At 55.6% G+C, this 54,818-nt stretch carries 62 protein-coding genes and 1 tRNA gene (2 of these 63 only partly in view); 30 read left to right on the top strand and 33 right to left on the bottom strand.

The features are described 5' to 3' along the window. The 15 genes from plsX to ACWXTG_RS04005 all read left to right on the top strand — a co-directional run. Positions 1–498 carry the 3' portion of a phosphate acyltransferase PlsX gene (gene plsX, locus ACWXTG_RS04075; RefSeq protein WP_480220798.1) on the top strand. 546 nt of this gene lie to the left of the window's left edge, so 498 of the gene's 1,044 nt are visible here — the last part of the coding sequence; its start codon lies beyond the left edge, outside the window; its stop codon occupies positions 496–498. A gap of 9 nt (positions 499–507) precedes the next feature. Continuing rightward, positions 508–1,464 (top strand): beta-ketoacyl-ACP synthase III, encoded by a 957-nt coding sequence (locus tag ACWXTG_RS04070; RefSeq protein WP_287111516.1) that lies wholly within the window; start codon positions 508–510, stop codon positions 1,462–1,464. 43 nt (positions 1,465–1,507) lie between these two features. Further along, positions 1,508–2,437 carry an ACP S-malonyltransferase gene (gene fabD / locus ACWXTG_RS04065; RefSeq protein WP_480220797.1) on the top strand — a complete coding sequence of 310 codons (930 nt, stop codon included), beginning with the start codon at positions 1,508–1,510 and terminating at the stop codon, positions 2,435–2,437. Between the two features lie 20 nt (positions 2,438–2,457). Next, complete coding sequence (fabG, locus tag ACWXTG_RS04060; RefSeq protein ID WP_480220796.1) at positions 2,458–3,192, top strand: 3-oxoacyl-ACP reductase FabG; 735 nt, start codon at positions 2,458–2,460, stop codon at positions 3,190–3,192. A gap of 114 nt (positions 3,193–3,306) precedes the next feature. After that, positions 3,307–3,543, top strand: a complete 237-nt coding sequence (gene acpP, locus ACWXTG_RS04055; RefSeq protein WP_011479726.1) for an acyl carrier protein — start codon at positions 3,307–3,309, stop codon at positions 3,541–3,543. Positions 3,544–3,581: 38 nt separating this feature from the next. Further along, positions 3,582–4,814, top strand: coding sequence for a beta-ketoacyl-ACP synthase II (fabF, locus tag ACWXTG_RS04050; RefSeq protein ID WP_480220795.1), 1,233 nt, complete (start codon positions 3,582–3,584; stop codon positions 4,812–4,814). A gap of 328 nt (positions 4,815–5,142) precedes the next feature. Beyond that, positions 5,143–5,958 carry an aminodeoxychorismate lyase gene (gene pabC / locus ACWXTG_RS04045; RefSeq protein ID WP_407994891.1) on the top strand — a complete coding sequence of 272 codons (816 nt, stop codon included), beginning with the start codon at positions 5,143–5,145 and terminating at the stop codon, positions 5,956–5,958. A 1-nt stretch (position 5,959) separates the two neighbouring features. Continuing rightward, positions 5,960–6,964 (top strand): endolytic transglycosylase MltG, encoded by a 1,005-nt coding sequence (gene mltG / locus ACWXTG_RS04040; RefSeq protein ID WP_309565321.1) that lies wholly within the window; start codon positions 5,960–5,962, stop codon positions 6,962–6,964. Further along, complete coding sequence (gene tmk / locus ACWXTG_RS04035; protein WP_480220794.1) at positions 6,954–7,565, top strand: dTMP kinase; 612 nt, start codon at positions 6,954–6,956, stop codon at positions 7,563–7,565. The genes mltG and tmk overlap by 11 nt, the downstream gene beginning before the upstream one ends. Then, complete coding sequence (gene holB / locus ACWXTG_RS04030; RefSeq protein WP_480220793.1) at positions 7,562–8,566, top strand: DNA polymerase III subunit delta'; 1,005 nt, start codon at positions 7,562–7,564, stop codon at positions 8,564–8,566. Before tmk ends, holB begins: the two co-directional genes overlap by 4 nt. Before the next feature lie 8 nt (positions 8,567–8,574). Continuing rightward, positions 8,575–8,946, top strand: a complete 372-nt coding sequence (locus ACWXTG_RS04025; protein WP_480220792.1) for a PilZ domain-containing protein — start codon at positions 8,575–8,577, stop codon at positions 8,944–8,946. A 44-nt stretch (positions 8,947–8,990) separates the two neighbouring features. Continuing rightward, a complete protein-coding gene (locus ACWXTG_RS04020; RefSeq protein ID WP_480220791.1) occupies positions 8,991–9,767 on the top strand; it encodes a TatD family hydrolase in 777 nt (258 codons plus the stop codon). Continuing rightward, positions 9,758–10,528, top strand: a complete 771-nt coding sequence (locus tag ACWXTG_RS04015; RefSeq protein ID WP_480220790.1) for an MBL fold metallo-hydrolase — start codon at positions 9,758–9,760, stop codon at positions 10,526–10,528. Before ACWXTG_RS04020 ends, ACWXTG_RS04015 begins: the two co-directional genes overlap by 10 nt. 61 nt (positions 10,529–10,589) lie before the next feature. Continuing rightward, positions 10,590–10,964: a hypothetical protein gene (locus ACWXTG_RS04010; protein WP_480220789.1), complete on the top strand. Its 375-nt coding sequence runs from the start codon at positions 10,590–10,592 to the stop codon at positions 10,962–10,964. Positions 10,965–11,370: 406 nt separating this feature from the next. Then, a complete protein-coding gene (locus ACWXTG_RS04005; protein WP_480220788.1) occupies positions 11,371–13,137 on the top strand; it encodes a putative bifunctional diguanylate cyclase/phosphodiesterase in 1,767 nt (588 codons plus the stop codon). Positions 13,138–13,149: 12 nt separating this feature from the next. Here the strand turns inward: ACWXTG_RS04005 and ACWXTG_RS04000 are convergent, their stop codons facing one another. From ACWXTG_RS04000 to gloB, 5 genes are all read right to left on the bottom strand, one after another. Beyond that, complete coding sequence (locus ACWXTG_RS04000) at positions 13,150–13,974, bottom strand: ABC transporter permease (RefSeq protein ID WP_480220787.1); 825 nt, start codon at positions 13,972–13,974, stop codon at positions 13,150–13,152. Next, the gene (locus ACWXTG_RS03995; RefSeq protein ID WP_309565312.1) at positions 13,971–14,990 is read right to left on the bottom strand and encodes an ABC transporter permease; all 1,020 of its coding nucleotides are present in this window, start codon (positions 14,988–14,990) and stop codon (positions 13,971–13,973) included. Before ACWXTG_RS03995 ends, ACWXTG_RS04000 begins: the two co-directional genes overlap by 4 nt. 58 nt (positions 14,991–15,048) lie before the next feature. Further along, the gene (locus tag ACWXTG_RS03990; protein WP_480220786.1) at positions 15,049–16,704 is read right to left on the bottom strand and encodes a peptide-binding protein; all 1,656 of its coding nucleotides are present in this window, start codon (positions 16,702–16,704) and stop codon (positions 15,049–15,051) included. A 12-nt stretch (positions 16,705–16,716) separates the two neighbouring features. Then, positions 16,717–18,279: a lytic transglycosylase gene (locus ACWXTG_RS03985; RefSeq protein WP_480220785.1), complete on the bottom strand. Its 1,563-nt coding sequence runs from the start codon at positions 18,277–18,279 to the stop codon at positions 16,717–16,719. A gap of 114 nt (positions 18,280–18,393) precedes the next feature. Continuing rightward, complete coding sequence (gloB, locus tag ACWXTG_RS03980; protein ID WP_480220784.1) at positions 18,394–19,146, bottom strand: hydroxyacylglutathione hydrolase; 753 nt, start codon at positions 19,144–19,146, stop codon at positions 18,394–18,396. Positions 19,147–19,197: 51 nt separating this feature from the next. On the opposite strand from gloB, the gene ACWXTG_RS03975 reads away from it, so the two are divergent. Genes ACWXTG_RS03975 through dnaQ form a run of 3 tightly spaced genes read left to right on the top strand, consistent with a single transcriptional unit; the run spans position 19,198 to position 21,066 of the window. Continuing rightward, positions 19,198–19,920, top strand: coding sequence for a methyltransferase domain-containing protein (locus ACWXTG_RS03975; RefSeq protein WP_480220783.1), 723 nt, complete (start codon positions 19,198–19,200; stop codon positions 19,918–19,920). Continuing rightward, positions 19,913–20,368, top strand: coding sequence for a ribonuclease HI (rnhA, locus tag ACWXTG_RS03970; RefSeq protein WP_480220782.1), 456 nt, complete (start codon positions 19,913–19,915; stop codon positions 20,366–20,368). The genes ACWXTG_RS03975 and rnhA overlap by 8 nt, the downstream gene beginning before the upstream one ends. Positions 20,369–20,376: 8 nt before the next feature. Then, positions 20,377–21,066, top strand: a complete 690-nt coding sequence (gene dnaQ / locus ACWXTG_RS03965) for a DNA polymerase III subunit epsilon (RefSeq protein WP_407994878.1) — start codon at positions 20,377–20,379, stop codon at positions 21,064–21,066. 32 nt (positions 21,067–21,098) lie between these two features. Here the strand turns inward: dnaQ and queD are convergent, their stop codons facing one another. The 4 genes from queD to ACWXTG_RS03945 are packed head-to-tail and all read right to left on the bottom strand — an operon-like array spanning position 21,099 to position 24,647. After that, positions 21,099–21,539, bottom strand: a complete 441-nt coding sequence (gene queD, locus ACWXTG_RS03960; protein ID WP_309565305.1) for a 6-carboxytetrahydropterin synthase QueD — start codon at positions 21,537–21,539, stop codon at positions 21,099–21,101. A gap of 59 nt (positions 21,540–21,598) precedes the next feature. Continuing rightward, complete coding sequence (locus ACWXTG_RS03955; RefSeq protein ID WP_480220781.1) at positions 21,599–22,522, bottom strand: histone deacetylase family protein; 924 nt, start codon at positions 22,520–22,522, stop codon at positions 21,599–21,601. Further along, complete coding sequence (gene rsgA, locus ACWXTG_RS03950) at positions 22,519–23,391, bottom strand: ribosome small subunit-dependent GTPase A (RefSeq protein ID WP_480220780.1); 873 nt, start codon at positions 23,389–23,391, stop codon at positions 22,519–22,521. The genes ACWXTG_RS03955 and rsgA overlap by 4 nt, the downstream gene beginning before the upstream one ends. Positions 23,392–23,393: 2 nt before the next feature. Beyond that, complete coding sequence (locus ACWXTG_RS03945; protein WP_480221204.1) at positions 23,394–24,647, bottom strand: M48 family metallopeptidase; 1,254 nt, start codon at positions 24,645–24,647, stop codon at positions 23,394–23,396. 105 nt (positions 24,648–24,752) lie between these two features. Here ACWXTG_RS03945 and orn point away from each other — a divergent pair, with 105 nt between their 5' ends. Next, entirely contained in the window at positions 24,753–25,301 is a 549-nt protein-coding gene (gene orn, locus ACWXTG_RS03940) for an oligoribonuclease (protein WP_407996628.1), read from the top strand. A gap of 248 nt (positions 25,302–25,549) precedes the next feature. Here the strand turns inward: orn and glgA are convergent, their stop codons facing one another. The 5 genes from glgA to hpnC all read right to left on the bottom strand — a co-directional run bounded on the left by glgA (position 25,550) and on the right by hpnC (position 30,548). Beyond that, positions 25,550–27,007 carry a glycogen synthase GlgA gene (glgA, locus tag ACWXTG_RS03935; protein WP_480220779.1) on the bottom strand — a complete coding sequence of 486 codons (1,458 nt, stop codon included), beginning with the start codon at positions 27,005–27,007 and terminating at the stop codon, positions 25,550–25,552. A 118-nt stretch (positions 27,008–27,125) separates the two neighbouring features. Then, positions 27,126–27,536 (bottom strand): phage holin family protein, encoded by a 411-nt coding sequence (locus ACWXTG_RS03930; protein WP_480220778.1) that lies wholly within the window; start codon positions 27,534–27,536, stop codon positions 27,126–27,128. Between the two features lie 11 nt (positions 27,537–27,547). Next, positions 27,548–28,876, bottom strand: a complete 1,329-nt coding sequence (hpnE, locus tag ACWXTG_RS03925; RefSeq protein ID WP_480220777.1) for a hydroxysqualene dehydroxylase HpnE — start codon at positions 28,874–28,876, stop codon at positions 27,548–27,550. After that, a complete protein-coding gene (gene hpnD, locus ACWXTG_RS03920) occupies positions 28,861–29,697 on the bottom strand; it encodes a presqualene diphosphate synthase HpnD (protein ID WP_480220776.1) in 837 nt (278 codons plus the stop codon). Before hpnD ends, hpnE begins: the two co-directional genes overlap by 16 nt. After that, positions 29,694–30,548, bottom strand: coding sequence for a squalene synthase HpnC (hpnC, locus tag ACWXTG_RS03915; RefSeq protein WP_480220775.1), 855 nt, complete (start codon positions 30,546–30,548; stop codon positions 29,694–29,696). Before hpnC ends, hpnD begins: the two co-directional genes overlap by 4 nt. Before the next feature lie 99 nt (positions 30,549–30,647). Here hpnC and ACWXTG_RS03910 point away from each other — a divergent pair, with 99 nt between their 5' ends. The 4 genes from ACWXTG_RS03910 to ACWXTG_RS03895 all read left to right on the top strand — a co-directional run bounded on the left by ACWXTG_RS03910 (position 30,648) and on the right by ACWXTG_RS03895 (position 33,483). Next, the gene (locus ACWXTG_RS03910; protein WP_480220774.1) at positions 30,648–31,394 is read left to right on the top strand and encodes an S-methyl-5'-thioinosine phosphorylase; all 747 of its coding nucleotides are present in this window, start codon (positions 30,648–30,650) and stop codon (positions 31,392–31,394) included. Further along, a complete protein-coding gene (def, locus tag ACWXTG_RS03905; protein WP_407996624.1) occupies positions 31,384–31,917 on the top strand; it encodes a peptide deformylase in 534 nt (177 codons plus the stop codon). The genes ACWXTG_RS03910 and def overlap by 11 nt, the downstream gene beginning before the upstream one ends. Before the next feature lie 55 nt (positions 31,918–31,972). Continuing rightward, positions 31,973–32,060: transfer RNA gene (locus ACWXTG_RS03900), tRNA-Ser, on the top strand. Between the two features lie 199 nt (positions 32,061–32,259). Continuing rightward, positions 32,260–33,483, top strand: a complete 1,224-nt coding sequence (locus ACWXTG_RS03895) for a tyrosine-type recombinase/integrase (protein ID WP_480220773.1) — start codon at positions 32,260–32,262, stop codon at positions 33,481–33,483. Here the strand turns inward: ACWXTG_RS03895 and ACWXTG_RS03890 are convergent. The 12 genes from ACWXTG_RS03890 to ACWXTG_RS03835 form a co-directional block, all read right to left on the bottom strand. Continuing rightward, on the bottom strand, positions 33,472–33,699 hold the full coding sequence (locus tag ACWXTG_RS03890; RefSeq protein ID WP_480220772.1) for a helix-turn-helix transcriptional regulator: 228 nt from the start codon (positions 33,697–33,699) through the stop codon (positions 33,472–33,474). The two genes, ACWXTG_RS03895 and ACWXTG_RS03890, sit on opposite strands and share 12 nt — an antisense overlap. Before the next feature lie 170 nt (positions 33,700–33,869). Beyond that, complete coding sequence (locus tag ACWXTG_RS03885; RefSeq protein WP_480220771.1) at positions 33,870–34,274, bottom strand: ASCH domain-containing protein; 405 nt, start codon at positions 34,272–34,274, stop codon at positions 33,870–33,872. Then, positions 34,271–34,771 carry a hypothetical protein gene (locus ACWXTG_RS03880; RefSeq protein WP_480220770.1) on the bottom strand — a complete coding sequence of 167 codons (501 nt, stop codon included), beginning with the start codon at positions 34,769–34,771 and terminating at the stop codon, positions 34,271–34,273. Before ACWXTG_RS03880 ends, ACWXTG_RS03885 begins: the two co-directional genes overlap by 4 nt. After that, a complete protein-coding gene (locus ACWXTG_RS03875; protein ID WP_480220769.1) occupies positions 34,768–34,998 on the bottom strand; it encodes a hypothetical protein in 231 nt (76 codons plus the stop codon). Before ACWXTG_RS03875 ends, ACWXTG_RS03880 begins: the two co-directional genes overlap by 4 nt. Then, complete coding sequence (locus ACWXTG_RS03870) at positions 34,995–35,201, bottom strand: hypothetical protein (protein WP_480220768.1); 207 nt, start codon at positions 35,199–35,201, stop codon at positions 34,995–34,997. The genes ACWXTG_RS03875 and ACWXTG_RS03870 overlap by 4 nt, the downstream gene beginning before the upstream one ends. Positions 35,202–35,224: 23 nt before the next feature. Beyond that, positions 35,225–37,114: a DNA cytosine methyltransferase gene (locus ACWXTG_RS03865; RefSeq protein ID WP_480220767.1), complete on the bottom strand. Its 1,890-nt coding sequence runs from the start codon at positions 37,112–37,114 to the stop codon at positions 35,225–35,227. Further along, positions 37,111–37,377 carry a hypothetical protein gene (locus ACWXTG_RS03860; RefSeq protein WP_480220766.1) on the bottom strand — a complete coding sequence of 89 codons (267 nt, stop codon included), beginning with the start codon at positions 37,375–37,377 and terminating at the stop codon, positions 37,111–37,113. The genes ACWXTG_RS03865 and ACWXTG_RS03860 overlap by 4 nt, the downstream gene beginning before the upstream one ends. Beyond that, positions 37,374–37,847 carry a hypothetical protein gene (locus ACWXTG_RS03855; protein WP_480220765.1) on the bottom strand — a complete coding sequence of 158 codons (474 nt, stop codon included), beginning with the start codon at positions 37,845–37,847 and terminating at the stop codon, positions 37,374–37,376. The genes ACWXTG_RS03860 and ACWXTG_RS03855 overlap by 4 nt, the downstream gene beginning before the upstream one ends. An 11-nt stretch (positions 37,848–37,858) precedes the next feature. Then, positions 37,859–40,561 carry a toprim domain-containing protein gene (locus ACWXTG_RS03850; RefSeq protein WP_480220764.1) on the bottom strand — a complete coding sequence of 901 codons (2,703 nt, stop codon included), beginning with the start codon at positions 40,559–40,561 and terminating at the stop codon, positions 37,859–37,861. A gap of 95 nt (positions 40,562–40,656) precedes the next feature. Further along, positions 40,657–40,914 (bottom strand): Ogr/Delta-like zinc finger protein, encoded by a 258-nt coding sequence (locus ACWXTG_RS03845; RefSeq protein ID WP_480220763.1) that lies wholly within the window; start codon positions 40,912–40,914, stop codon positions 40,657–40,659. Next, positions 40,901–41,485: a hypothetical protein gene (locus ACWXTG_RS03840; protein WP_480220762.1), complete on the bottom strand. Its 585-nt coding sequence runs from the start codon at positions 41,483–41,485 to the stop codon at positions 40,901–40,903. Before ACWXTG_RS03840 ends, ACWXTG_RS03845 begins: the two co-directional genes overlap by 14 nt. A gap of 20 nt (positions 41,486–41,505) precedes the next feature. Next, complete coding sequence (locus ACWXTG_RS03835; protein WP_480220761.1) at positions 41,506–41,802, bottom strand: hypothetical protein; 297 nt, start codon at positions 41,800–41,802, stop codon at positions 41,506–41,508. A gap of 58 nt (positions 41,803–41,860) precedes the next feature. Between ACWXTG_RS03835 and ACWXTG_RS03830 the strand changes: the two genes are divergently transcribed. From ACWXTG_RS03830 to ACWXTG_RS03810, 5 genes are all read left to right on the top strand, one after another. Continuing rightward, positions 41,861–42,214 carry a helix-turn-helix domain-containing protein gene (locus ACWXTG_RS03830; RefSeq protein WP_480220760.1) on the top strand — a complete coding sequence of 118 codons (354 nt, stop codon included), beginning with the start codon at positions 41,861–41,863 and terminating at the stop codon, positions 42,212–42,214. Between the two features lie 42 nt (positions 42,215–42,256). Next, positions 42,257–43,498 (top strand): hypothetical protein, encoded by a 1,242-nt coding sequence (locus tag ACWXTG_RS03825; protein WP_480220759.1) that lies wholly within the window; start codon positions 42,257–42,259, stop codon positions 43,496–43,498. A gap of 46 nt (positions 43,499–43,544) precedes the next feature. Next, positions 43,545–44,591, top strand: a complete 1,047-nt coding sequence (locus ACWXTG_RS03820) for a nucleoid-associated protein (protein WP_480220758.1) — start codon at positions 43,545–43,547, stop codon at positions 44,589–44,591. A gap of 2 nt (positions 44,592–44,593) precedes the next feature. Continuing rightward, positions 44,594–45,763 (top strand): hypothetical protein, encoded by a 1,170-nt coding sequence (locus tag ACWXTG_RS03815; protein ID WP_480220757.1) that lies wholly within the window; start codon positions 44,594–44,596, stop codon positions 45,761–45,763. 319 nt (positions 45,764–46,082) lie between these two features. Further along, positions 46,083–46,970, top strand: a complete 888-nt coding sequence (locus ACWXTG_RS03810; protein WP_480220756.1) for a hypothetical protein — start codon at positions 46,083–46,085, stop codon at positions 46,968–46,970. On the opposite strand, the gene ACWXTG_RS03805 is transcribed toward ACWXTG_RS03810, so the two are convergent. The 7 genes from ACWXTG_RS03805 to ACWXTG_RS03775 form a co-directional block, all read right to left on the bottom strand. Continuing rightward, the gene (locus tag ACWXTG_RS03805) at positions 46,933–48,207 is read right to left on the bottom strand and encodes a contractile injection system protein, VgrG/Pvc8 family (protein ID WP_480220755.1); all 1,275 of its coding nucleotides are present in this window, start codon (positions 48,205–48,207) and stop codon (positions 46,933–46,935) included. The genes ACWXTG_RS03810 and ACWXTG_RS03805 overlap by 38 nt on opposite strands. Further along, positions 48,207–48,638: a phage tail protein gene (locus ACWXTG_RS03800; protein WP_480220754.1), complete on the bottom strand. Its 432-nt coding sequence runs from the start codon at positions 48,636–48,638 to the stop codon at positions 48,207–48,209. Before ACWXTG_RS03800 ends, ACWXTG_RS03805 begins: the two co-directional genes overlap by 1 nt. Positions 48,639–48,643: 5 nt before the next feature. Beyond that, a complete protein-coding gene (locus ACWXTG_RS03795) occupies positions 48,644–50,893 on the bottom strand; it encodes a phage tail tape measure protein (RefSeq protein ID WP_480221203.1) in 2,250 nt (749 codons plus the stop codon). Between the two features lie 12 nt (positions 50,894–50,905). Then, positions 50,906–51,025 (bottom strand): GpE family phage tail protein, encoded by a 120-nt coding sequence (locus ACWXTG_RS03790; RefSeq protein WP_480220753.1) that lies wholly within the window; start codon positions 51,023–51,025, stop codon positions 50,906–50,908. An 8-nt stretch (positions 51,026–51,033) separates the two neighbouring features. Continuing rightward, positions 51,034–51,324 (bottom strand): phage tail assembly protein, encoded by a 291-nt coding sequence (locus ACWXTG_RS03785; RefSeq protein WP_480220752.1) that lies wholly within the window; start codon positions 51,322–51,324, stop codon positions 51,034–51,036. A gap of 70 nt (positions 51,325–51,394) precedes the next feature. Next, the gene (locus tag ACWXTG_RS03780; protein WP_480220751.1) at positions 51,395–51,907 is read right to left on the bottom strand and encodes a phage major tail tube protein; all 513 of its coding nucleotides are present in this window, start codon (positions 51,905–51,907) and stop codon (positions 51,395–51,397) included. 14 nt (positions 51,908–51,921) lie between these two features. Beyond that, complete coding sequence (locus tag ACWXTG_RS03775) at positions 51,922–53,109, bottom strand: phage tail sheath protein (protein WP_480220750.1); 1,188 nt, start codon at positions 53,107–53,109, stop codon at positions 51,922–51,924. 195 nt (positions 53,110–53,304) lie between these two features. Here ACWXTG_RS03775 and ACWXTG_RS03770 point away from each other — a divergent pair, with 195 nt between their 5' ends. Together ACWXTG_RS03770 and umuC are read left to right on the top strand one after the other, a co-directional pair. Next, positions 53,305–53,754, top strand: a complete 450-nt coding sequence (locus ACWXTG_RS03770; protein ID WP_480220749.1) for a LexA family protein — start codon at positions 53,305–53,307, stop codon at positions 53,752–53,754. Next, on the top strand, positions 53,735–54,818 hold the 5' portion of the coding sequence (gene umuC / locus ACWXTG_RS03765) for a translesion error-prone DNA polymerase V subunit UmuC (RefSeq protein ID WP_480220748.1). It continues 230 nt past the right edge of the window; the window shows 1,084 of its 1,314 coding nt (coding positions 1–1,084); the start codon lies at positions 53,735–53,737; its stop codon lies beyond the right edge, outside the window. Before ACWXTG_RS03770 ends, umuC begins: the two co-directional genes overlap by 20 nt.

Below are 54,818 nucleotides of genomic sequence, written 5' to 3'. Positions count from 1 at the left end.
ATCGGCTCCGAGGACATCAAGGGCAACGAGGTGGTGAAACAGGCGGGCGAACTGCTGCGCGCGAGCCATCTCAATTTCTATGGCAATATCGAGGGCAACGACATCTACAAGGGCACGACCGATGTCGTGGTCTGCGACGGCTTCGTCGGCAATGTCGCCCTCAAGACCTCTGAAGGTCTGGCCCAGATGGTCAATCGTTTTTTGACGCAAGAATTCAAGCGCAATTGGCTGACGAAGCTGACGGCATTGATTGCCATGCCCGTGCTCAAGGCCTTCAAGCGAAGGCTGGATCATCGCCGCTATAACGGTGCCACCTTCCTGGGCTTGCGCGGCGTCGTGGTGAAGAGCCACGGCGGCGCAGACAGCCTGGCGTTCCAATATGCGATCCAGGCGGCGGCGGAAGAGTCGCGCAACGGCGTCCTGAACCGTATCACCGAGCAACTCGAAATCGAGCACCTCAAGCCGCAGCCTGCTGCGCCGGGTGCCGAGAATATATAAAGAGGGCATATGACCATCTATTCGCGCATCTTGGGAACCGGCAGCTATTTGCCGGAGAAGATTCTGACCAACGCTGATCTTGAGCGCATGGTCGATACAACGGATGAGTGGATCTATACCCGTACCGGCATCCGCCAACGGCATATTGCCGCCGAGGGCGAATTCACCAGCGACCTGTCCTTCCATGCCGCACAGCGTGCACTGGAGGCTGCGGGCGTCACTGCGGATGCCGTGGATTTGATCATTGTCGCCACCACGACGCCCGACCGCGTGTTTCCGAGCACGGCTTGCCTGCTGCAGCACAAGCTGGGCAATACGGGCGCGCCTGCGTTCGATGTGCAGGCGGTATGCAGCGGCTTCATCTATGCGATTGCCACTGCCGATAATTTCATCCGCAGCGGCGCGGCGCGCACCGCGCTCGTGGTGGGGGCCGAGACCATGTCGCGCATCACCGACTGGACCGACCGCAGCAACTGTATCCTCTGGGGGGACGGCGCCGGCGCGGTAGTGCTGGGCGCCAGCGACCAGCAGGGCATCATCTCCACTCATCTGCACGCCGACGGCAGCTACACAAAACTGCTCAATGTGCCGACTGGCGTTTCCAACCGCGGCGAGGACAAGACCATCCATATGGAAGGCAACGCCGTGTTCAAGATCGCGGTGAACACATTGGACGCCATCGTCGATGAAACGCTGGAGGCCAACGGCATGCAGAAATCGGACATCGATTGGCTGGTGCCGCACCAGGCCAATATCCGCATCCTGCAGTCGACCGCGCGCAAGCTGGGCATGGAAATGGACCGGGTGGTGGTCACCGTGGACAAGCACGGCAACACCTCCGCCGCATCCGTACCGCTGGCCCTGGATGTCGCCGTGCGCGACGGGCGCATCAAGCGTGGCGAAACCGTGCTGATGGAAGCATTCGGCGGCGGCTTTACCTGGGGCTCCGTGCTCCTCAAGTATTAATTCATTCAAACGATTCCTTACGACCTAAAAAAAGGCCGCATTCATGAATTTCGCATTTTTCTTTCCCGGGCAAGGCTCACAATCCGTCGGCATGATGCAGGGCTTTGGCGATCTTGCCGTGATCAAGGACACATTCGTCGAGGCTTCCGATACGCTTGGCGTCGATTTCTGGCGCATGGCGACCGAGCCCAACGATGCGCTCAACCAGACCACCAATACCCAGCCGTTGATGCTGGCCGCCGGCGTTGCGACATGGCGCGCGTGGCAATCCCAGGGCGGGCCACTGCCGACCGTGTTGGCTGGCCATAGCCTGGGCGAATACACCGCGCTGGTTGCGGCCGGCATCGTGTCCTACGAAGCGGCATTGCCTCTGGTGCGTTTCCGTGCCGACGTCATGCAGCGTGCCGTGGCCGAAGGCGTCGGCGCCATGGCGGCCGTGCTCGGGCTGGACGACGATGCCGTTCGTGCGGCCTGTGCCGAGGCGGCGCAAGGCGAGGTGCTGGAAGCAGTCAATTTGAACTCCCCTGGCCAGGTCGTGATCGCCGGGCACAAGGCTGCGGTTGAGCGCGGTATCGAGGCTGCCAAGGCGAAGGGCGCCAAGCGCGCCTTGCTGCTGCCGGTCAGCGTGCCGTCCCATTGCGCCCTGATGAAGCCTGCGGCGGATGAGCTGGCCGAGTATCTCAAGGATGTGGGGTTCGCATCCGCCCAAATCCCAGTGCTGCATAATGCAGACGTGGCTTCATATGAAGATGCGGCCAAGGTCAAGGATGCCTTGGTGCGCCAGCTTTACAGCCCTGTACGCTGGGTGGAAACCGTGCAGGCGGTGCATGCCTCCGGCGTGACTGCCAGCGCGGAGTGCGGCCCTGGCAAGGTATTGGCCGGGCTGGTCAAGCGCACGGTGGCCGAGCTGCCATGCATCGCATTGATCAACCAGGAAGCGCTGGCGGAAGCCCAGGCGCAATTCAATCAATAATCATCGAGGAGGAGGCAATCATGCTGGAAGGGCAAATTGCACTTGTTACAGGCGCCAGCCGCGGTATTGGCGCCGCCATTGCGCAGGAGCTGGCAAAGCAGGGCGCCAAGGTAGTCGGCACCGCGACCAGTGAGTCCGGCGCTGCTAATATTACGCAGGCGTTGAGCGCCTACGGCGGCATTGGCCTGGCGTTGGATGTCAATGACGCCGGGCAAGTCGAGACCGTATTGAAGAACATTGCCGGCCAGTTTGGCGATGTCAGCATCCTGGTGAACAATGCAGGTATCACGCGCGACACCCTATTGATGCGCATGAAGGACGAAGACTGGGACGCCGTGATCGCGACCAACCTGACATCCGTCTACCGGATGTCGCAGGCGGTGCTGCGCCCGATGATGAAGGCCAGAAGCGGCCGTATCATCAACATCTCCTCCGTGGTGGGCCATATGGGCAATGCCGGCCAGGCCAACTATGCGGCAGCCAAGGCCGGCATGGCGGGGTTCACGCGCTCGCTGGCGGCAGAAGTCGGCAGCCGGGGCATTACCGTGAACTGCGTCGCGCCAGGTTTTATCGATACCGACATGACGCGCGAACTGCCCGACAATGTACGCGAAGAACTCTTGAAACGCGTGCCGGCTGGCCGTTTCGGCGATGTAGCCGATATTGCTGCGGCAGTCGGCTTCCTGGCGTCCCAGGCTGCGGGTTATATCACCGGCGAAACCCTGCATGTGAATGGCGGCATGTACATGGCGTAATGCCCTGTATAGCGGCCTATACCACTTAGTCATTCTGTTTTTGAATTCCTCGGGACTTTTGATAGAATAGCCCGAGCTTTTTTAAGCGACTTAAACTTGAAAGGAATAATTTAGATGTCTGACATCGAACAACGCGTTAAAAAGATCGTTTCCGAACAACTGGGTGCAAACGAGGCTGACGTCAAGAACGAATCCTCCTTTGTTGACGATCTGGGTGCTGATTCTCTCGACACCGTGGAATTGGTGATGGCGCTGGAAGAAGAATTCGACTGCGAAATTCCTGACGAAGAAGCCGAAAAGATCACAACAGTTCAGCAAGCGATTGACTACGTCAACGCAAACCTGAAGTAAGCTTTTTTCCCCAATTTCCGTTTTTACTTGGAGTTGCCTTGTCCAAGCGTAGGGTAGTTGTAACTGGCCTAGGCGTTGTGTCACCAGTCGGTATCGGTGTACAAACATCCTGGGCCAATCTTGTGGCCGGTCAATCCGGTATCACCAATATCACCAAATTCGATGCCAGCCCTTTTGCCTCGCAAGTTGCGGGCGAAGTGAAGGGCTTCGACGTATCGCAATATCTTCCCGCCAAGGAAGCCCGTCGTATGGATACTTTTATCCAATACGGCATGGCGGCCGCGATCGAGGCGGTGAAGGATGCGGGCATTGAAGTGACTGAGGAAAATGCCGAGCGCATTGGGGTCTCCATCGGCTCCGGCATCGGCGGCCTGCAATTGATCGAGGATACGGACAAGGTTCATCACGAGTCCGGTCCGCGAAAGATTTCGCCTTTCTTCATTCCCGGCACCATCATTAACATGATTTCGGGCAACCTTTCCATCATGTATGGGTTCAAGGGTCCGAACGTCGCTATCGTGACGGCTTGTACTACAGGCACGCACTCGATTGGCGATGCAGCCCGCATGATTGAATATGGTGATGCCGACATCATGGTGGCCGGCGGTGCCGAGGCGCCGATTACTGAGCTTGGCGTGGGCGGCTTTGCTGCCGCACGTGCCTTGTCGACCCGTAACGATGATCCCGCCACGGCCAGCCGTCCCTGGGATGCCGACCGTGATGGTTTCGTGATTGGCGAAGGGGCCGGTGTCCTTGTGCTGGAAGAGTATGAGTCGGCCAAGAAGCGCGGTGCCAAGATCTATGCGGAGCTGGTAGGGTACGGCATGAGTGCCGATGCATATCATATGACGGCTCCCAGCATGGATGGCCCTCGCCGCTCGGTGGTCAATGCATTGAAGAATGCGGGCCTCAATCCCGACCAGATCCAGTTCGTGAACGCGCACGGCACATCCACGCCGTTAGGCGACGTGAATGAAACCAATGCGATCAAGGCTGCATTTGGCGACCACGCCAAGAACCTGGTGGTGAATTCCACCAAGTCGATGACGGGCCACTTGCTGGGCGGTGCGGGCGGATTGGAGTCGGTCTTCACCGTACTCTCCATCTATCATCAGATATCTCCGCCGACCATCAATATCTTCAATCAGGATACTGAATGCGATTTGGATTTTTGTGCCAATGAAGCCAGGGATTTGAAGATTGATGCGGCCGTGAAAAACAACTTCGGTTTTGGCGGTACGAACGGAAGCCTGGTATTCCGCAAGATTTAACTCACACTTAAAACGAAGCAAACTCCGTAAAGGCCCGTGCACTCTCATGAAGAGTCACGGGCCTTTATGCACAGATTTGTGGCATATGACAGTAAGATGTCGTCTTTACTGCTTGTTTATATGGGTGTTTTTGTAAATCATTGATTTTTAAAAATAAAATTATCTGCCTAAAAACTGGGCGATTCAGAAAAACTGTAATGGTAACGGTAGCTTAGCAGTACTTTCCGAAGTCCATCCACAAAATTATCCACAGCTTTTGTGGAGAGAAAATCTTTCTAAGCCGGTGCATATGCTTTAGCATGGACGGCTGTTGATTTTACATATCCCAATGAGTACAACCACCTTCCTGATTAACGGTGTCCCCGATGCGGGGGTGTCCCCGCTGGATCGCGGACTTGCCTACGGCGATGGCGTATTTCGCACCATCCGCGTAGTGCAGGGTCAACCGGCAGCCTGGGCAGAGCACTATGCCAAATTGGACGACGACAGCAGGCGCCTTAAACTGCTGTGTCCTGACGCAGCCGCCTGGCAAGCCGATATTGCGAGGCTTTTTGCGGACCAGGGCGATGGCGTCGTCAAGCTGGTATTGACCCGCGGCATCGCTGAGCGCGGGTATGCGGTTGCCGATCGCGTCAGCGTCACGCGTATCGTCATCCGCAGTCCATTGCCCAGCTATCCAGAACAGAATGCCAGTGCTGGCATTCGTGCGCATCTTTGCAATACCAGGCTGGCGCATCAACCCTTGTTGGCCGGGATCAAGCACCTCAATCGCCTGGAAAACGTGCTCGCCAGGCAGGAGTGGACCGACCCCGGCATCAGCGAAGGGATAATGCTGGACCAGGACGGCCTGGTGGTCGAGGGGGTAATGAGCAATATCTTGGCACGCTCAGGTACAATACTCGCGACACCTGACCTTGAACGTTGCGGTGTCGCTGGTATTACCCGCCAACGTATTCTGGATATTGCGCCCGGTCTTGGATTGACTCCCGTCATCACGCCATTGACGCTAGCCGAGTTGATGAGTGCTGATGAGGTCGTGATGTGCAATAGCCTTTACGGCGCCTGGCAGGTTGTGGATTTCAATGGCCGAACCTGGCTGGCAGGCCAGCTGGCTGGCAGGTTGCGGCAAATTTTGCAGGAATAGCATGCGCGTATTGAAGAGCTTGTTTGTGTTGGTGGCCGTCCTGGTCATTTCATTTGCCGCATGGATGGCTTATTTTGTTACCACCCCTTTGCAGTTTCCCACCAAGACGGTCGAGTTCGATTTGCGCATGGGCAGCAGCCTGCGCACCATTTCCGAGCAGCTGGTCGACCAGGGCGTCCTCAAGGAGCCATGGAGCTTCATCCTGCTGGTCAGGGCCATGAAAATGGCCGGCGGCATCAAGGCCGGCAACTATCTGTTGGAGTCGGGCCAGACGCCGTACGAGCTGTTCATCACCCTCAGCAACGGCAACGTGACCCAGGACAGCATTACCTTCATCGAGGGCTGGACCTTTGCCCAGATGCGCCAGGCGCTGAACAACCACGAATCGGTGCGCCACCTCACCATGGCGTATACCGATGAAGAGATCATGCGCAACATAGGCGCTGCCGGCAGCCTCCCTGAAGGATTGTTCTTTCCTGATACTTATTTTTTCAGCAAGGGCATGAGCGACCAGGACATCCTCAAGCGTGCGCACGTCGCGATGCAGAACCGCCTCAAGGCTGCCTGGGAGCAGCGATCGGCAGGCTTGCCCTACAGCTCTCCGTATGAGGCCTTGATCATGGCGTCCATCGTGGAAAAGGAGACGGGCAAGGCGAGCGAGCGCTCCGTCATTGCAGGCGTGTTCCTCAACCGCCTGCGCATTGGCATGCGGTTGCAGACCGACCCCACCGTGATCTACGGCATGGGAGAAGCGTTCGACGGCAACCTGCGAAAGAAGGACCTGTTGCGCGATACGCCGTTCAATACCTATACGCGGGTCGGCCTGCCTCCCACGCCTATTGCCATGCCGGGAATGGCCGCCATTACCGCGGCATTGCACCCGGCCAAGACCGACGCCTTGTATTTCGTCGGCAAGGGGGATGGCAGCCATCAATTTTCCCGCACTCTCAACGAACATAATCGCGCAGTGGTGCGATATCAACTGAAAGGTAGAAATGCGCGGTAAATTCATCACGCTGGAAGGCATGGATGGCGCAGGCAAGAGCTCGCACATAGAGAGCATCATCGCAGCGCTTAGGGCGCGTGGGCTTGAGGTGGTTTCCACGCGCGAGCCCGGAGGTACCCAGTTGGGGGAGAAATTACGTGAATTGCTGCTGCATGAGCGCATGCATGCGGAAACCGAAACCCTGCTGATGTTCGCGGCACGGCGCGAACATATTGCCGAAGTGATAGAGCCGGCATTGGCGCGCGGCGCCTGGGTGGTGTCCGACCGCTTCACCGATGCCTCGTTCGCCTATCAATGCGGCGGACGCGGCGTGCCGCGCGAAAAGGTGGAGGCGCTGGAGGCATGGGTGCAGCAGGGCCTGCAGCCAGACCTGACCCTGTTGTTCGACGTGCCCGTGGAAGTCAGCGTGGCGCGGCTGGCCACGGCCAGGGAGCCGGACAAGTTCGAGCGCGAAAGCGCCGAATTTTTCCGTCGTATCCGCAATGGCTATCTCGCGCGCGCCGAGGCCCAGCCGCAACGCTTCCGGCTGGTTGACGGCAACCAGCCGCTGGATGATGTGAGAGTGCATGTGCTCGATATCATGCAGAAGTTCGGGGCATGACAAGCCAGCGCTATCCCTGGCATGCCAGCACCTGGCAGCGCTTGCAGCAGTCGAGCGGGCGCAGGCATCATGCCTTGCTGCTGAGAGGCAAGCAGGGGATTGCCAAGCTGGAGTTTGCCAATGCATTGGCACAGTCGCTGTTGTGCCAGTCGCCCGCTGATGATGGCCATGCCTGCGGCCATTGCGTCAGCTGCAGCTGGTTCCTGCAGAACAGCCATCCCGATTACCGCCTACTGACGCCGGAGCAGGAGGATGCTGCCGAGCCTGCGGCAGCCAGCAAGAAGCCAGCTCGCAAGAGCACGCAGATATCCGTGGCGCAGATACGCGAGCTTGCCGGCTTCCTGGAGCTTTCCAGCCATCAGAACGACGGGGTGCGCATCGTCGTGATCCACCCGGCCGACGCATTGAACCAGACTTCGGCCAACGCCCTGCTGAAAATGCTGGAAGAGCCGCCGGCCGACGTCATCTTTATCCTCGTGACCAGTCACCCCCAGCGCCTGCTGCCCACCATCATGAGCCGCTGCCAGCAATTGGAAATGCCTGCCCCTTCGGAGGCGGAAGCGCTGGCATGGCTAGAGCAGCAAGGCATTAAGGACGCCCAGTACTGGCTGGCGTATAGCGGAGGCTCTCCTCTCAGCGCTGCGGAGGCGGCTGCCGGCAGCGACAAGGTGCAACTAGTGCCAGCAAGGCTTGCCCAGGGCCAGAAGCTCGATCCGTTCGGCTCGGCCAGCGAGTTTGCCGCCATCGGCATGGAAGAGGCGACGACCGCATTGCAGAAATGGCTGTACGATCTTGTCGCCGTCAGCTTGGGCGCGGTCCCGCGTTACCATGTGCGGGATACCGCGGCTTTGCAAGCATTGAGCAAAAGCGTAGACTTGAGCGCATTGCTGGCGTTCCAGCGCCAGGTGGATGAAGCGAGGCGTTCGGCCAGCCATCCTTTGAATAACGAACTGCAACTCGAGCATTTGTTATTGCAGTACAGCAAGCTGTTTTCCGGATAGAGGTCAACATGAGCGAACAAGAAGACGCAGACAAGCAGACAATGCACAAACCTAGCGTGATGTCGCTTGCGATCAAGGAAAAGGCGGCCTTGTATGCGGCGTATATGCCTTTTATCCTGGGGGGAGGATTGTTTATCCCAACCAACAAGTCATTCCATATCGGCGACGAGGTCTTCATGCTGCTTAGCTTGCTTGACAACCCCGACAAGCTCAAAGTGGCCGGCCGGGTGATCTGGATCAGCCCGGTCGCGCATGGCAACCGCCCGCAGGGGATAGGGGTGCAGTTGAGCGAGAAAGACGGCGGCCTTCAGGCGCGAAACCAGATCGAAGGTTTGTTGGGTAATGCGTTGAAGTCGCAGCGGCCTACGCACACAATGTAATATTTTTTTAATACTTATTCTTAATTTTTTGATTTATTTGTTTTATGTTGGTTGATTCTCACTGTCACCTGAATTTCCCAGAATTGCGTCAAAACCTTGAATCCCTGCGTGGCGCCATGCAGCAAGAGCGGGTCGGGCATGCGTTATGCATCTCCGTGACATTGCCTGACTTTCCCGACGTGCTTGCCGTGGCTGAGGCATATGATAATTTCTATGCCTCTGTCGGCGTGCATCCGGATTATGAAGATGAGCCTGAGTTCACCGAGAACCAACTGGTCGAACTGGCGGCACATCCCAAAGTGGTCGCTATCGGCGAGACCGGCCTGGATTATTTCCGCCTTACCGGCGACCTCGAGTGGCAGCGCGAGCGTTTCCGTACGCATATCCGGGCTGCCATCCGTGCGAAAAAGCCGCTGGTGATTCATACGCGCAATGCAGCGGAAGACACGCTGCGGCTCATGCGCGAAGAGCATGCGGAAAAGGTCGGCGGCGTCATGCATTGCTTTACCGAAAGCCTGGAAGTCGCCCTGGCTGCGATAGAGCTTGGCTTCTATATTTCTTTTTCCGGCATTGTGACCTTCAAGAACGCGGTGACTTTGAAAGAGGTGGCCAAGGCGGTGCCGCTGGACCGTATTTTGGTCGAGACCGATTCCCCATACCTCGCGCCCGTGCCGTTTCGCGGCAAGCCCAACCAGCCTGCCTACGTGCGCTATGTCGCCGAGGAAATCGCCAATCTGCGCGGCATCAGCTATCAGGAAGTCGAGCAGGCGACCACGGAAAACTTCTTCCGCCTGTTCAAGGATGCGCGCCCGTGCGCCTGACGATGCTGGGTGTCGGCTCCAGCGCCGGGACGCCGGTGATTGGCTGCCAGTGCGCCACTTGCCTGTCAGACAACCCGAAGAACAAGCGCAGCCGTTGCTCTTCGTTAATCACCCTGGGTAATGGCAAGAACATCCTGATCGATACCGGCCCGGATATCCGCTTGCAGGCCTTGCGGGAAGGCGTTACCCATGTCGATGCCGTGCTCTACACTCACACGCATGCAGATCACCTGCATGGCATTGACGACTTGCGCGCCTTTTGCCAGAAACAGCGCCAGCAGATCCCCTTGTATGGCAAGCCGGATGCGATGGAGCATATTGTCAGCAAGTTCGGCTATGCGATCCGCGAACCCGGAGACTACTGGGACTTGCCTATTCTGAGCGTCAACCCGGTCGAGCGTGCATTCGAATTGTTCGGCGCCCAAATCGTCCCGGTGCCGATATTGCACGGGCGCCTGGAAATGTATGGATACCGGCTTGGCAGGCTTGGCTACCTCACCGATGCCTCCGCCATACCCGAAACATCGTTGGAACTGTTGCAAGACCTGGATGTCTTGTTGCTGGACTGCTTGCGTTATACCCCGCACTACACGCATTTCAGCCTTGAGCAAAGCCTGGAGCAGGCGGCCGTCATCGGCGCAAAGCAGACCTATCTCATTCATATGACGCATGAAATGGAATATGAGGCGGTCAGCAAAATGCTGCCATCCTCCGTGCAGGTAGGGTATGATGGGCTCAAGCTTGAGATAGCTGATTTTTAACGAAAAGGGCTTGCCGCATGACGGATGGGACCTATACACAGAGGAAGAAGGAGTTGTTGTAATGGCATGGCACAAGAAGTATTTATTGGTGGTTGGCGCATTGCTCGTATCTATCACGGTGGCTGCACCCGTGATGGCCGAGCCTAAAAAGACGACCTACACCGAAGAGGAATTTCTGAATGCATTTGGCAACAAGACGCGCAGCGTCGTCGCCAAGCAGCTTGGCGAACCGCTCAAGAAGGAGCAGTCTGTCAAGCCAAGCAATGCCTCCACCGTCATTGGGCGCCCCACAGACAAGCAGGGCAAGCCTGACCAGGTGGAGATGTGGTACTACAAGGATCTGGTGAAGTATGATCCTAAGCGGACTTATAAGACCATCGAATTGACTTTTGTGAATGACCGATGCGTCAATATTGCATTTTTCAATAATAGATAATCAAGGCCGGGAAATCCCGGCTTTTTTTTATTCAATGAAGTAATTAGGGATTGTTTTCTGTAAGCCAGCTGAATAGGCCAAATGTACTATTCTCAAATTGTGGAAATCGATTGACGCTTTATTTGTCGCCAATTTAACATTTAACTATTGTGGTTAAGGCTTTATCAGCTGATTGTACGCATTCAATACGCATGGCAAGCGTTGTAAAAACAAGCGATATTTTTTACCAAAATAACCATTTTTTAATAATGGTTAAATACCTTGCAGTAGTCACAATATCAATAACACCGAAAGTGATGAAATGGCGTTTTTCACGGGGAATATGAATGGCGTAGGGTGTGTTGTGCGGACAGGCGCCCTGGCTGCCACTTTACAAGGCTTTAAATGTCCGCAATGGCTGAGCAGGTTGCTGCACCATTTGCTGCCAAGCATGGAGTTGCGGGATCAATATGACCTGCTGCAACACGAAGTCGCCGAGTTAAGGAAACGCCTGCTGGAGGCGGAGAGCGAACTCAGGATTACGCGCCACGCTTTTGAAAGCCAGGATGGCATCCTGGTGACGGATGCCAACAATATCATTTTGAAGGTCAATAGCGCATTTACCCGCCTGACTGGATACCGTCAGGACGAGGTGTTGGGAATGACGCCTTCGCTGCTGAAGTCCGGCCGGCAGGATGCGTCTTTTTACCGCAGGATGTGGAATGAGCTGCGCGAGCATCATTACTGGCAGGGCGAGGTCTGGGACAAGCGCAAGGACGGCACCATTTACCCCAAGCTGCTGACGATCAGGGCGATTACCGATGACCGCAACCACATCATCAACTACATTGCCACTTTTTCCGATGTCAGCCAGCAGAAAGAGGCCAAGGAAAACATCTATCGTCTGGCTTTCTATGATCCGCTGACCCAGTTGCCCAACCGGCGCTTGTTGATGGACCGGCTTTCGCTGGCATTGATGAATAGTCAAAAAAATAAAACCTATGGCGCCATTTTCTTCATCGACCTGGATAACTTCAAGACGCTGAATGATACCAAAGGCCATGATTTCGGCGACCTGCTGCTGACGGAGGTTTCTTCAAGGCTGCGCAGCTCGGTGCGGCAACACGACATGGTGGCCAGGTTCGGCGGAGACGAGTTCCTGGTGGTGCTGGAGGACATCAGCGCCGATGAGCAGCTTGCGACGCAAGGGGCTTTGCGGGTCGCGGAAAAGGTATGCCAGGCGATCAGCCATACCTACGAACTCAAGGGCTATCGCTACCACTGCACGGCCAGTATCGGCATCAGCATCCTGAGCGGCGAAGACAACATCCATGAAATCTTGCGCCGTGCGGACACGGCGATGTACCAGGCCAAGCAGACCGGGCGCAATACCTATTGCCTGTTCGATCCCCACATGCAGGAAATGATAGAACGCAAGGCGGGGTTGGAGGCGGACCTGCGCATGGCAGTCAGCCAAAACCAGCTTCTGCTTTATTATCAAATCCAGGTGGATGCGGAGCAACGTGCTTATGGGGCCGAGGTGCTGTTGCGCTGGCTGCATCCAGTGCGTGGCCTTGTGCCTCCTGCGCAATTCATTTCCCTGGCCGAGGAAACCGGACTGATCCTGCCGATAGGTCATTACGTGCTCAGCACCGCCTGCCAGCAGCTCAAGGCATGGGAGCGGCATGAACATACCCGCGACCTGGTGCTGTCAGTCAACATCAGCATCCGCCAGTTATGCCAGGAGGATTTCGTCAAGCAGATCAGGGACATATTGGAAGCAACCAAGATCAATCCCTCACGCCTCAAAATCGAATTGACGGAAAGCCTCATCATGGAGGGAACCTCGGACAACGCGCAGAAAATGCTGGAGCTGCAGCAGCTGGGGATTCATTTTGCCATGGATGATTTCGGCACCGGCTATTCTTCATTGGTGCACCTGAAGCGCTTGCCGTTGAACCAGCTCAAGATAGACCGCAGCTTCGTCGGCAATATCGTGCACAACGCCAACGACGCCGTGATCGTAAAAGCGATTATCGCGATGGCGGCAGCGCTGGACCTGCAAGTGATTGCCGAAGGGGTGGAAACCCGTGAGCAAATGGAAATGCTGCGGCAGTATGGCTGCACGGCATTCCAGGGCTACCTCTTCTCCAAGCCGCTACCGCTGGAGGAATTCCACGGCTTGCTGCATTAATCAATCTACCTGCTAGCGCGATTGCGATGAGCGCGGGTCATATACGTCGCGCAGGCCCTCGCCGAATAGGTTGTAGCCTAATACGGTAATCAAAATAGCCAGCCCGGGGAATAGGGACAGCCACCAGGCAAATTGAATATATTCCTTGCCGTCGGTGAGGATATTGCCCCATGACGCTTGCGGCGCCTGCACGCCTAGCCCGAGGAAGCTCAAGCCGGACTCGATCAATACTGCGCTCGCTACGCCGAGTACCGAGCTGACGATCACGGGCGTCATGCTGTTGGGCAACAAGTGCCTGAAAATCAGTCGGTTGTCGCTGGCCCCCAGGGTTTCCGAGGCCATGACGAATTCGCGGTTGCGCAGGCTCAGGAATTCGGCCCGTACGAGGCGGGTGACGCCCATCCAGGAAGTCAGGCCGATAATGATCATGATGTTCCAGATGGATGGCGTCAGGAATGCGATGACAGCCAGGATCAGGAAGAAGGTAGGGATCGACAGCATGACATCGACAGCCCGCATGATGAGCATGTCCACCCAGCCGCGATAATAACCCGCGATCGCGCCGAGGATGATGCCGATGATTGTGGCAATGCCGACGGCAACCAACCCGACAAGCAAAGAAATACGTGCCCCGAACAGCATGCGCGAAAATACATCGCGGCCCAGCGCGTCAGTGCCCATCCAGTGGCTGGAGGAAGGGCTCAGCAAAATCGCCTTGACGTCGATGGCATCCGGTTCGTATGGCGCGATCAACGGCGCAAGCAATGCCAGCAGGAAAATGCTAACGATGATGATGAAGCCGGCCAGGGCCAAGGGGTTCGAAAGCGCGCGCTTCATTGCATCACTCCACGGCGTACGCGCGGGTCGGCCCAGGCATAGGCCAGGTCGGCCAGCAGGTTGCCCAGCAGCGTCAGCGCCGAGCCTATGGTGAGTATGCCCATGATGACGGGGAAGTCCCGCATCAATACGGCATCGTAGAACAGCTTGCCCATGCCGGGAATGGCGAAGATGGATTCCGCGATCACGGAGCCGCCGATCAGCCCAGGGATGGAAAGGCCGAAAATCGTGATGAGCGGCAACAATGCATTGCGCAGGGCGTGGCCATAGACCACGGTATTTTCCGGCAGGCCCTTGGCGCGCGCGGTGGTGATGTAATCCTGGTGCAATACGTCCAGCATACCGTTGCGCACGAACAAGGAAATGCCTGCCAAGCCGCTCAATGCCGAGATGAACACCGGCAAGGCCAGGTGTTTTAATGCATCCCAGGCGTAGGCGAGCCAATGCATATGTTCGGCACCCTGGCTGTGCAGCCCTGAAATGGGAAGCCAGTCATTCATGACGCCGGTCCAGTACATGAGCAGCAATGCCAGCCAGAAGCCCGGGATGGCAAACCCGACGAAGACGAACAGGGTGATGGCGCGGTCCGGGAGGCGGTTCTGCGTCAGGGCCGAGACGACGCCTAGCGGCAGCGCGATGACGATGATCAGGCCCAGGCTCAGGACATTGATGAGCAAGGTAATGGGCAGCGCTTCCTGGATCATGCCCGGCGTGACGTTGCCATCCTTGTCCTTGGTCTGCCAGAACACCGGGCGTTGATGGGAGGCGAATGAAGTGCCGAAATCTAGCTTGACCATGCGCTGCAGCCACAGGCCGTACTGCACGATCACGGGCTTGTCCAGGTTGTACAGTTCGCGCAGCTTCTGGCGCGACTCCTCGCTGGCCTTGGGATCGAAGCCGGCCTCGGTGGTCGTGATGTCGCCAGGCGCGAGATGGATGATCAGGAAGGAAACCAGGCTGATGCCGATCAGCAGCGGCACCATCCAGAACAGGCGCTTCAATAGGTATTTCAACATGCGCAGGCCTTCCGGTAAGACGGTCCAAGGTCAGCGAGCATATTGGCAGCAACCGGCATCACTGGCTGATCTCCGTGCGACGCAATGGCCTGGGGATATACCAGTCCTGTGAATTGTGCCCGATCCCGGCAGGCGGGGCAGGGTTGTCTATGCCCTTGATGCGCTTGTGCATGGCTTGCAGGCCGTAGCCTGCGAACAGGTAGACGATGGGACTGTCCTCAAGCAGGATCTCCGCGAATTCGTGGTAGGTGCTCATGCGCTTGTCCGGGTTGAGCTCCATGCGTCCGCGCTCCAATAGGCGGTCAACGCGCTGGTTCTTGTAGCCGATGAAATTGAACTGGCCCGGCGCCTGCTGGGATGAATGCCAGATGGCATACTGGTCCGGGTCGACCGCCAATTGCCAGCCGAGCAATACCACGTCGAAGTCGCCGGTCTTGATGAAGCGGCCGATGAAGCTGGCCCATTCCAGCACCCTGATCTGCACATCGATGCCGATCTCCTTGAGCCGGCGCTGAATCAGCACTGCGCTCATTTCACGCTGCTTGTTCTGGTTGGTGAGAATCTCGAAGGAGAGCGGCTTGCCGTTGCGCTCCAGGATGCCGTTCCTGTTTTTCTTGAACCCGGCCTCCTCAAGCAAGGCCCTGGCTTTGGCGGGGTCGTAACTGTATGGCTTGAGGTTGGGATTGGACCAGCGGGTGCCCGGCTTGTAAGGGGAGGCGACCGGCTCCCCCATGCCCAGCAACACGCCGTCGATCAGCTCCTGCTTGTTGATGGCGTAATTGATGGCTTTGCGCACCCGGACATCGTTGAAAGGCTTGCGCTTGAGGTTGAAGCCAAGGTAGGTGTAGCTATTGCCCAGCTCCTTGTAAAGCGAGAATTTTTTCTGCAATTCTGGCCGTGCGGGGAAGATACGCGCGTATTGCACCGGCGACAGCGCCATGGTGTCGATATTGTTGGCCATCAGCTCGAGGAACTGCGAAGCCTCGTCAGGGATGAATCTGCTCACCAGGCGTTCTATCCTCGGTATTCCCTGCGTAGAAAGGGGATTGCTCACGAGGGAAATCTGCTCGCCAGGACGCCATTTTTCCAGTTTGTAGTAATGGCTGCCCACCGGGTTTCGGGCAAAAGGCGTATTGTTGATATCCTTGCCTTCCAGCAGGTGCTTGGGCAGGATGTCCAACCCCGCCCAGGAATTGACCGCCGGGGCGTAAGGCTCGGCGTAGCTTACCCTGAAAGTGCGCGCATCAGGCGTTTCGGCCTTGATGACGAGCTTGTAGTCGGAGGCGTAGGGCGTCCTGGTCTTGTCGTCGGTGATGAGCTTCCATGTGAAGAGGACGTCCGCGCTGGTGAGCGGCTTGCCGTCCGCCCATTTCAGGTTGGGCTTGAGCTTGAAGGTGATGACTTTCTGGTCCGGGGAAATCTGCCATGACTCGGCCAGCTCCCCCTCGAATTCCAGATTCCTGTCATAGCGCAGCAAGCTGCTGAAGATGTTCTGCGCCACTGCGGATGCGGCAGCCTCGCCAGCAATCATCGTAATCAAGCCGCTAGGTTCGCCGCGCGTGGCGTCGATCATCGTGCCGCCGTTTTCCGGCGGGTATTCAAGGTCGTAATTGACGACTTGCTCGACAGGGGAGCGGCCACAAGCTGAAAGGCAGGTGGCCAGCAGTACAGTCACGGCGGCAGGGTAACTCAAGGCTGGGAGAAGATCACGCATGCGGGAAAGCCATTAAGCCTCGTCTGGCCGGGAAACAGTTAACTTATTGCCTGGAACAATGTGAGATCCGGTCAGGTTGTTCCAGCGCTGCAAGTCCTTGCTTTGCACATCGAACTTGCGTGCAATGCTGTCCAGGGTGTCGCCGCGCTTGACGACGTAATGACGGCTGACGATCTTCCTGGCAAGAGCGCGCGCGATAGATGGAGCTGTGACAGTGAGCGCCTGTCCGGGCTTCAACGTGCTGGATTTCAGGCCGTTCATGCTCATCAGCTGCTGGTTGCTGATGTTGTAGCGTTTGGCAATGCTGCTGATGGTATCGCCGCTTTTCACCATATGCTTGATCGTGCTGGGTATTGTTGCACTAGTGGCAGCCATGGCAAGCTGTCCATGGTCGGCAATGGCAATCGTGGCCTCAGTGATGGTGTCCGCCGGGACGGGCACCAGCAATGGCATATTGCTGTTGAGGTTGTTCGCACTCAGGCCGTTGATGTCGCGCAGCTTTGCCGGGTCGATGCCGAATTTCCGCGCGATGCTGTCCATGCGCTCGCCTCGCTTGGCGTGGTAAGTTTGCCAGTTGACCAACGGCTTGTCGTAGACCGCCAGGTTGTTGGTGAAAATCTCGGCTGCACTGATGGGCAGCAGGATTTCATGCACCTGGCCGTTGGCGGTGAGTACCGGGCGGTTGTATTCGGGATTGAGTGAAGCAAACTCTTCGGAGGAAATTTCGGCCAGTTCTGCTGCCAGTTTTGCGTCGATCTGCTGAGGAGCGGTGACTTTGACGAAGTAGGGCCGGTTGGGAATGCTCTGTATGTTCAGGCCGTAGCGTTGCGGATTTGTCATGATGTTCTTGACCGCCTGCAGCTTGGGAACGTAATTTTTTGTCTCGTCCGACAGTTCCAGGCTCTGGTAGTCTGTCGGCAGGCCTAGGCTGCGGTTGCGGGCAATGGCCCGGCTTACGGTGCCTTCACCCGCGTTGTAGGCCGCTAGGGCGAGATCCCAGGTGCCAAACATGATATAGAGTTTCTGCAGGTAGTTGAGCGCTGCGTTGGTCGCGGCAGTGACGTCCCGGCGGCCATCTGTCCACCAGTCCTGCTTGAGGCCGAAATTCTTGCCGGTCGACGGGATGAATTGCCAGATTCCCGAAGCGCTGCTGCGCGAGAGCGCCTGTGGATTGAACGCGCTTTCTATCATGGGCAGCAATGCAATCTCTGTGGGCATGCCGCGTTTTTGCACTTCCTCGACGATATGGTAGAGATAGCGCTGGCTGCGGTCCACCATGCGCTTGACGTAGTCAGGACGCGAGGAATACCAGCTTTCGTGCGTGCTGGTGATCGGGGATTGCAGTTCCGGGATGCCATAGCCGTCGCGAATCCGCTGCCACAAGTCAAAGGTGGCGAGGTTTTCCTGGCTCTGGAGATTGGCGCTGTCAGGCATGTAGCCTGCAACATCATCGCTGGGATAATCCCCGAGAATGACGATCTCGTCGCCGACCACATTGGTGACAGCGTAAGCTGCGGGAGCTGTAATGATAGGTAACGCCAGTAATACCAGCTTCAGCAGGGACTTCACAGTCATTCACATTTCTCGTGATGGCTTCGGGTGCTAGGATAGTAGCGAATGAGGGAATGCAGCGTCAAGTCTATGGCAAAAATAAACACCCAACTTGAAGTAACTTCATTATGTTGATGATTAAAAATGGTTTCTCATCTCCCGGATTGCCGTAAAAACATTCACCGGATCTGGCGTCGCACTGCCTGATGCCGCGATCACGCCAGGCTCGTGGCAGCGCAGGAAGGGATTGGTAGCCAGCTCCAATGCCAGGCTGGAAGGCAGGCTGGGCAGGCCTTTGGCGCGCAAGGCGCTGGTTGCCTGCTGGCGGGCAAGCAATGCCCCATGGCCAGGTTCCAGGGACAAGGCGAATTCCAGATTGTGTTCGGTATATTCATGTGCGCAATACACTTTTGTATCCGCAGGCAATTCCGTCAATTGCTGCAGTGATGTGTACATTTGCTCAGGAGTCCCTTCAAACAGGCGGCCGCAGCCTGCGCCAAACAGGGTATCGCCACAGAACAGCATGCCGTTGCCGCAATAAGCCACATGGCCCAGGGTATGGCCGGGGACTTCCAGTACCGACAGGGAAAGCGCAGGCTCGGCAAAGTCCAGCCGGTCGCCGGCAACGACCGGCTGGTGCGGAAACGGGTATTGCTCTTTCTCAGGTGCGAATGCCCGGGCTGACGTGGCGTGGATCAGCTCTTCCACGCCGCCAATATGATCCATGTGGTGATGGGTGACCAGGATGGCATTCAGCTGTAAACCTAGCGCGGACAGCGTCTCCAATACAGGCTGGGCGTCACCTGGGTCCACCACGACGGCGTGGCCATGCTGGTGCAATAGCCAGATATAATTGTCCTTGAAGGCAGGAACCGGGATAATCTCAAGCATCTAAGCGATCAGTCAATGTGCGATGTCTATTAATGATATGTTGGGAGCCTGATGTCAATAGAGAAGCAAGAACAATGGCTTGCCAGCCCATTAGGACAATACCTGCAGGAGCAGGAACAGGCCTTGTTTGACCGGGTGGTGCACGATATCTTCGGCTTCAATGCCATGCAGTTCGGCATGCTGCAGATGCCATTGTTGCGGCATTGCCGCATTCCATACCAGTTCAATGCCGACGTCGCGAACGGCTCGATACGCTGCGCATCCCATCAATTTCCATTGCAGGCGGACAGCCTGGATTTGTTGTTGTTGCCGCATACCCTGGATTTCAGCGAGCATCCGCACCAGACCTTGCGTGAAGCCGCCCGTGTATTGGTGCCGGAGGGGCATATTGTGATCACCGGCTTCAACCCGGTCAGCGCCTGGGGGGCGCGCCGCCTGGCCAGCGACCATGACGTTTATCCCTGGGATGCGAATTTTCTCAGCCTGATGCGGGTCAAGGATTGGCTGGCGCTGCTGGACTTCGAAGTCGTCGAGGTCACAATGGCATGCCATATGCCGCCTTTCCGCAATAGCAGCGGCCATGGGCGCCTTGGCAGGATCGAGCGTCTCGGGGCAAGGCTGTGGCCCTTGATGGGTGGGGTATACTTTGTCCTGGCCAAAAAACGGGTCGTCAGCATGCGCCTGATCAAGCCGGCATGGAACAAGTCCAAGCTCAAGGCCGGCCTGTTGCCCACTCCAACCCAAAAAACGGATATACAGAAAAAACATGAGTAATAGCGTGATAGAAATTTATGCCGACGGTGCCTGCAAGGGCAATCCAGGTCCCGGCGGATGGGGGGCGTGGCTGTCATTTGCCGGACGTGAGAAAGAGCTTTGGGGCGGCGAGCTGGTGACGACCAATAACCGCATGGAGCTGACTGCTGTCATCCGGGCGCTTGAAGCCTTGAAGCGCCAATGTACGGTGAAAATCTATACGGATTCAGCCTACGTGCAGAAGGGCATCACGGAGTGGGTGCATAGCTGGAAGGCAAGGAACTGGCTTACCAGCGACAAAAAACCCGTTAAGAACGTCGACCTGTGGAAGACCCTGGATAGCCTGGTGCAACAGCACCAGGTCGAGTGGGTCTGGGTCAAGGGGCACGCGGGCAATGTGGGCAATGAGCGCGCCGATGCGTTGGCCAACAAGGGCGTTGACCAAGTGCTGGGCCGGGAGGTGGCATAAGGATGGGCATGCGACAGATTTTTCTCGATACTGAAACCACCGGCCTTTATCACGCCCAGGGGCACCGTATTATCGAAATCGCCGGGGTGGAGCTGGTCAACCGCAGGCTGACCAACAATCACTTCCATGTCTACCTCAACCCCGATCGCGAGATCGACCAGGCTGCGCAGGAGGTGCATGGCATCACGCTGGAGTTCCTGCAGGACAAGCCGCGCTTTCACGATGTTGTGGACGATTTCTTGCAATTCGTTTCCGGCGCGGACTTGATCATCCATAATGCCCCGTTCGATATCGGCTTCCTCAATGCCGAGCTCAACAGAATAGAACGCCAGAATATCGAGCACAGCGTGCTGGAGATCATCGATACGCTGAAAATGGCCAAGGAAATGCGTCCTGGGCAGCGCAACAACCTGGATGCCCTGTGCCGGCATTACGGCATAGACAATTCTTCGCGCACGCTGCACGGCGCCTTGCTGGATGCGGAATTGCTCGCCGATGTCTACATGGCCATGACGCGCGGCCAGGAAAGCCTGATGATCGACATGCTGGACCACGGGCCGATAGAGGGCAATGAGGAGATCAGGCTAACGCGCAGCAAGCCGTTGCTAGTCTTGGCTGCAAGCGAATCGGAGCAGGCGGCGCATGAGGAATATCTGCAGGCGCTGAACAAGGGCGGCGCTTGCGTGTGGACGCAATAACAGCGGCAGGGTTGGCGCTGAGCTAAGCTGGCTTAAGCCAGGGCATCGGCCCAGCTGTTGGGCGTTTCATAAAGCCGCACGCGCTCCAGCTTGAGTTGGGTGCCGTAGGTGTCATGGTATTGCGCCTTGAGGATGCGGAAGGCTTCCGCCGCCATGTTTTCTGCGGTCGGCACGGTGCCGAAGACCACGGTCTTGTGGTCGGGCAGGCTGCGCAGGAATTCCAGCACGGCGGTATCGCCCTGGTATACCAGGAAGGCATGGTCCCATTGATCCACCACGCAACGCTTGGCGATGGCCTTGACGTCGGAAAAGTCCATGACCATGCCATGTTCCGAGGCGCCTTCCTGCTCGATGATATTGCCGGAAAGCGTGATTTCCAGGGCATAGCGGTGACCGTGCAGGTTGCGGCACTGGCTTTTGTGGCTGGGGATGCGGTGTCCGGCATCGAATTCAAGGCGGGTGGTAATTTGCATGGCGCGATTATAGCAGCAAAGACCGCAACGGCTTCAGCATCCTGGCGCGTTGCCGGCGATCAAAGCCCGGCCAGGGTGCGGATATGGGTTGTTGCCGACTCTGCCAGCGATGGCAGGTGGTAGCCGCCTTCCAGCACCGAGACGATGCGCTTTGCCGCATATCGATCCGCGACCGTCATTGCGAAATTAGTGATCCAGCGGTAATCATCGTTATTGAGCTTCAGGTGCGCCAGCGGGTCGTTTTCATGCGCATCGAACCCCGCGGATATGAAAAGCATCTGCGGCCGGAAGCGTTGCAGTGCCGGTTCGAAATTCTTCAGGACCGCTTCGCGTAATACCTGGCCGTCGCTCCCTGCAGCCAGGGGCACGTTGACCATGTGCTCTGAGCGCGTGTCCGCTCCGCTGTGCGGGTAGAAGGGATACTGGAAGGTCGAGCACAACATGACGCGCGGATCGTTGCGGAATATATCCTCGGTGCCGTCGCCGTGATGCACGTCGAAATCCAGAATCGCGACACGGTCCAGCTTGTAGGCAGCAAGCGCATAGGCAACGCCTGCGGAAATATGGTTGAAGATGCAGAAACCCGCCGCCCGCGCCTTGCCTGCATGGTGCCCGGGCGGGCGTATGCAGCAGAAGGCATTGGCGGCCTGCTTTTGCATCACCAGGTCGACAGCCTTGATGACGGCGCCGGTGGCATGCAGGCATGCCGTCAACGACATCGGCCCCATGGCGGTATCCGGGTCCAGCCTCACGATGCCCGCGCGGGGGGCAATGCTGCGGATATACTCGATATAGGCGGCGTCGTGCACGCGCAGCAGCGCTTCATCGTCGGCTTGCGGCGCCTCATGGCGCTGCAGTTTACCAAGCAGTTGCTGCGCCGCAAGCGCATCCATGATGGCTGTGATGCGCGCGGGCGACTCGGGGTGTTTGCCATCCATGATATGCAGCAGCGTATCGGGATGGGACACCAGCGCGGTCGTCATGCGATTTCCTGGCGTAGCTGCTGGTAGTAGGCGAGGCGCCGCGGCAATATCGCGCCGGCATCGGCTGCCGCCCGGATGGCGCAGTCAGGCTCCTTGAGGTGGCGACAATTATTGAAGCGGCATTTGCCCAGGTAGGGGCGGAACTCGACGAATGCCAATTCCAATTGCTCGCCGTCCAGGTGGTGCAGGCCGAATTCCTGCAGGCCGGGAGAGTCGATCAGCTTGCTTTCTGCATCCAGATGGTAGAGGTGCGCGGCCGTTGTTGTGTGTTTCCCGCTATCGAGCACGGTCGATACTTCCTGGGTCCTCACCATCTTATCTGGCAGCAGCGCATTGACGATGGTGGATTTCCCCATGCCGGACTGGCCTACCAATACGCTGGTCTCCCCAGCGAGCCATTGCCTGAGCGGGGCGATATCATCCCGTGCCGATAGCGGCTGGATGGTGTAGCCCAATGCGGCATAATCCTGCAGCCGCGACATGACGTCCTCGGCATTATCGAGATCGCATTTATTGAGCACGATCACCGCCTTGACGCCTGCCGCCTCGCACGCCACCAGGCAGCGGTTCAAGAGCTCCTCATAAAAACTCGGCTGCGTCGCCAGCACGATCACCGCCTGGCTGACATTGGCGGCGAGCATCTTGCTGCGGAAGCTGTTGCTGCGGTAGAGCAGGCTGCTCCTGGGTTCAAGCTGCTCCACCACGCCTTCGCTCGGGCCGGTCAGCTTGACCTTGACCCTGTCGCCGCAGGCAAGGTCCGTTTTCTTGCCCCTGGTGACGCAGCTCAGCTCGGCGCCGTCCTCCAGCTCCACTCCGTAGCGCTTGCCGTAGGAGGCTACGACCAGGCCGTTCAACAGCGCATTCGACAAGGCTAGTGCGCTGTAAATGTGCTGAGCCGGGAAATGCGGATGCTGGCTGGCGGGTGCGAGTCGTAAAACGCCGAATGCAGCGGATCGGGCGTGAGCGTGGACGCGTTGTCACGGTAAAGCTTGACTAATGCCTCGACCAGGTAGCGGGCGTCGGCATTCTGCGCGGCATATTCATCCGCCTCGAATTCGTTTTTGCGCGAATAGCCGGCAAGCAGCGGACGCAAGAGGAATAGGAACACCGGGCTCACCAGCAGGAACAAGATCAGCGCCATATAGTCGCTGGGCTGCTGCACGCCAAGCCCGGCATAGAACCAATCTTGCTGCGCGAGCCAGCCGAGCAGGGCCAGACCGATGAAGCTGACGAAAAACATCAGGGCAATGCGCTTGATGACGTGCTTATGCTTGAAATGGCCAAGCTCGTGGGCCAGAACGGCTTCAATCTCATCGCCGTTCAAGCGTTCCAGCAGGGTGTCGAAGAAAACGACGCGCTTACTCGCGCCAAAGCCGGTGAAATAGGCATTGCCGTGGCTGCTGCGCGTGGAGCCGTCCATGACGAACAGCCCTTGCGACTTGAAGCCGCATTTAGTCAACAAGGCCTCGATGCGGTTTTTGAGGGATTCGTCGCCCAATGGGGAGAATTTGTTGAACATCGGCGCGATGAATGTGGGATAGATCGCCAGCATCAGCAGGTTGAATACGCTCCAGACCACCCAGAGGTAGAGCCACCAGTAGTCCCCGGCGCCCTGCATGAGCCATAGCGCGATGAACAGCAGCGGTGCGCCCAGCAACAGGCCGACGATGCTGTGCTTGACCATGTCCTTGAAGTACATTGCGGGCGTCATTTTGTTGAAGCCGAAATGCTGGTCGATGACGAAGGTGCGGTAATAGTCGAAAGGCAAGTCCACCACGCTGCTGACGAGCAAGGCGCTCAGGATGACGGCCGCGCCGCGGATGATGTCATGCTCCGGCAAGACGCCGCGCCAGGCGCCGTCTATCAGCTGCAAGCCGCCTCCTACGGTCAGCAGCAGGAGCAATACGGCCTGGGCCGTGGTTTCGATGAGCGCGAGGCGCGTCTTGGCAGAAGAGTAGTCCGCGGCCTTCTGGTGGGCGCCGAGACTGATGCTGGAACTGAACGCCTCCGGCACGTTGGCGCGGTGCTGCTGAATGTAGTGGACATGCCGGCGGCCGAGCCAGAGCCGGATCATTGTGGTGAACACCAGGAGCGAGATGAACAGGATAGTCAGGTTCGTAGCCATCATTTTGCTTATTTATCAGTTAAAATATTATGTTTATTTTGAAGCAAGAATAGGGTGGAAGGTTCACCTTTCTTTGCATCCCCGCACATTTTAATGGAAATCATTATGTCACAACACAACGACAACCTCATCTGGCTGGATATGGAAATGAGCGGCTTGCAGCCAGACAGCGACCGTATTTTGGAATTGGCTGCCGTCGTGACCGACGCCGAACTGAATGTGCTGGGTGAATCCCCGGTGCTGGTGATTCATCAATCCGATGCCGTGCTGGACGGCATGGACGCCTGGAACAAGGGAACGCACGGGCGGTCCGGCCTGATCGACAAGGTGAAGGCTTCCACCCTGGACGAAGCCGCGGCTACGCAACAGATGATCGAATTCCTCAAGGAATTCGTACCGGCGGGGAAATCCCCGATGTGCGGCAACTCCATCTGTCAGGATAGGCGCTTCATGGCGCGTTACATGCCTGAGCTGGAGTCATATTTCCACTACCGCAACCTGGATGTCAGCGTGTTCAAGGAGCTGGCAAGGCGCTGGCGCCCGGCCTTGATTGCGGGCTTCAAGAAAAGCAGCAAGCATGAGGCGCTGGCGGATATTTACGAATCGATCGACGAGCTCAAGTATTACCGCGAGCACTTCATCCGCATGGAGTAACGTCAGGAATAACAGGCAAAAAAAGGGGTGCGTCAGGCGCACCCGCTAAGGGAGGAGAAGTATAGCTTTGGAGAAAGCTCGCATATAAAAAGCATTGCTGCCATTTACTCTGCGTTAGGTAGCATATTAGGGCGGAAGTGTTGCTGAATTATTGCCAAGACAGAGGAAATGGTTAGCAAACTGTTAAATAGTTGTAACAGTTTGCTAAATGTGGGTATTCGTGCGGTCGATACTAAAAAACAGGTTGGTCAGCGCTGCTGGGCAAGGCTTTGGTACAAGTCCAAGTAGAGCTTTGCGCTGCCGGCCCAGCTGAGGTCTCGGCGCATGCCGTTGCGCTGGATTCTGCGCCATGCCCTGGGGTCATGGTAGTAGACGAGGGCGCGCTCCACTGCGTTCAGCAACTGCTGGGGTTCTGCAGATTCCAGCACGAATCCCGTCGCGGTGTTGTTCTTCATCGTACTGCTGTTGCTGTCCCTGACTGAGTCGGCGAGGCCGCCAGTGCGGGTCACGACCGGTGGGGTGCCGTAGCGCAGCCCATACATCTGGTTGAGCCCGCATGGCTCGAAACGCGACGGCATGATGAACATGTCGGCGCCGGCCATGATCTGGTGCGACAACGGCTCCTTGTAGCCGATCGTCACGCTCACCTGGCGCGGATGTCGCTTCGCCAGCTCCTTGAATCCGTTTTCCATCTGCGCTTCGCCATTGCCGAGCACGGCGATCTGGCAGTGTCTTGCCAGCAGTTTTTCCGCCACGGCCAGGAATATATCCAGGCCTTTCTGGTGCGTCAGCCTGCTGACGACGCCGAGCAATGGCTTGTGCGGTGCGGCTTCCAGCCCCAATTGCACCTGGAGCGCTTTCTTGACGATCTTCTTGTCGGCAAGGTGTTCCAGGTTATAGGTCTTGGCCAGGTAAGGATCGGTGGCCGGATTCCACTCCTGGGTTTCAATCCCGTTCAATATGCCGTGAATCTCGTGGCTGCGCGTTGCCAACAGCCCCTGCATGCCGAAGCCGTATTGCTCAGTCTGGATTTCGCGCGCATAAGTCGGGCTGACGGTGGTGATGCTGTCGGCATAGTAGACCCCGGCCTTGAGAAAGGACATCTGGCCGTAATACTCCACGCCGTCCACCTGGTAGCTATGGGCGGGCAAGCCCAGGCGCTGCACCCATTCAGGAGCGAAATTGCCCTGGAATGCCAGGTTGTGGATGCTGATGACGGATTTGGCATGGGGAATGCCCGAGTGGTGCAGGAATGCGGGAGTCAGGCCGCTTTGCCAGTCGTTGCAGTGCACAACGTCGGGTATCCAGTCGCGCAATGGCGAGTGCTGGCTGCTCAAGATGGCGCCCACCTTGGACAAAATGCCGAAGCGCAGGGCATTATCGTTCCAGTCGTTGCCTTGGCTGTCGTTATACGGGCCGCCGGGCCTGTCGAATAGCTGGGCGTTTTCAACCACCATGACATAGACGCCGGTATCCGGCATCTTGCCTGCCAGCAGGTTGATGCTGCCGACTTCCGGCAGTCCATGGATTGGCGTGATCAGGCGCTTGTCTTGCAGCTTTGCCAATACGGCCGGATAGCCTGGGAGCAATATGCGGATGTCGATGCCAAGGTCGCGAATGGCGGCAGGCAAAGAGCCGCTGACGTCGGCGAGGCCGCCTGTCTTGATCAAGGGGTAGGCTTCGGAACTAACAAAAAGGATGCGCAAGGTATGTGCTCTTTGTTTTTTGAAGTTGGGAGTGGGCTGGGTTTTTCTATCGTTCAAGCATATCAAATAACCATAGGAGCGAGAATCCGTCGCCCAAGAGGATTTGAATGCAAGGTCATTAGATCGAGATGGTATCCGGGTTGCTGTTGATGGGCGTCATCAGGGCGACTCCCTGGCTCGGCAGTATCCATTCGATCAGGAAGCCCAGCACGGCAATGAAGATGCTGGCGAAGAATGCAGTCCAGAAGCCGGAGAGTTCGAACCCTTTGATCAGCTTGGCAACCAGCATGATCATCAAGGCGTTGACGACCAGTGCGAAAAAGCCGAATGTCACCAAGGTCAATGGGAAGGTGAGCACCAGCAGCAAAGGGCGGATGACGGCATTGACGAAACCCAGGGCCAGGGCGGAGATCAATAGCGAAAGCCGCGAGGAAAACTTGATTCCGGGGAAGATCAGGCTGGCTACCCATAAGGACAGGCTCATGATTCCCCAGTGAATAATGAAGTCATAAATATCATTTATTATCATAATATTAAAATTTATAGTTGATGTGATTTAATAATATTTTCAGCCGCCAGGAAGCCGCTCCTGATCGCGCCTTCTATGGTGGCGGGATAGTCCAATAAGGGGCTTCCGGTGCCGACATAATCCCCGGCCAGCTGTATGCGCGGATGCGGAGTGGTTTGGCCCGAGCGATCCAGCCCCGTCGTGCAGGCAAAGGTCGCGCGTTTTTCCGCGACGACTTTATGCCAGAGCGGCGTTGCCTTCAAAATGGCCGGAAAAACGGCTTGCAGCTCCTGGTGTATCTTGATGGCGAGGTCGGATTGCGTCAATGTCTGGTGCTTGCCTTCGGCACTGATGACAATGGCGAGCAGGCCTGGTTGTCCATAAAGCTGTCCACGGTCAAACACCCATTGGCCGAGTTGTCCGGCCAGGCCATGCATGACTTGCGGCAATACTGTGTCGTGAGGGTATTGCAGGTAGACGGTGTAAATGGGCTGGTATTGCAACGACTGGCAGTTGGCAACGACAGTTTCCATGCCTTGCAGCGAAGGCAGCAATGCGGCGACGCGGAAAGGGGAAGTGGCGATCACCGCATGGCTGAAATCCTGCATTGCATCCTTCAGCTTCAACCTTACTCCATGTTCCAGCGTATGCAGGCTTTCTATTGGCGTATTGAGGCTGACTCTGCCTCCATGCGCTTCGATGAAGGTGGCCGCCGGTTCGGCAAACAGGGCCGAGAGGTCGGCGCGCGGAAGCAGCAAGTCGCTGTCGGATTTCTTGTGCGCGAAACTGTCCCGCAGCACATTGAGGAATGTTTGTGCGCTTGCCGTGGCAATCGGGGTATTCAGGGCCGCAAGGCAGAGGGGCTCCCACAGCATGGCGGTGAGCCGGGGAGGCTGGCTTGCCAGCAGTTGCTGCAATGGAACGTCCTTTGCCAGGCGAAATCGCTTGAGCCGCAGGCCGGCCATGAAGCGCACGGCAGCCAGGCGCTCCCGCAGGCTGAGGCCTTGCGCTTGCAGCAGGCCAACCAAGATATGCAATGGCGCCGGCAGGGCAGCCTGGCTTTCAAGCGAAAACTTGCCTGGTATTTCGAGCTTGAGCGGCAAGCGCAGCAAGCCGGTATCGATATCCACGCCGCATGTCTGCAAAAACCGTAATGTCTGTGAGTAGGCGCCAAGCAGGATATGCTGTCCGTTGTCCAGCGTGAGGCCTTGCCAGTCTATACCCCGCGCCCGCCCGCCCAGTTGGTGGCTGGAGTCGAACAAGCTGGTCCTGATGCCGGCTTGCGTGAGCCGAACGGCCGTCGCCAGCCCGGCGCAGCCGCCGCCGATCACCGCGACATGCGGCGTTAATTGCGAACCCATGTCAGCCAGGCAAGCCAGAGTTTGCGGATGGGGGTGAGGGATACGCGCGCGTTCAGCACCACCTGGATATCGTCCGCCTTGATTTCCTTGAGCAGGGTGCGGTAGATCGCCGACATGATGAGGCCGGTGCGCTGGAGCTTGCGGTCTTCCAGAGGCAGCTCGGCAAGCGCCTTGTCGTAATAGCGTTCAGCGCGTTCGGCCTGGAATTCCAGCAATTGCCGCATATTGTCGGAGGGCCTGCCCTGCAGAATATCCTGTTCACTGACGCCGAAACGGGCGGCTTCGTCCAGCGGCAGGTAAATCCGGCCCCTGCGGGCGTCTTCGCCGACATCGCGCGTGATGTTGGTCAACTGGAAGGCCATGCCCAGGTCTAGCGCATATTGCAGGGTTTGCGGGTTGCTGTAGCCAAAAATGGAGGCCGAGAGCAGGCCGACCACGCTGGCAACGCGGTAGCAATAAAGCTCGAGCTCGGCAAAGTCGCGGTAGCGGTTTTGCTCCAGGTCCATCTGCATGCCGTCGATGATGTCCAGGAAGTGCTGCTGCTTGAGCTTGAGCTCCGTGACCGGCGCCTGCAAGGCAAGGGTGACCGGGTGCTGCGGCCTGCCCTCGAAAAGATTGATGATTTCGCCGCGCCACCAGTTGAGCTTGGTCTGCGCGACGTTGATATCCTGGACCTCATCCGCGATATCATCCACTTCCCGGCAAAAGGCATACAGGGCAGTGATGGCCTCCCGCTTGGGCTTCGGCAGGAACAGGAAGCTGTAGTAGAAACTGGAGCCGCTGGCTGCGGCCTTCTTCTGGCAATATTCTTGCGGACTCATTTTTTCCTCACCGCACGGTACAGCATATAAACCCAGTCCGCCGGCTTGAGAACCGGGCGCTGGTTGAAAACATTGCCGCGTACATGATGGAGCTTTCGCAGGATGCGTTCGCCCCCCGCAATGATCATGCGCATTTCCAGCCCGATGCGGCCGGGCAGGGCCAGCCCGAGCGGCGCCCCGGATTGCAGCAGCTTGCGCGTGCGGTTGACCTGGAATTCCATCAACAGGGCCCATGTGCCCTGGCTGTTTTTATCGGCAATCTGCTGCTCGGAGACCTTGTATTTCTGCAGTTCGTCCAGCGGCAGGTAGATGCGGTCCTTGCGATAGTCGATTTCGACATCCTGCAGGAAGTTGATGAGCTGCAGCGAGGTGCAGATCGCATCCGACAAGGCAATGTTGCGCGGCGTGGCCGCCTTGTATAGATGCAGCATCAGCCGCCCGACCGGGTTGGCCGAACGGCGGCAATAGTCGATGACCTCGCCGAAATTGGCGTAGCGGGCCTTGACCACATCCTGGCTGAATGCGGAAAGCAGGTCGTAAAACGGCGCCAGCGGCAAGCCGCGCTCCTTGATCATGGCTTGCAATGCCTGGAACAAAGGCGTGTCGGGCGTTACACCGTCCCTGATTTGATCGAGTTGCGAGCGAAAGCCGTTGAGCAGCGCCAACCTTTCCTCCGGCAGCAGCTCGCCTTCGTCGGCAAAGTCGTCGGCCTGGCGGGCAAAGGCGTAGATCAAGCCAACGGGTGCGCGCAAATCCTTGGGCAGGAGAACAGAGGCGACAGGAAAATTTTCATAATGGGCTTTGGCAAGCGCCATGCTCTGCTGGATAGTGGCTTGGTCTGATGTGGTCATAAGCGGCATAAAGTATGCCATAAAACGCCAGTTATCGCGCTTTGTGGCAAATGAAGATTGTTACGCTACAATGTGCCAATCCGTCATTGTGGAGTTTTCATGCTAGGTATTATTGGTGGTACAGGGCTGACCAAGCTGGCCAACCTCAAGATCAAGCGCAGGCAGATTGTTCGTACGCCCTATGGCGAACCTTCCGGCCCCTTAACTTACGGGGATATTTGCGGCTATGAAGTGATCTTTCTGCCCCGGCATGGTCATGGGCACACCATTCCGCCCCATATCGTCAATTATCGCGCCAATATCTGGGCGCTGCATGCCGAAGGCGTGCGCGACATTGTCTCCGTCGCTAGCGTCGGCGGTATTCATGAAAGCCTCAATCCGGGCGTGATTGCCTTGCCAGACCAGATCATAGACTACACGCACGCACGCAAGAATACCTATTATGATGGCGGCGACCTGCCGGTCAAACATATCGATTTTACTATGCCGTACAGCGACAGGCTGCGCAGCCTGTGCCTGGAGGCTGCGGCCAATATTGATGAATCAGTTATCGATGGCGGTGTCTACGCATGTGTACAAGGCCCCCGTCTGGAAACTGCCGCAGAAATTAACCGCCTGGAAAAGGACGGCGCCACCATGGTCGGCATGACCGGCATGCCGGAAGCTGCTCTGGCGCGTGAGTTGGACATGCATTATGCCGCCATCTGCCCGGTGGCCAATCATGCGGCAGGGCGAGGCAGTAGCGTGAATGGCATTCAATACGAAAACATGGGCGATGTCCTTAACGCAACCATGCAACGCGTCCGAAACCTGATAGAAAGGGTAGTGGTAGGCCATGCCTGTTAAACCTGTGTTGAAAATGGGAGAGCCTCTGCTGCTGCAAAAGGCAGAGCCCATCCAGCAATTCGATACCCCGGAGCTCCATGCCCTGATCAAAGATATGGAGGACACCATGGCGCATCTGAACGGTGCCGGTATAGCCGCCCCGCAAATCGGCGTCAGCCTCCGGGTCGTGATTTTTGGCGTTGGCCATAATCCGCGTTACCCGGATGCCGAACAAGTGCCGTATACGGTATTAATCAACCCCACGCTGACGCCTATAGGCGAAGAACTGGAAGATGGCTGGGAAGGGTGCCTTTCCGTCCCAGGCATGCGCGGCGTGGTACCGCGTTATCAAAGGTTGCACTACACTGGATATGATCAATACGGAAATCCGATAGACCGCTTGGTAAGCGGCTTTCATGCAAGGGTGGTACAGCACGAATGTGATCACCTTGACGGCATCCTTTACCCGATGCGGATTCGTGACCTTGCCCAGTTTGGTTTTACCGACGTGCTTTTCTCCGGGATGGTGGTGGAAGACGATTAATCTTGTGATAGAATGGCGGCCTTTCTTCAGTCACCACCATGACTGATGTCAAAACGGAAGTGTGGCCGAGTGGTTGAAGGCACCGGTCTTGAAAACCGGCGACCCGCAAGGGTTCGTGAGTTCGAATCTCACCGCTTCCGCCAATTCCTTGTCCGTAGCAGTTCGCCGGAGAACTTTCCCCGGTAGCAGTGTTACACACCCCCCTAATTCCTTGTATATTTTGCCCGGTTAGTTGTGCGCGGAGGTTCGCGTGCGTTCGTATACATCCGGGGTAAAAGTGGGGTAAGAATTCGGTGGTTTACCCCTGATTTAATCTGATTTTTACCCCAGCAATGAAAGTGCATGATGAGGCGGGGATTATCAGATATCGAGTGCCGGGTGGCATCCAGCCCGGATAAGCCAGTCACCAAATATGCCGACGGCAATGGCCTTTTTCTCTGGGTCTACGCTAACGGCAAGAAGAGCTGGCGCTTCAGGTACAAGTACCACGGCAAGGAAAAATCTCTCACCCTGGGGAATTACCCGGATTTAGCCCTATTATCAGCGCGTAGGAAAGCGCTAGATGCGCTTGAAATGCTCGAGCGCGGCCTAGACCCTTCGGCGCAAAAGAAACTCGCCAAGATCAATCAGAAAATCGAGGCAGCCAATACTTTCGAGGCCGTGGCCTGGGAGTGGTTTGATAAGCAGGTGCATGCCTGGGTGAAAAGCCATGCCATCGACGTGGAGCGGCGCATTAAGATGAATGTGCTACCGAGCATTGGGCAACGCCCGATATCCCAAATTACCGGACCGGAGCTTCTGGCGATGATTGCCAAGATCGAGAAGCGCGGCGCCTTCGACCTGGCTCACCGGGTGAATGGACTGTGCGGGCAAATATTCCGTTATGGCATTGCGACCGGCCGCTGTGCCTACGATCTGTCGGCAGCCATCCGGGACGCCATCACTCCTCATCAGAAAAAACACCAAAATGCGGTTGAGCCGGAAGACTTGCCAAGGCTGATGCATGCCATAGCCCGGTATCACCAAGAAGGTGATTTGAGAACACAGCTTGCGTTGCAGTTGTTGGCCCATACCTTTGTACGAACCAATGAGTTGATTGGTGCGACTTGGGACGAAGTTGATTTCAAGAAGCGTGTGTGGGAGATACCGGTCCAGCGGATGAAAGGAAAGCACGCTCACAGGGTGCCTTTGACAGACAGCTCGATCGCGTACCTGGAAAGACTAAAGAAGCTTGCCGGTACAAGCAGGTTTGTATTGCCGGGCCGCAATGCATTAGTGCCGATAAGCAATAACACAATGCTGTTCGCTCTTTATCGGCTAGGTTATAAGGGCAAAATGACAGGGCACGGATTCCGCGCAGTGGCATCTACGGTCCTGAATGAGAGTGGCTTTAACTTTGACGTTGTGGAAAAGCAGTTGGCGCATACCGAAAAGGACACTTCCAGAAAACCCTATAACCGGGCGCAATACATGCAAGAGCGAGTGAAGATGATGAAATGGTGGTCAGAGTATCTGATAGCGATGGAGCAGGGCAGCGAGCCGCCCATGGCTCCATCAGGGGCATGACAAGGTTGAGTCCCTGGAATTGATCTTGGCTTCGATCCATGCATCGATTTCTGCCTCGACCCATACCGACTTTGCGCCTACCTTGATGGGCTTGGGAAATCCATCATTTTTGATGAGCTCGTATAGGGTGGTCTTGGAAAACTTTACCTTACGGCAAACATCGTTCACTTCCAGGAGCAAATAGCCCTGGATCTCGCTTTTGATTGCTTCAGTCATAGCTGCTCATCACCTTGAGGTGGTGTTCTTTTGCTTCCCTCACGGTTTTGAAGCAAGCGATGGTAGAGCTGCCGTAATGCAGGCAGAACGGCTTTGAGACATTTGCCGCAAAGGAAATCCTCCACTCCGTATTGCCATATTGCATGTAATACTGGTCAATCTCTTTCCACTCAAGCATCGCCGCTGTTTTCCATCAACGCGTGCATTGGGACATCGAAAAATCCAAGCTGGCCTTTCCAAGCGACTGGCTGCAGCGGAAACGGATCGGCCAGTACGAAAGCATAGGATTCGGGAATATACCAAGGGCTGCTATGCCCAGGGACGCAGTCGATCAACTTGACCTTGGCAATGATCATTCCTTTTAGCTCGCACAGGAATTCATAAGCAGGGATGGTAATACCGAATTCCTTCGCGATCCATTCAGCGACCCGGTTATGCTCCTTGCGAGTATATGTTTTGCTCACATGTATGAGCATTGGACCGCGATAGTCGGTTTTCCAGTCGCGGTTTTCTACGTCCTTGATGCCTTGTTGGATCAGCCAGGCATAGGGTTGGCGGATGGATAGGGTTCTCATTGGTACTTCCCTTTCATCAATTCACGTATCTCGTTTTCCCGGTCGATCTCTGCCTTCACCTTGTGATAGATCAGCTTGCGGGTGGCGTGGGGAATGGCGCGATAGAGCTTGCGCTGGCGCTCGACCACCTCGGCAGCGGCATCCAGTTCGGCCATGGTCATGGGCTTCTCGTATTCCAGGGATTTCGCCAGACGGCGCAGGGCAGCGTCGTCATAGTCGGCCTGCACGTGGTCGGCAAGCTGGCGCCAGTAGTCGATCCAGCCGGATAGCGCGGATAGTACGTCCATGTCCTCACCGGAAATGCCCATGATCAGCCAGCCGGACGGACCCCATCGCAACTGACCGTTGCGCATGCCAAGGAACAGTCGATCGATGGTGTCGAAGGTGTCGATTTCCTTGGTGTAGCGGGTATCGAACTTGAAGGCGCTACGGTTGGGTTTTACCCTTGCCAACTTGGCTTCACGACGACGCTGGGCGCGGTTTGGTTGTGGGCTCATTTGGTACCTTCCTTTCGGAAATAACCGCTGACATTGGCAGAGACATAGCCGTTGGCGCGGATGAATTCCAGTTGCTCTTCGGCGTGCGCATGGTCGATAGCCAGGATGTAGGCCGACAGGGTCATGTCGTCGATCTCATGGCGGTATTGAATGGCAAAGACATACCATTGGCGGCCAGCGTCGTCCGTGAATTTGGGCTCGGGTGGTATTGGCAGGTTGGTTCTCATGCTTCCACCTTCCCAGCCAGGGCCACGACGTGATCCGGGATTTGCCGGCGGAACTTGTGGACCATCTGCCGCAGGTACTGGTCCTGCTTGCCGGACAGTACCCGTTCCGGCATAAGTTCGGCCATGTGGCGCATGCTTTTGGCAAAGCGCTTCATACTTGAACCGGGCCAGAATGTGCATTGACCAAGGGCTTTTGCCATCACGATTTTGCTCTTGTGTCATCACATCACCTCTGCGCTACGCTGAGCGCGACAGCGACAGGGCGCACCCAGATCGGGGTTGAAGACAGGACAAAGGTTTCGCCGGACCAGGCCAGCAGCAGCGTGGTGCCCATTACCTCGGCAACAGCCTCGGCTGCATCGGGAGGGACAAGGTTGCCGATGTGCTCGCGCCATTGTGTGTCGGACATGCCCTCCAGGTGCAGGTATTCCTCCGGCTCGACCAGGGACTGGATGACGGCCAGCTCCAGCGTAGTGAAAGGACGATGCCAAGTGCCATCCAGGGCGCGGATCACGGCAATCGTCTTTTCGTCGGCAGCCGGCAGGCGCGGATCGGCAACCGACCAGCGGCCGTTGTCATGACCTGCAGAAGCGGAGACGGCACCGCAATGCTGATCCCACGGCACTACGCCGTAATGGCCGCCCGTGAGGTAGTGGTCGCCTTTGCCTCGATCGAGGCCAGTCCGCGGATCCGCGACAGACAGCCATCCGCCCTGAACGCCCTTGCCGCCGGCAATGACGGTGGAGGAATGCTTGTCCCAATCCATGACGGATAGGTTGCCTGGCCGGCGATCCCATGACGGCCGCGGGTCAGCGATCGCATAGGCTCCCTGGTCGTCTCCGCCAATGACAGTTCCGGTGTGTCGATTCCAAGGGGTAACAGCGTATTTGCTGAAAACAGGACCTTTCGGCGGCCTTGGGTCGGAAATGCATTGCCCGGTGCCGTGTGCGCCCGTGATAGCCCGGGCTTCTTCCGACCATGGCACGATGCGGAATTCGTTAGAGTGCTTTGCCGGGCCTTGGTGGCGCGGGTCCGCCACCGAGAAACCGCCCTGTATCGGGCTGCGCTGGCTGGTGACGGTGCCGGTGGGTTCATCGAATTTCCGCACGCCGAGTTGCCCATATTCGCCGCCTGCGGGAAAGCGCGGATCCGCAACGGAATAAGCGCCGTTGGTCGGGCTAGAGTGGCCGGCAATCGTGCCGCTTGGCTTGTTCCAGTCGCGCACTCCCAGGTAGCCGGCATGGTAGTCCGGCACGATCAGGTAATCTCGCAACACGCCGTCCTCCACGGCCAGCTTGTTCAGGCTTCTCCAGTCGCTGCCGGCCTCGACGAACGCCAGGCGCACCCAGGTTTTCCATTGCAGGCTGGGAATGCGGTGCATCGGGCCGGCAGAAAGGTCGCCGGGTAGCGGCATGCGGCCGAGCAAGGCGCCGACGGGCTGCAGACGCTTCTTCTCGGGTTCGTAGAGGAAAGGCGGCACCTTTTCCAGGTGGCGCGCGACCAGCAGGAAGCGCTTGCGGCTTTGCGCAAGCCCGCCCAGCTCGCCGCAATCGTGGGTGGTCTCCGCGACGGCATAGCCGTAGGCAGTCAGCATGCCCTCGATCTGGTCCAGCAATGGCCGGCCACGGTTGGCGATACGCGGCACGTTCTCGAACACGATCAGCTCGGGCGGATTGTCCTTGAAGGCTTCCAGCATGAGCCACACGCCGCGCACCGTCAGGCGGTTCAGGGCCAGGTACTTGTTGGTACGGCTGCGGCCTTCGGGCAGCAACCCGGAGAATCCCTTGCACGGCGCCGAGAGGAAGACGATGTGCGGATGCTCGTAGCCTGCGGCTTTGAGGATGTCGCGCGGCATGGCCTCGCGCCAATCCGCTGGCGGTTCCTTGCCGTGGAAGTGGGTGTACTGGTCGCGGTCGAACAGGTCCATGACAGTACCCGGCACACCGACCAGCCGGTCGAAATCCTTGATGGCGGCCGGCGAGACGTCGATACCGCCCAGGCAGCGCATCTTGCCGATCAGGTTACCGACACGCGGGTTGGCCTTGTTGAAGCCCTTGGCGCCGCCGCCGATGCCGCAGAAAAGGTGGAAGTGGCGAATTTCGCGTGTAGAGATCATAACTTTACCTCCTGTTGCGCAGTGCCTTGCAACGTTTTCAGCTCTGTCTGCATCACGCAAAGGTTGCCCAGGTGCTCATCAATTGCAGCCCTCAGATCACTGAGGTGGTTCAAATCTAAATTGACTTGTATGCCAGCATTTCCAGTATCGATACGAAGGATTGAAGCGATACGGAAATCCTTAGGATCAATACCTGTTATCCATGTCGAAAAATAGATTTTCGATCTATCAGCATAAGTTTCACGGGTTGAGAGGTGGTTCATGCTGCGGTCCTTTCCGTATCTACGAGGGCTTCTTCCTTGGCGACGGCTTCCCTGACGGCGTCGACCAGCAGCAGGAAGGTGGGATCGTGCGGATTGATGGCGAAATTCTGGATTAGCTCCAGGGCGACCATGGCGTGGTGGGTGTTGAGTTCCAGCAGTACGCGGCCGATATCGAAATACTGGTATTGCTTGTCGCCGCTCAGGTGGCAAACGAGATAGCGGAGGTTGATGCCGGCCACGGTGTTGCCGAGGATTTCCAAGCGGTAGCGCAGGAACGGGCTGACTTCCTTGGGCAATGCCTTGACGGCGTACTCGGTGTCTTCCTCCAGCTTGTCCAGGGCGTCGATGACCTTCTGCATCTGCGCGTCTGTTTTCTGGTGGAATAGGGTGCCGTCGTGCACGGTTGCGATAACGCCCAGGCTGCTTGTGATCAAGCGCATCAGGGGTGACTGCAATTGAGAGTTGAGCATGATGTCTCCTTTCATGGCTTCTTAAAAACCCAGCAGCGGAGCGTGTCAGGCCGTGCTGGGATGTGGACGTCGCGCCCTTTGTTGTAGGCATCGTTGATTGCGCTGTTGACTACCGCGCCGGACTCGACGAATTGGTACCTGCGACTGGTGCGCAGGAGTTTCTTGAGTTCGCCCAGGTCAGGGATTTGCTGGCGCTTTTCCGCGGCGACCTGGACGAAGTGGTTGAGATTGACCGCGATGAGCTCGCGGTCGCGGTGGTGGTTGAGGCGGGGCTCATCATCACTGCCGTTGAGGTATTCGAAGATTTCCCAGAAGGACTGCACGGTCGGGTTGTCTTCGCTGCAGGCCTTCTGTCGATCGATGGCCATGTCGGCCAACTCGTCGTGCGTTGCCTGGATGTAATCCGGATTGATGGGGATGACCAGCTCCAGGCAATCAACCAGGGCCATGACTTGGGCATGGTTGGAGATAATGCGCATGATCTTGACGTCCTTGAGCTGCTGGAGCATCGGTTCGTATTGCGCGAAGCGTTCCAGAAACCGCTCCATCACCTTGGCTTCGGCCTTCATGGCCTTGACGATGAAGCCGGACAGTTCGCTGGTTTTCAGGCGGCGCAGGCTGTCTGCCAGCTTTTTAGTTTCGGGTGTGTGGCCCTCTGTGGTGTTCTTGATGTGGACAATGCGCTGCAGGACGGCCGGGTCGGCGGAGACCTCGGCGTTCTGGCTGATGATGAGGCTAGCCCGGAAGGGCGGCTCGTAGGTCTCGTTGCCGCTGTTCTTGACGCCGCGAGAATAGATGGAGCGGCCATCGAACAAAGGCTTGAGCTCGTTGAAGTCGAACTGCTTGCTATGGCTACCCTTGTCGTCGGTGCGGCGGTCGCCCTCAATCAGTACCACGGGGAGGTTCGCCACTTGAGAGAAGTTGCGGGCGCGCGCTGCGGGGCTGGATTTGGAAGGGTCGAAGCCTTCATATCCCTCGCGGCCGAACAGCCGCCAGAGAAATTCGATTAGGGTGGACTTGCCTGAGCCGGGCTCGCCGATGAACTCCAGGAAGGGGAAGGACTTGTGCTTGGCGCGGATCTGTTCGGCGAACAGGGAGCCCAGCCAGTAGGCCAGAACCACAATACCCTTGGCACCGTAGCACTTCCAGATGATGTCGACCCAACTGGTATCGAAGTCTTCCAGGTTGGTGTTGATCTCGATATCCATCACGCGCAGCAGGCTCTTGATGGATATCTTGCCCACGTCGAAGAAGTCTTCATCGTTGAGGGCATAGGTGCGGCCATCCTTCACTGCCACATCGTTGAACACGTAGGTGCCGTGCTCGATGCTGTAGCCTACGAAGTTGATGGTTTGGACCGTCTTGATGTTGTAGAGCTGGTCTTCGATGATCTGGTCGAGGTGGTGGCTTTTGCCGCTGAATATCGCGCCTGGGGCGATCGAGATCAGGCGATCCTTGAAGGTGGCTGCCTTGGTCAGCTGGCTACCGGCAAAAGTGTTCTTGATGCTGGGGCCGTCGTGGGGAAACTCGACGCGCAGGTAATACCAGGATTCATTGGTGACCAGGTCGGCCTGGAAATAGAGCGCGGTGAAGTTGCAATTGGCGATTTCGAAGACGGTGCGGGACTCGGCCAGCGCCTGTTCCCGGATTTTTTCTTCATCCATGTATTCGCCATCACCTTCGTTCATGCGCTCCTGGACTTTTTGGCGGGCCTTGGCGAATTTGTCGAAGTCGATGAAAAACCAGTACATGCGGTTGTCGTGCACAAACCAGAACTGGCCTTTTTCGGTGTAGTTGTACATCAACAGCGCTTTGTCGCTGGGGCTACGTGCGAGCAGCAGGGAGCCGTTGTAACGCGCTTCCTTGATGGCTTTTTCATCCAGGCGGTTGCGCGTGTGCAGGTCGTTCCAGTCCAGCCTTTTGCCGTGCTTGTCCTGCAATTGCGCGGCAAGGCATACCCAGCCCCTATCAGCCGTCTCGCGGGCGTATTTCTTGATGTACTTGCTGCCTGCCGGGCCGTTGTCAAACGCCCAGATCAGCTTGGGATGGTCTTTGTCGGCAGCATTGCATTTCTCGGCGAGCTGCTTGAGCCATACCCAGCAGTTGTTGTTGCAGGACATGGCGCTGACAGCGGCATAGCCGTTGAGCCAGAGTGAGATGGCGTCGAAGATGCCTTCGACGATCCAGATTTCCTTGGCCTCGGTGTAATCCAGGCCGGGGATTTCCCATACCTTGCCGGCATACTCGCCCTTGAAGGTGGCCTTGCGCTTGCCGAAGCGCTCGGGCTTGTCGATGATGCGTTCCCAATAACCGATGCCGGGCAGCGCGAAGCGGACGGTGGCGCTGCCTTCATTGAGGTCGTGATCGAAATATGACTCTTGGGTGTACCAGCCCTTGAGCTTGTCGATATCGAAGCCCCGGCTTTCGCGCAGGTAGGCATCGGCCGCCGCGTTTGGGTTTTCAGGCGTGGATTTGTAGCGCTCGCTCCAGGCGTTGAACAGGTCGGGATAGAGCTCCTTGACGTGGTACTCGGCGCCGCAATTGTTCAGGCGGCCGCACTTCACCACCCATGGGGCTTCCTCGTGGGTGTATAGCTCCTTTTGACCGCAGGACGGGCAACGGCCTTGGCGCAGCCATTTGCTGCTGCCCTTGGTCTTGAATTCGAAATCGAAAACAAGCCTTTTAACTACGTCGCGGTGAAGGTCAGGATTCATGCTGTGCTCAAGTTTTTGGGTAAAAAAATCCCTGCACCCTGAAAACAGGGTGTTGCCGGGTGGTTGCTGGGGAGGGCGAGAAACTCGCCTATGGGTTAGCCGGTGGGTTCGGCTGAGGGTATGGCCATCATGGCGTTCACCTTTTCAGAAAGGGGAATGTGCACCTTGGGATTGGGATTGCGACTTGGCACGATGGTCAAGATGGCCGTGGTGACACTCTTCCAGGTGTGGCCGCATTCAATGTTTGTGCATTGAAAATAGGTCTCGCGGCTGATCTCGGACACGTGGCGGCTGGTGCTGATGCGCGCCTTGGCGTGGCAATGGGGGCAACGGTTGAAACTAGACTTTGCCATTGGTTTGCTCCATCAACTGCGCATCAATCACGCGCTTTGCGCTCTGCATGGCGGTGATGGCCAAGGTGAGCGTGTGTTGCGCATGCTCAAGCTCGCCGGGGTCAACACCATCCACCAGGGCAGCCAGCGCCTTGGCTGCCTCGGAGCTTTCAGCCAATACGCTTTCGAGCATATCCAGCGGCCGGGCCGGATCGACTTGTACCACCGGCTTGGCGACCATACCAATACCGCCTAACGCCAGGATGGTGTTGACGGTCTTGGTGCGCAGATCGACAGGCAGCGCGCCGAGCAAATAGACGGCCAGGTTGGCCGGCAACAGGCCGTTGTCCTTGGTGATGTCGTCCAGCCAGCGAAACAGCTTGTTTGCATTGATGTGCATGCGCTGATATTCATCACCTGAACCGTTCAAATTGAAGCTGATGCCGGAGAGGCCCTTGGGCTGGAGGTCGTAGAAATGGCTGATGATGGTATCGGCCACCGTTTCCCGACTCCAGCCTTTGCTGTCTTTCCATTCGACAATGGCGCCGGCGATGACGGCAATCAGGGTGCGCTCGTGATAACTGTCTCTCATGATGGCTTGCACGATCATGGTTAGACTTGCCTCACGGGTGCGGAAGAAAAAGAGGTACCGGTCGGGGAGGATCCGGCACCTTGAGGTTCGGCAGTGAACTCGGGGGAGGAAGCTGCCGAATTTAAACCGGGGGCGACGATAGGGAGGCCAGCCTTGTAGGCGTCGTAGGCCAGCTTGGACTTAGCCAGCTCATGCTGCTTGCAGTATTCATCATGCTGGGCCAGCTCTTCAGGAGGTAAACGGAGCGCAATGGGTTTTTCCTTAACCACGCCCGGAGCGTTCCGGCTGCCTGCATTCTGTTTGCGTACATGAGCCATCGTCTATATTCTTCAATAGTGTTACACAGTGAATCTATTATGAAAACAATTGTTTGCAATGTCAACAATTAAAGACAACTTTTATTTGCGATTGAGGGATGAGCGTGATCGATTAGCCCTATCTCAATCGGCTATCGCTGAAAAATGCCAGGTGAGCCGTGTGATTTGGGGCCGGTATGAGAGCGGGAGCACGCTGCCTGGTGCAGATGTTCTTATGCGGCTTGCTGATTTAGGTGGGGATGTTCTTTATTTATTGACGGGCGAACGAGGTGGCGGTGTAAACAAAAGTTTTCATGATGGCGCAACTTACACGAAACAAGATGTTGCCGAACTTGCTGATGTGTTCGCACATACAAACGACGAGGGGAGACAGGCTCTGATGAGTCTGGCTAGGTTTATAAAAAACAAATAAGCCAATAAGCAGTACTGGCTTAATACTTGGGGGAAGTATTAAGTGATCAAAGAACTCGACAGCCTAAAAGACAAGCTTAAGAATTTGTATTTGACCTTAAAGGATAATGAGTCTTTGCCAGGATGGCAATTTCCTCAAGTAACAAATACGAGTCTTAGATTTAGTATCGATTCCATAATTCGAATGTTGGAAGAGTTACCTCAGGATTTGCAGATTAGTGAATTTGAGAATTCGATCGCTGAGCAATTTTGCCATGGACTTGAAGCGTTAACTAATGGCACTGCTGTCCACCTCAATCAAAACTCCACCAATAAACAAAACGCCCAAGCGGCAATGCTCCATACCCTACAGCAAATAAGATTTTTCATTGAGGATATCAGTCCAAGATGGACAAGAATCGTTGATCCAGACCTTTACCCAGAAAAACTGGCAAAGCGAATAAAGGTAGTGAATTCTAATTTACAGCAGTTGGAGCCTGAACTCAATTCCATTAAAAACAAACTTGATCTACTAGGCCAGGCAGAGAAGATTAATAATGAGCTGCCGTTAGAGCTTGAAGAATTGGAAAACGCCAGAAAAAAACTTGATTTAGTTAATGATGAAGCGGGGCAAAGAATTAATGAAATAACCAATAATAAAGATGCTGCCGAGCAAATGTTAGAGAGAATCGAGATTCTACATGAGCAAGGAAATGATTTCATAAGGCAGTTAAGTGCATTACACCGAATTGGAACATCAACTGCCCTCGCAGGTGCTTTTCATGCACGAGCAAATGAACTTAATAAATCAGTTTATGTGTGGGGGGGAATACTTCTGCTTGCATTAATTGCCGCCTTAGTAATTGGATGGCTTCGATTGAGTGAGCTTAACACTTTACTTACATCAAATACACAATCTTATAAAATTTGGATAATGTCTTTTTTCTCTGTGCTGGGTGTTGGTGCTCCAATTTGGGTGGCCTGGATAGCTACCAAGCAAGTAGGGCAAAGGTTCAGACTTGCAGAGGATTACGCTTATAAGGCCTCTGTTTCAAATGCCTATGAGGGATATCGAAGAGAGGCAAGAAATTTTGATAATGAGATATTTGAAGCAAAATTATTTGGTACCGCATTAGATCGATTAGATGAGGTACCTTTAAGGCTTGTAGAGCGTGAAACACATGGAAGTCCTATACATGAATTTTTGAGCTCACCTGTATTTCAAAAGCATTTGGATGCATCTGGAGAGTTGAAAGATGAATTTATGGACTTTTTAAAAAGAATAAAGTCATCTGGCAAATATTAGATGATTAATTAATCTAAAATTTAACCATATTTTGGGAGGGGAAGTAATGGCAATTAAGAATTTTGTTCTTCATGAAGTTCGCCGTGAGAAAGATGCTGGAGAGGTCAAGGCCACTTATAGAGGCGAGGTAGATGATCCTAAAGTACTGACCCCAAATCTCACCGAAAGGCTCATTTCTCTGTTTTCAAATGCTAGCTTGAATCTTGGCGGTTTTGGGGTCGATGGCGATTTCACAGTTGAACCACCTTATGAGCAATATATTACTCAATATTTGAAAGATAAAAATCCTGAGTCTTTCTTACAATTAACTCGAAAAATGGCAGAGAAGTTTGAAGCTGTGTTGAATGAAAAATCAAAATCCACTGTAAAAGGTGGATTTCTTATTTTCTATGAATATGAATACAGGAATGATGATTGGATTGCGGTCGCTATACTCCAAATGACAGAGGGTTTGGATATTGATGGTGCATTGAAAGTAATTGCTTCGAAAACATTCAATCTTGAGAAGTTACACTTGGGAGCTACTGTTAATTTGACAAGGTGGAGCGAAAAGACTCATGAGCGTTACATCCGTTTTAAAACGGGTTTAGCTGGTGAATTAAGAAATTATTTCCAAGACTATATTGGATGCACTCGTGATAAAGGCGCATTGGTCACTGAGACAAAAGCTTTAAAAACTACCATTGAAAAATATGCTAAAGAAAAGCTATTGGTTGAACCAGAGCATGTCCAAGAGTATTTGGATTTGGCTCATACATATATTTCATCTCGGTTAAGAGCCGATGAGCCTGTGCTGTTATCTGAATTGAGCAAAGCAACATTTTCTGCTGATCCAGATGAATTTATTAAATTTGCTAATGAAGGTAATGCTCTGGGAGAAGAGTTATCTATTGATCGAAAAGAATTAAGAAAGTTTGAGAAAATATCACACAAATGGAAGGGCATTAATTTAAGCTTTGATAGGAGAAGTTTAGGATCAACGGTTAACTATGAAAATGGTAAAATAACTATCTCTGATATTCCTGATGTATTGGCAACTGAGCTTGAAGAAGAAAAAGCTTCTAGAAAAAAAGACAATTCATCCGATGAATAACGATGATTGATAAATTTCGATATTATAAAGAAATTAAGGGCAGGCTCAATGCGCTCGAGGTGCGTGCATCTAATGATCGTGTTGGATCGTTGGTGCTTGATGCCGATAATATTTCTTTACTAAAGTCACTTTCATTAAGTGGACTGGCTGATTCTCAAATAAATAACCCTAAAGACTTGGGTGATGTCGTTGATATTGAGAAACTGGGAGAAGCTCACCACGAGAAAATTTATGAAATCACTCTCAAGGGATCTTTAATAAAAGAAAATTGTTTTTTGGGGGAGTCTTGGGATGAGTTTCTTTCACATTCTAGTTATCTACTCATTCCTCCTGAAGCAATTTATCTGAATGACGAAGATACCCTGATTGGTGAAAGCTATCCAAATGCCAACTTCGAAAGTTTTAAATCGATATCATCTTTAGTTCAGAGTATTGAGAAAATTAAAGATTATTCAGATTCAACACTATGGGGAATTATTTATGGCAATAAAATTGAAATTGGTAAATTTGTCGATAAAAAACTATTAGATAAGACTATTGACATAGAACCTATTAACCGAATCCTTCTTGAGGATAGTCATACTGAAGCAAAAGTAAATCTGCTGAAGAAAACTATTGTGAAGTTTGTTTCTGATTGCGATAAGAATAAACGATTGGAATTTCTTGTCGATAACTTTGACAGGTTTGTATCTGAATTTTTACTTAATTTCGAAATATATGTTTCAAACTATAGCTTTGATAAAGTTCGCTCGGAGTATGAAGAGAAAAGAACTGAATATATAGCAAAGGTAAATAGTGTTTTTCAGGATATATCAACAAAGTTGATAATTTTGCCTGCCCCACTATGGCTTGCAATAACTCAAATTAGTTCGAGTGCAAATCCAATTGATATTGCAAAAAAAGGAGGTGTTGTAGCAATTACAATTTTTATTGGTGTTTATCTGGCAGCTACTATATATGGACAATTTCAACTATTGAAATCTGTGAACAAGGAGTATTCTGAACTTTTTTCTAGGCTGAGAAATGAATATCCTAATATACCATTGTCAGAAACAATACCTTCAGAGTTGAAAAATAGATATGAGGCAGTATGGTGGCAATTAATGGTAGCAGGCATTTCAGGCATAGTAATAATAATAATTTCGTTAGTCATTATTTTCATGTCTATTTGACTTTAAAGGGAGTATAGGAGCGAGTGGCGTACTAGTTTAGCTGAACCTGTGGTTATTAATAGTAGTATCAACATTAACATAGTAGTAAACAAAAACCAGTATGTTGGCGGTGCAAGTCCGCCCATAGAGAAGATATATAAGCAATCAAAAACTAAACCAAAACAAACAGTGCAAAATGGAGGTAGTCAAAATGGCAAAAAAACATGTCACTAAAATTACACTTAAGTTTACACCATGGGTAGCTGGTCTAGTTATCGCCTCTGTGCTGGGAGTGAGTGAATTCTCCACTCGGCCCTATATTCCTTTTAGTATTATTTAAATGTCCTCAAAAGACTTTGAGCCTGTTTTAAGAGATAAGAACTATAAATACGAAAGTAAATCTTTATCACGTATTAATATTTTTATTTATTGGCTGACAGGTATAGTTCTTGTAATTATAGCTTTAGTTTTTGGATTTTATTTTTACAATTTTCATGATGCGATTAATATCAAGCAAGCAAACTGGGGGGAGTTTGGCGATTATGTAGGAGGTGTTCTTAATCCGATCATTGCTTTTTCAGCTTTGCTAGCTCTCTTGGTTTCTATAGGAATTCAGTCAAAGGAGCTGGGTGCGGCAAATGAGCTTTTGAGTCAATCAAATTCTGTATTAAAGAAACAAAATTTTGTCGTATTTTTCTTCCCAATGCTTAGTATGCATTTGGATTTTATACGCCAGATAGACTATTTTGAAATAGATGATTATGGTAATGAGATACATAAAAATGGAAGAGAGGCTTTTGAGAAACACTGGGAAAGTCTAATTGTGCATATTAATGCACAAGCTAAGCAAAAATTAAATGCCAATAATAATGAGAAGTTATCGATTGAGGATATTCAGATAGCTCTTGAAGAATACAGTAGTTTAGAGGTTGCAAATATTGATCCTTACTTAAGCAATCTAACTTCTATCCTTATTATTATAGAAAATTCAGAATTGTCAGAAGTAGATGATTATTATTCACTCTTGACTAGTAATTTCTCGCGCCCTCAATGGGCTTTTCTATTTTTAATTTTAGCAGATCCCTTTTATAGAGTAGCAGCAGAAATCATGTCTAAACGGAATTTATGGCAACTCAGCTACCTTCCTGAAAATAATTACAATAATTTGATAATTAAATACTATGGAAGTCTTATTGGAGGTGAACCTCCAAATCCAAGGAGCTGGTAAATCCAGAGCTTGCTATTGAGTGTACTACTCTCGCAATAATCCAATCCGCACTATCAATCGCGGACTTCCATCCCTTCACCTCAGCCGGCAACTCAGGATGCAGTTCAGCACGTCCCAGCGCCAGGCTGATGCTGAAAGTCGCCACGCCACGCACCATGCGCCGATATTCCGACCTGGCCGCCCGGATGGCGTTTGTGCGGTTGGCGTAGATATGCCTGAGCGTACGCACGTTATCCGCGCTGGCCTGTAGGGTCGGCGGGGCGTAGGTGTCGCGGGATTCCTTTTTTTCCGGCTTGTTCAGGTTTTTATCCGTGATGGTCACGGTGAGCACTTCCCCAGCAGCGCCCTTGTAGCGCGCTACCACGGCGCCGTATATCTGCTTGCCAGCCTTGAGTTGGCGAAATTTTTCACGGGCGTTGCGCGTGGCGGCAGCCTTGCTCGCGTAGGTTTTTTCAATGGTGTAAGTGCGGCCGGTAGGCGTGGTGTCGACCAGGGCTTTCTCTTCCGCGGCAGGCTGCTGCGCGATGTTGCTTTCATCGATGATGACCTCGCCTTGTTTGCCGGTGCGGGTGTCTTGGAAGATTGCCTTCACGGCAGTGGCGCCGTCGCGGTCTGCCACCGTAAAACGGTGGGAGTCTCCATCCTGCCTGGTGATGGTGACCTTTTCGAGGTGAAGGCCGGATGCCGTGACCGACTCGCCCGTGGGCATGAACAGCAAATTGCCGGCCTTGACGTTGGCAATGGCATCGAACATGCCTGCCAGGCGCGTGATGAAGCTGATATCCGACTCGTTGGTCTGGTCGATATGCTCGATGGACCTGCCGGCCAGGGAGGCGGAAATGATGGGGTTGAGGCCGTGCTGGCTTGCGATCTTGCGCACGATATCGCCCACAGTGACCTGGTGCCAGCTGTGTTCCTTCTGCTGCGTCAGCGAGCCGCGCAGGTCCGCGCTGCGCGCGCGGATGGTCAGGCGGTCGGGCGAGCCGGTGTGCTCGACTTCGTCAACTGTGAATATGCCTTTTTGCACCAGGCCGGTATCCTGCCAGCCGAAGGCAATGGAGAGCTTGACGCCGCGCATGGGTATCTCGAGCTGGCCGTCGCTATCATCCAGGTTGATTTCCAGCTCGTCGGCCTCTGTGCCGCGGTTATCGGTGAGGGTGAGCGATTCCAGCCGGCCGTTGAACCTGGGGGTGATGTCCTTGCCGTCTTGCAGGATTCGGTAGATGGGCGTCGGCATCAGCGCACCATGTCCAAGACCGTTTCGTTAAGGGCGCCGATGGTGTGCAGGTCGTCATCGCCCACGCGGGCCAGGCCAATGGTGAAGTCATAGCGGCGGGCGGCGCCATCGCGGAAGAAGTGGTCTTTTTTGATGTCGAGAGACTCGATCACGAAAAAACCATAGACCCGTCCTGTGCCTTCCACCAAGCACCATGCCTCGCCTGTATCGCCCATGTAGCGCAACAGATCGAGCGCCAGCGAGCCGCCGGTGAGTTCCGGCAGCAAGGTGCCGCTCAGGGTAATGATTTCATCGTCAGGGCCGGTGAATTGCCGGGCAGGTCGTTTGCCTACACGGGAGTTGCTGGGATGGCGCCAGGCGATACGCTGCTGGAACTCCTGGTAGGGCAGGGTGCCCATCTCGAAAACGAACAAACCTAGTGCGAGCATCATGGTGCTTAATCCCTATCCGATAGGCTGCTGCGGCGGCGGGCAAGGCCGCGGCGCTGATGTTCAGCCAGTTTCTTATCCACCTCAGCCGCGACCTGCTTTGCATCCATGCCGGGGGCGGCGTTGACGGTGATGCTGGTGTTATTGGTCTGGTTGCCCTGGCCAGCCTGCGAGGCGCGCACGACTTGGCGCTGGCGCAGCCGGACATGGCCTACATTGGGGCCGTCTGCCACCCTGACGCCGCCCACGGCCGGCGTATCGGTGGTGAAGAATTCTTTCACGGCCTTGATGCCGGCCAGGATGGGCTCAATGAAGGACTTGAACTTGGCGCCTATCGCGTCGAAAGTCTTGATGAAGAACGCCTTGATGGGCTCCCAATTCTTGTAGATCAGCACGCCGGCCGTGACCAGCAGCATGATAAGGGCGAGGATGGGATGAGCCATTGCCGCGGCGCGGAGCACGGCCAGGCCGCGGCCAAGGGTAGTCAGGGCGCCGGCAGCGGTAACGCCCTTGATGCCCAGCATGGCAAGGCCAAGCCTGAAGGCGAGCATGGGACCCATGATGGCCGCCACGGTGAGCAGCAGGGCGCCCGATGCTACCAGCAGGACGGCGATGATGGCGGCGGTTTTCATGAGGGCGGCCGTGAGGACCGGGTGTTCCTTGGTCCAGCTGCGGATGCCGGTTGCGATGTCGCGGATCAGCACCATGAGGTCGACCAGGGCTGGCTTCAAGGTTTCGCCCAAGCCTGTATCGGTATTGAACAGGGCGTTCTTCGTCATTTCCCATTGGGCCGACAGGGATTGATTGCGACGATCCGATTCGCGCTGCATGGAGCCGCGGGCTTCTTCGTCGTTTGCCAGCTTGAGCTGGCGGCGCAGCTCGCCTATGTTCTGCGCGAGCTTGGAGGCATCATCGCCGTATTCCTTGCCGAAAAGGCGGGTTGCCGCTTCGAGCTGCTGGTCTTGCGGCAGCTGCTTGAGGGCTTCCAGTACCTGGATGATGGTGTTGGTAGGATCCATGGCCATGTTCTTCTGCAACTGGCCGGCCTCCAGGTTGACCATTTCGAGGCCTTTCTGGAAGCGCTTGGATTGCATGTTCGCCACGCTGAGTTCGCGGATCATGGCGTTGGTGGCCGTGGCCGCTGTTTCCTCCGTTGCGCCCAGGCTTAGGAAGGTACTGCCGAAGGCGGCAGCATCGCGGAAGTTCATGCCGGCAGTGGTGGCGATACCGGCAATGCGCTGCAGGACCTTGATGATGTCGCCGCCCTGCGATTGGGCATTGTCATCTAGCCAGTTGATGGTGTCGCCCAGCTCCTTGATGTCCTTGATGGGGATTTTATAGAGGTCTGCGATCTTGCCCATGTCCATGGAGATTTCATCGGCGGGCAGATCGAACGCCGCCTGCATGATGGCGGCAGCCTCGGTGAAGCGGGCGAGGTTGTCGGCACCTTGTATGCCCATGCGCGCGGCACCTTCGGCCAGGCTGTACATTTCAACAGTGGTCAGGGGCAGACGTTCGGACAGCGCCATGAGCCTGGCTTCCATGTCGAAGAATTCCTTGGTCAGGCGGTTGCTGCTGTCGTAGGCGCCATCCATCTGCTTGGCGAGACCGACGCGGGCGTCTTCCAGTGTGGCGAAGTCCTTGATGGCGCGCATGACGGGTAGGCCGGTGGCAACGCCGGCGCCCAGGATAGCGGCGCCGGCGCCAGCGATCTGGTTGCGGCGGGCAATGCCCTTATCGTATTGCGCACGTGCAGCGTGCATGGCCTGCTGGGCTTTGCCCTGGCGCTCGAGCGCCTTGGTTTGCCTGTCCACCTCGGCAGTGGCTGCGGCAAGGTCGGTTTTCAGGGTTTTCTGGTAAGTGTTGAGATTGCGGGTGCTGACGCCGCTTTCTGCCATGGAACTGCGTAGGGCCTGCTGCTTCTGGATGATGCCGGAGTGTTCCTGCTTGAGTGCGGCACCCTGGCGCTTGAGTTTTTCCAGCTCGCGCGTCATGGCGCGGGTCGGGGCAGGTGAGCTTTTGATCTCACGGGTAAGGTTGGCAATGCTGGCCTGTGTGCTGTCAAGGCGGACCTTGGTTGTGGCGGCATCCTGGCTGAGTTTACGCCAGGAGTTCAGCTGGCTTTGCTGCTTGTCCAGTTCCTTGACCCGGTCGCGCGCAGCCTTGAGGGCCTTGGCTGTGGTGTTGCCCGCCTGCGTGATTTGCTTGAGCGGGTTTGTGGCCTTGTTGACCAGGGACAGCAACACCTCAAGTTTCATTTTATCCAAGGCTTAATCCTCTTTTGTTCCGCTGCGCTCGATCGCGCCATCGTGCCAACCGATCAATTCGACCAGGTCCATGGAAAACATCTCGGATGGGGGCCAGTGATAAATGGCCGCGATGTTCGCCATGAGGTCTTCTACTCGGTCAGGGAGACCGTCTGCTTCATGGCTCGCGGTAGCAAAAAACTTGTCACCGCTGTGCCGAGCTGGAACAGGTCGGCAGGATCGAGGCTGCTGACTTCCTGCTCGGTCAAGACAGGCTCGCTGATGCGCGGCAATACACGATGCAGGGCGGTGACTTCCATCTGCAGCAGGTCGGTCAGGCTGACGCCGCGCAGTTCGCCGGAATTGGGCTTGCGCACGGATATTTCCTTGATTTCCTGCTCGCCGCGCTTGAGTGGCTTGTCGAGGGTGATAACGGTGTTCATGGTCGTGTCCTTTCAGGGTTTAAAAAAAGCCCATGGCATGAATGCGCATGGGCTCAGGAGGAGATGGTAGTTACAGCCCGATTGCCGCGCGCATTTCGGCCAGCCTATCGACGCCGTCGACGATGAAGATGAAGTTGAGCAGGTCGATTTCGATGACGTCGATGTTGTTGACGGTGAGCCGGTAGTAGGTCAGGCTGGACTTGATCTTGGTGTTGGCATTGGCCTCACCACCCTTGGCCGTGCCGTTGTCGATTTCGACGTGGCGGCCGCGGACGCTGATCTGCACTGCTTGGACGCTGCAGTTTTCGTCTTCCTGGTAGGCGCCATTGAAGCGCAGGGGAATACCTGCCACGCCGACATAGCCGTATTGCGCCATGGGGCGGAGATCGAAGCCCTTGATAGTCCATTCCAGCTCCAGCTTTTCCTGGCCGAGGTCGAGATCGACGGGGCCATCCATGCCGGCGCCGCGGAACTCTTCTAGCTTGCGGGTGAGCTTGGGCAGGATGATTTCGTCAACCAGGCCCTGGAAGGACTGGCCGTCGTCGAATAGGTTGAAGTTCTTCAGTACGCGAGGCATTGCCATGGTTCAGGGTCCTTTTACGCTTGAGCGATGCGAGTGGCGAAATCGGCCAGGTATTGATCAGTGATCCGCTGCTTGAAGGTGAGGTCTTCAAGCGGAGGCACAGGGGTGTAGTCGTAGTCGATCGCGAGCTTGCCGTCCTTGAGCAGGTCTGGTGTGTTGGCCTCGGGGTCAAACCATGCCTTGCCGTCGATGATGTAGCCGTTGGTCTTGAGGCTGCGGAACTTGGCATTGATACCATCAATGATGTCGCGCACCAGGGAGGGGTTCATCGGCAGGTCAACGGCCCAGGCGTGCGCTTCGGCCATGGTGTCTGCCAGAACCTGGGCAGTGCGGGTGTAGTTCTCGAAGGCAAACAACGGATCCGTCGAGCAAGTGCGGGAGCCCCAGAAACGGTAGCCCTCGAAGTTGATGAGGGTGGTGACGTCCGCCTCGTTGAGATAGCCGGCATCGGTAGCTGGGTCCTGCAAGTCCCAGAAAATATCCTTGCTCAAGCCGACCACGCCGTTGACCGGAATGTTGGAGATGGTCTTGTGCCAGCCGATCTCGTTATCCAGCTTTGCTCGCAGGCCAAGCGCGCGGGATACGGGGGAGGAGATGGCATTGGCCGTACCTTGCCAGGACATGAATTGAGGCCAGAGCACCATGACTTCGCGCTGGCCGAAGTTCTCGCGATAGGCGACGGCATCTTCTTTGTTTTCCGCACCGTGGGCATGGACGTAGGCAAAGGCGCGGAGCTTTTGCGCGATGGTGACCAGTTCGGTCGCGACGGGCAGGGTGTCGAGATACGGCACGCCAAGTATGCGGGGCGTGATGCCCAATTGCGCCTTGGCTGCCAGCAATGCCTTCATGCCGGTGTATTGGCCGTCCACGGTGGTGGTGCCGATGATCTTGGTGTTCTGGTCGGCCTCCTTGGCGGCGGCGGTTTCGCCTTCACCTTCAGCCACACGGACAATGACCGAGATGGTGTTGGTCTGGTCGACGATGTCGTCCAGGGACTTAGCCAAGGTGCCAGATTCGCCAGCCTTGCCGATGGCGGACTGGATGTTGGTGACCAATACCGGCTTGTTCAGCGGGAATGCAGCTGGGTCTGCATCATCAGCTGTACACACCATGCCGATGATCGACGTATTGATGGTGCGAATCGGGCGGATGCCCTCGTTGATTTCGATGATACGCACGCCATGGTGGTAGTCTTGTGCCATCTGCATTTCTCCGGTGATCTGACGATTGGAGAAAGCATGCCGAATATGCTGAAAATAATCATGGAGGTGTTGTTCTAAGTGAAAGGTACAGAACAAAAAGAGCTACACCTGGCAGTTGAAACCTGAAAGTCACCACGGCATGGTATGTGAAATGTCATAGCCTATTGTACGAACGTACAATATAATCGTCCTGCCATGAGTTGCACAGTTTTCTATCATCCCGTCCCGCCTGAAGAAGCCACCACGCTGAAATTACCTCTATTCGAGGGCATCGTCCGCTGCGGCATGTCCCGCTTTCCCTCGCCAGCCGAAGCCTTTGCCAAGGAGATGTTGGACCTCAGCAAGCGATTGATCAGCAATCCCGCTTCTACGGTGTTGAGCTATGCCGGGGATGATTCGATGATTGATGAGGGTATCTTTTCAGGCGATTTGCTGATCATCGACAAGAGCCTGTCCTATGGTGAAGGCAGCGTGTGTGTTATCCCGTACTACGGGGAATTCATCTGTAAGAAGCTGCATCTGGAGGGCGACCAGGTGCAGTTGCTCTCGGCCAATCGCGCGGCCAATTATCCCCCCATCATTGTCAATGAGGGCGAGGAGCTCTCTGTCTTTGGGGTGGTCAAGTATGTTATCCATCAACTATAGACGGCAAGTCTATGCCCTGGCCGATGCCAACTCCTTTTACGCCGAGGCAGAGCGGGTATTCAGGCCGGACCTGATCGGCAAGCCGATTGTGGTGCTTTCGAACAATGACGGTTGTATCGTGGCGCAATCCAAGGAAGCCAAGGCAATCCTGGAAATATGGATGTGTCGGCCCTGGTTCGAGCTGCAGGAGCAAGCCGAGGCATTGGGGGTGACGGCCTTCACCTCTAACTACGAACTCTATGCGGAAATGAGCAATCGTTTCATGCAGACGCTGAGCCAATTCACCTTCCGCCAGGAGGTCTATAGCATTGACGAATCCTTCCTGGACATGACCGGTATCCGGCGCGACCTGAGCGAGTACGGCCAGGAAATCAAGGCGACGGTGAAGCAATGGACCGGGCTGCCGATCTGCGTCGGTTTCGGCCATAGCAAGACCCTGGCGAAGCTCGCCAACCATTGCGCGAAGAAGCAGCCGCAATGGGAAGGCGTGTGCGATTTCACGGCGCTGCCCGAGCGCCAGGTCGACGCGATGCTCGAGCAGCTGGAGGTCGATAAGGTGTGGGGCGTTGGTAGCCGCCTGGCAAAGCGGCTACACCAGCTAGGCGTCGAGAATGTCTTGCGGTTGAAGCGGGCTTGCCCGCGCCGGATCCGCGATGAGTTCGGCGTGGTGCTGGAGCGAACGGTAAAGGAGCTCAACGGGGAATCCTGGCTCGACCTGGAGCAGATGCTGCCGGAGACGAAGCAGATCATGTCGTCGCGCTCGTTCGGGCACCGCATCATGAACATTGAGGAAATCGAGCAGGCCATCACGCATCATGCGAGCTACGCCTGCGCCAAGGCACGGCGGAAAGGGATGTATGCCCAGGCGCTGCAGGTGCATATCGAAAACTCGCCGCACGACAATGCCGCGTACTACAACCCGGCCTTGATGGTGTCGCTGCCGGCACCGACCAACGACACGCGGCAGATTACCAAGGCAGCCCTATGGCTGTTGCGCAAAATCTATAAGCCTGGCGTGCCGTACCTCAAGGGCGGCGTGATGCTGATGGAACTGACGCCACATG

It is taken from the genome of Methylobacillus sp. DLP286 (genome assembly GCF_056636515.1).
This window is presented reverse-complemented; position numbering and strand designations above follow the sequence as displayed.

What these genes read in the sequence shown, in the direction of transcription:
- ACWXTG_RS03795 (WP_480221203.1), bottom strand. Translation starts at nt 50,893, where the DNA reads ATGAAACTTGAGGTGTTGCTGTCCCTGGTCAACAAGGCCACAAACCCG.
- fabD (WP_480220797.1), top strand. Translation starts at nt 1,508, where the DNA reads ATGAATTTCGCATTTTTCTTTCCCGGGCAAGGCTCACAATCCGTCGGC.
- ACWXTG_RS03785 (WP_480220752.1), bottom strand. Translation starts at nt 51,324, where the DNA reads ATGAACACCGTTATCACCCTCGACAAGCCACTCAAGCGCGGCGAGCAG.
- ACWXTG_RS03945 (WP_480221204.1), bottom strand. Translation starts at nt 24,647, where the DNA reads ATGGCTACGAACCTGACTATCCTGTTCATCTCGCTCCTGGTGTTCACC.
- ACWXTG_RS04000 (WP_480220787.1), bottom strand. Translation starts at nt 13,974, where the DNA reads ATGAAGCGCGCGCTTTCGAACCCCTTGGCCCTGGCCGGCTTCATCATC.
- dnaQ (WP_407994878.1), top strand. Translation starts at nt 20,377, where the DNA reads ATGCGACAGATTTTTCTCGATACTGAAACCACCGGCCTTTATCACGCC.
- acpP (WP_011479726.1), top strand. Translation starts at nt 3,307, where the DNA reads ATGTCTGACATCGAACAACGCGTTAAAAAGATCGTTTCCGAACAACTG.
- orn (WP_407996628.1), top strand. Translation starts at nt 24,753, where the DNA reads ATGTCACAACACAACGACAACCTCATCTGGCTGGATATGGAAATGAGC.
- ACWXTG_RS03770 (WP_480220749.1), top strand. Translation starts at nt 53,305, where the DNA reads ATGAGTTGCACAGTTTTCTATCATCCCGTCCCGCCTGAAGAAGCCACC.
- hpnC (WP_480220775.1), bottom strand. Translation starts at nt 30,548, where the DNA reads ATGACCACATCAGACCAAGCCACTATCCAGCAGAGCATGGCGCTTGCC.
- ACWXTG_RS03975 (WP_480220783.1), top strand. Translation starts at nt 19,198, where the DNA reads ATGTCAATAGAGAAGCAAGAACAATGGCTTGCCAGCCCATTAGGACAA.
- ACWXTG_RS03835 (WP_480220761.1), bottom strand. Translation starts at nt 41,802, where the DNA reads ATGGCTCATGTACGCAAACAGAATGCAGGCAGCCGGAACGCTCCGGGC.
- ACWXTG_RS03895 (WP_480220773.1), top strand. Translation starts at nt 32,260, where the DNA reads ATGATGAGGCGGGGATTATCAGATATCGAGTGCCGGGTGGCATCCAGC.
- ACWXTG_RS03790 (WP_480220753.1), bottom strand. Translation starts at nt 51,025, where the DNA reads ATGGCGAACATCGCGGCCATTTATCACTGGCCCCCATCCGAGATGTTT.
- ACWXTG_RS03990 (WP_480220786.1), bottom strand. Translation starts at nt 16,704, where the DNA reads ATGCGTGATCTTCTCCCAGCCTTGAGTTACCCTGCCGCCGTGACTGTA.
- mltG (WP_309565321.1), top strand. Translation starts at nt 5,960, where the DNA reads ATGCGCGTATTGAAGAGCTTGTTTGTGTTGGTGGCCGTCCTGGTCATT.
- fabG (WP_480220796.1), top strand. Translation starts at nt 2,458, where the DNA reads ATGCTGGAAGGGCAAATTGCACTTGTTACAGGCGCCAGCCGCGGTATT.
- ACWXTG_RS03820 (WP_480220758.1), top strand. Translation starts at nt 43,545, where the DNA reads ATGGCAATTAAGAATTTTGTTCTTCATGAAGTTCGCCGTGAGAAAGAT.
- hpnE (WP_480220777.1), bottom strand. Translation starts at nt 28,876, where the DNA reads ATGGGTTCGCAATTAACGCCGCATGTCGCGGTGATCGGCGGCGGCTGC.
- ACWXTG_RS03775 (WP_480220750.1), bottom strand. Translation starts at nt 53,109, where the DNA reads ATGGCACAAGACTACCACCATGGCGTGCGTATCATCGAAATCAACGAG.
- ACWXTG_RS03840 (WP_480220762.1), bottom strand. Translation starts at nt 41,485, where the DNA reads ATGAGAGACAGTTATCACGAGCGCACCCTGATTGCCGTCATCGCCGGC.
- ACWXTG_RS03890 (WP_480220772.1), bottom strand. Translation starts at nt 33,699, where the DNA reads ATGACTGAAGCAATCAAAAGCGAGATCCAGGGCTATTTGCTCCTGGAA.
- ACWXTG_RS03805 (WP_480220755.1), bottom strand. Translation starts at nt 48,207, where the DNA reads ATGCCGACGCCCATCTACCGAATCCTGCAAGACGGCAAGGACATCACC.
- ACWXTG_RS04070 (WP_287111516.1), top strand. Translation starts at nt 508, where the DNA reads ATGACCATCTATTCGCGCATCTTGGGAACCGGCAGCTATTTGCCGGAG.
- ACWXTG_RS03985 (WP_480220785.1), bottom strand. Translation starts at nt 18,279, where the DNA reads ATGACTGTGAAGTCCCTGCTGAAGCTGGTATTACTGGCGTTACCTATC.
- pabC (WP_407994891.1), top strand. Translation starts at nt 5,143, where the DNA reads ATGAGTACAACCACCTTCCTGATTAACGGTGTCCCCGATGCGGGGGTG.
- ACWXTG_RS03885 (WP_480220771.1), bottom strand. Translation starts at nt 34,274, where the DNA reads ATGAGAACCCTATCCATCCGCCAACCCTATGCCTGGCTGATCCAACAA.
- ACWXTG_RS03995 (WP_309565312.1), bottom strand. Translation starts at nt 14,990, where the DNA reads ATGTTGAAATACCTATTGAAGCGCCTGTTCTGGATGGTGCCGCTGCTG.
- rnhA (WP_480220782.1), top strand. Translation starts at nt 19,913, where the DNA reads ATGAGTAATAGCGTGATAGAAATTTATGCCGACGGTGCCTGCAAGGGC.
- ACWXTG_RS03955 (WP_480220781.1), bottom strand. Translation starts at nt 22,522, where the DNA reads ATGACGACCGCGCTGGTGTCCCATCCCGATACGCTGCTGCATATCATG.
- ACWXTG_RS03830 (WP_480220760.1), top strand. Translation starts at nt 41,861, where the DNA reads ATGTCAACAATTAAAGACAACTTTTATTTGCGATTGAGGGATGAGCGT.
- ACWXTG_RS03845 (WP_480220763.1), bottom strand. Translation starts at nt 40,914, where the DNA reads ATGGCAAAGTCTAGTTTCAACCGTTGCCCCCATTGCCACGCCAAGGCG.
- ACWXTG_RS03800 (WP_480220754.1), bottom strand. Translation starts at nt 48,638, where the DNA reads ATGATGCTCGCACTAGGTTTGTTCGTTTTCGAGATGGGCACCCTGCCC.
- ACWXTG_RS03910 (WP_480220774.1), top strand. Translation starts at nt 30,648, where the DNA reads ATGCTAGGTATTATTGGTGGTACAGGGCTGACCAAGCTGGCCAACCTC.
- ACWXTG_RS03810 (WP_480220756.1), top strand. Translation starts at nt 46,083, where the DNA reads ATGTCCTCAAAAGACTTTGAGCCTGTTTTAAGAGATAAGAACTATAAA.
- ACWXTG_RS03855 (WP_480220765.1), bottom strand. Translation starts at nt 37,847, where the DNA reads ATGCTCAACTCTCAATTGCAGTCACCCCTGATGCGCTTGATCACAAGC.
- holB (WP_480220793.1), top strand. Translation starts at nt 7,562, where the DNA reads ATGACAAGCCAGCGCTATCCCTGGCATGCCAGCACCTGGCAGCGCTTG.
- ACWXTG_RS04020 (WP_480220791.1), top strand. Translation starts at nt 8,991, where the DNA reads ATGTTGGTTGATTCTCACTGTCACCTGAATTTCCCAGAATTGCGTCAA.
- ACWXTG_RS03815 (WP_480220757.1), top strand. Translation starts at nt 44,594, where the DNA reads ATGATTGATAAATTTCGATATTATAAAGAAATTAAGGGCAGGCTCAAT.
- ACWXTG_RS03875 (WP_480220769.1), bottom strand. Translation starts at nt 34,998, where the DNA reads ATGAGAACCAACCTGCCAATACCACCCGAGCCCAAATTCACGGACGAC.
- ACWXTG_RS04025 (WP_480220792.1), top strand. Translation starts at nt 8,575, where the DNA reads ATGAGCGAACAAGAAGACGCAGACAAGCAGACAATGCACAAACCTAGC.
- ACWXTG_RS03880 (WP_480220770.1), bottom strand. Translation starts at nt 34,771, where the DNA reads ATGAGCCCACAACCAAACCGCGCCCAGCGTCGTCGTGAAGCCAAGTTG.
- ACWXTG_RS03930 (WP_480220778.1), bottom strand. Translation starts at nt 27,536, where the DNA reads ATGATAATAAATGATATTTATGACTTCATTATTCACTGGGGAATCATG.
- ACWXTG_RS03865 (WP_480220767.1), bottom strand. Translation starts at nt 37,114, where the DNA reads ATGATCTCTACACGCGAAATTCGCCACTTCCACCTTTTCTGCGGCATC.
- hpnD (WP_480220776.1), bottom strand. Translation starts at nt 29,697, where the DNA reads ATGAGTCCGCAAGAATATTGCCAGAAGAAGGCCGCAGCCAGCGGCTCC.
- queD (WP_309565305.1), bottom strand. Translation starts at nt 21,539, where the DNA reads ATGCAAATTACCACCCGCCTTGAATTCGATGCCGGACACCGCATCCCC.
- ACWXTG_RS03850 (WP_480220764.1), bottom strand. Translation starts at nt 40,561, where the DNA reads ATGAATCCTGACCTTCACCGCGACGTAGTTAAAAGGCTTGTTTTCGAT.
- ACWXTG_RS04010 (WP_480220789.1), top strand. Translation starts at nt 10,590, where the DNA reads ATGGCATGGCACAAGAAGTATTTATTGGTGGTTGGCGCATTGCTCGTA.
- def (WP_407996624.1), top strand. Translation starts at nt 31,384, where the DNA reads ATGCCTGTTAAACCTGTGTTGAAAATGGGAGAGCCTCTGCTGCTGCAA.
- ACWXTG_RS03780 (WP_480220751.1), bottom strand. Translation starts at nt 51,907, where the DNA reads ATGGCAATGCCTCGCGTACTGAAGAACTTCAACCTATTCGACGACGGC.
- ACWXTG_RS03860 (WP_480220766.1), bottom strand. Translation starts at nt 37,377, where the DNA reads ATGAACCACCTCTCAACCCGTGAAACTTATGCTGATAGATCGAAAATC.
- gloB (WP_480220784.1), bottom strand. Translation starts at nt 19,146, where the DNA reads ATGCTTGAGATTATCCCGGTTCCTGCCTTCAAGGACAATTATATCTGG.
- tmk (WP_480220794.1), top strand. Translation starts at nt 6,954, where the DNA reads ATGCGCGGTAAATTCATCACGCTGGAAGGCATGGATGGCGCAGGCAAG.